Below are 57,514 nucleotides of genomic sequence, written 5' to 3' on the forward strand. Positions count from 1 at the left end.
CGTATTCGCCGTGCAAACCGAGATCGCCGAGCAGGTCACCAACCGTCTCGGAAACGGCGTGGGGCTGATTCAGGGAGCGGGGCGGGCTGCAGCGAAGCGTAAACGGCCGGACAACTTGACTGTCTATGACTACTATCTGCTCGGAACCGAAAGGATTGAAAAGATTACCGTAGCAGATGAGGAGGAGGCCGTCAGGCTGCTCAACCTCGCTGTCGAGCTGGACCCGGAGTTCGCCCGCGCCTGGGTGGAACTTTATCATGCTCATAACATATTGGCTGGCTTCGGTATCAATCCCGAGAGCGAGATCAAGGCTGCTGCTGATGTAGCCGAACGCGCGGTGCGGCTCGATCCGAGCGACGCCGAGGCGCACGCCGTTTTTGGCATGAGCCTCAAAGACAAGGGCGACAACGCCCGCGCCAAGGTCGAGCTGGACACGGCCCTCCGCCTCGCTCCGGGTTCGGCCGAAATCCTGACATTCTATTCCGGCTTTGCGGCAGGCTTCGACGAACCCGAACGCGGCGCTCAGTTGGTCGACCAAGTTATACGGCTCGACCCGAATTACCCGATGTGGGCAACTGGTTTCTACAACACTGCCTATTTTATGGCTGGCCGCTATGAGGACGCCTTGAAGATGCTGGAGCGCAAGACCCCCGATAACTACGGCAAATGGAATTTCGTGGTGCGTAGCAGCTCCCTTGCGGCTCTGGGTCGAATCGATGAGGCGAATGCTTCGGTCACGGAAGCCCTCAAACGGTATCCGGACCTGACCGTCGAGGGCATGGTCAATGAATTCAGCTTGAGCAAGACGGAGCGCGGTCGTTTCATCGAGACAATGCCGCTCGCCGGCTTCCCGCTTTGCGCCAAGCCCGAGGCGCTGGCAAAGCTTGGCAAAGCAGTGCGACTACCGGAGTGCGAGACGGGGTAGGCGAATTCGCCGGGGAGCCATAGAGCTGTGCAAGGTGCGTGGGCTCGCCACGGTACCGGCGGGCGCTGACGCAAATGGTTGCGACGCTTTCGGGCGTTTGTCGGGCCACGACGGCCATTGCTAGCTTGGTCGTACGCCCCGGCCGCCCCGCGTCGCGCGGGTTCTTCCAAAGATCGAGCAAGCAACATTGTCCCCCTAGCCGGCACGTACAGCCTTGGCCCGGTTTCATTCAGCGGGGAGCGGCGGCGCCGGAGGTAAGTCATGGGTGTGAAGGTCGACTTTAGCTATTCAAACTTCGTGGCGATCTATCCGCAGTTCGCGACGCTGAGCCAACCACAGGTCTTGCAGGGCGCGCTGCCCGTGGCCGAGCTTTATTGCCGAAACGACGGCGGCGGCCCGGTCAGCACCGCCGAGACGCAGACGACGCTGCTCAACCTCATGGTCGCGCATGTCTGCCAGCTCATGTACGGCGTCAACGGCCAGCCAGCGGCTGGGATCGTCGGGCGCATCTCGGATGCGACCGAGGGCAGCGTCTCGGTGTCAGCCGACTTCCCCATGACGCCAAGCAATGCCTGGTTCATGCAAACCCCATTCGGCGCGGCATTCTGGGCTGCGACAGCCGCCTACCGGACGATGCGCTACGTCCCAGGACCTCGCCGCGCTTTCAACCCGTGGCTCAATCAGTAGAAAAGGACCATCGTCATGGAAAAGCTTATTCGCCAGTTGACGCGCGAGTTTCGCGCTTTCCGCGAGCAGGCCGAGGACCGTATCGCCTCGCTAGAGCGCAATGCTCGCATCGAGACGCCGGCACCCGTCGTCGTTCCGGAGGAGCCCGAGACGCCTGTCGTCGAACCCGCTGCCAATGCCGGTGCAACCGGTGCCGCCGATGCGGCTGGCTCGACTGGAGCGACTGGAGCGACCGGTGATACCGGAGCGACGGGCGATACCGGTGCCACAGGTGCGACCGGCTCGACCGATCCAGCGGCCGACGCCAAGGCGAAGGCGGCAAAGGCGTAAGGCGATGGTGCAGCTCACCGGCGGCGACAAGCTCGCCGCAAAGCTCGCCGAGATATCGAAGAACCTCCAGAAGGCCGGCTCTGTCGACATCGGCTTCCTGGAGGGCGCGACCTATCCTGACGGCACGCCCGTCGCGATGGTCGCCGCGCTGAATGAGTTCGGCAGCGGCAACAAGGTCTCGCACCAGGTCGCGCGAGCGCTTGGCTTGGACGCGCCTGCCGCGGTTCCACCTCGGCCTTTCTTCCGGGGCATGATCGCCGACAAGAGCCCGGAATGGCCTGACGCCGTCGGCAACCTTCTCGTCGCCAACAGCTACGATGCGGACAAGACGCTCGGGCAGACCGGAGCCGCGATTAAGGGCCAGCTGCAGCGCGCTATCGTCGCCTATGACGGCCCGCCGCTGAAACCTTCCACCATCGCCCGCAAGGGCAACGACAAGCAGCTCGTGGACACCGGCCACATGCTCGCATCGGTCGACTACGCCGTGAAGAAATAGCCCGGCACATCATTTCAAGGAGATCCTGACAATGCGTCTTGCAATCTGGGACAGCCAGCGCGGCACGGTGAATGCCAACGTCGCCCTGGTGAACAACTCTGCGCCGGTGGCGGTCACCCTCTCGGGCGTGCTGACACCCGCCGACCTGCTCGCCGGCATCATCACCATCGACCAGGGTGCCGACGCTGCCTCGGCGCAGCAGCTACCGACCGCCGCCGCGCTCCAGGCCGCGCTGCCCGCTGGCTTCGTCGTCACCGACTCCTTCGACGTTTCCGTGATCAACACGTCAATCGTCGATCTTGAGGACGCGACCATCACCACGAACACCGGCATGACGCTGGTCGGCTCTATGGACTTCCCAGCGCATAGCGGCCCGACCATCCCGTCGAGCGGCATCCTGCGCTTCACCAAGACCGCCGATCAGGCGTTCTCGGTCTATCGCGTGGGCTGATCGAACATGAACCTGCATGGGATCGTCGCGCCGGCAATCGCCGCGGTGAACCCGTTCGTGCTCGTCACGCTGAAACGGTCCACCGGCTACACGACAGCCGGCGACGGCACCAGGACGCCGCAATACACCGATGTGCCCGGTGTGTCGGTACAGGTGCAGGCGCTCAGCTATAGCGACCTGCAGCACCTCGACGGCCTCAATATCCAGGGCGTGCGGCGCGCCATCTACCTCAACGGTTCGGCCTTGGCCGTGGTGCGCCCGCTGCAGACAGGCGGCGATCTCTTCGTCTTCCCGGCCGGCACCTTGCCGGAGGGCAACACCTGGCTCGTGGCCTACGTGCTCGAAGAATGGCCCGACTGGTACAAGGTCGCGATAACCCTACAGAATGGAGCCTGACGATGGCGAACGGAACCTTCACGGTGCCATGCCCTGCCGGCGCATGGACGCAGGTGGCCGCCGGCGCCGCCTATTTCACGGTCCAGCTCCAAGCGACCAGCCAGGGCGCGGTGCAGGCGCCGCCCCCGGGCTCTACGGCCTTCGTCCTGCTCAGCGAGTTCTTCACCCCTTTCCCGCTCGCCGCTGGCGACGTGCTCTGGTGCATGCCGTCCGGAGCCTCTGACGCGACGGTGCGCGGTATCGGCGTCGGCGTCTGACGTGAGCGGCCCGGTTCCCAACCAATCGACCATCCAGACGGTACTGCGCGGCTTTCTCTTGAAATACCTGCCGGCTGGCGTGGAGGTGGTGGCGTCCCAGGACAACCGCGTCCCCGAGCCGGCTGGCGATTTCGTCACCATGACCGTCATCCGGCGTGGCCGCCTCTCGACCAACGTCGACACCTATCAGGACTGCGCCTTCGAGGCTTCAATCACCGACACGGTGATGACGGTCACCGATGTCGAGTTCGGCGCGATCCTGACCGGCGCGACAGTCTTCGGAACCCCGGTGGCGGCTGGAACGCTGGTCGGCGCGCAGACTGGCGGCACGCCCGGCGGTATCGGAACCTACACCGTGGCGCCGGCGCAGACCGTGACAGCCCAATTGCTGGCAAGCGGCGCCGAGACCATCATGCAGCCGACCGAGGTGGTGATCCAGCTCGACGTGCACAGCGCATCGGACGCCGTGGCATCCGATATGGCGCAGGTGATCGCGACGCTGATCCGCGATGAGCGGGCGACGACTTTCTTCGCCTCTGCCGGCATCGATGCCGCGCCCTTCTATGCCGACGATCCCAAGCAGGTGCCGTTCTTCAACGGCGAGCAGCAATACGAAACCCGCTACGTCGTCGACGTCCATATCCAGGCCAACCAGGCGCTCTCTGGCCTGCCGCAGCAATTCGCCGACGAGGCAGTGATCGACGTCGTCAACGTCGACGCGACCTTCCCGATCTGAACCCCTCAATCGAAACAGAAAGGACCTGGTCCATGACGACCATCCCGGCCTCTCAGCTTGTGAACGTCATTCCGAACGTTCTCAATGCCGGCGGCAACGCGCTCGTGATGAACGGCCTCGTGCTGACCCACAACACCCGCGTCCCGACCGGCCAGGTGCTGTCCTTCCCCAATGATGGCCTGTCGGTGTCGAATTTCTTCGGCGCTTCCTCCGAGGAGGCCGAGATCGCCGCGGTCTACTTCAACGGGTTCAACAACTCGACCCAGAAGCCCGCCACCATCCTTTTTGCGCAGTATCCCTCGGCATCCGTCGCGGCCTACATGCGCGGCGGGCGCGTGGCGCAGCTCTCGCTGCCCCAGCTCAAGGCGCTCACCGGTTCGCTCATCATCGATGTCGATGGCTATGTGCGCACCGCCAATGGGCTCGACCTCTCCACCGCGACCAGCTTCTCGGCGGCGGCGGCGCTGATCGCAACCGGCCTCAACGCAACCCCGCCGCAAGTCGCGGCGGTGACGGGCGCCATCGCGCCGGCAACGGCAGCGGTGACCGCGTCGATCGCCGGCAACGTCCTTTACGTGACTGGCGTCACCTCGGGCCAGCTCGTGGCTGGCGCGGTCCTGGCGGGAACCGGCGTTGCTGCCGGGACGCAGATCACCGACCAGCTGTCGGGCACGCCCGGCGGCATTGGCGAATACGCCGTCTCGATCGCACAGGTGGTCCCCAGCGAGGCGATCTCGGCGACCTATGGCATGCTGACGGTCACCGCGATCACTTCCGGCACCCTGTCGGTCGGCCAGACGCTTGGCGGCGCCGGCGTGAGCGCCGGTACGGCCATTACGCAGCTCGGCAGCGGGTTGGGCCTCGCCGGCACCTACTTCGTCAACCTGACGCAGACGGTGGCCAGCGGTGCCGTCACCGCCTCCGCTACGCCGCTTTCGGTTTCCTTCGACAGCGTCGCCGGTGCCTTCGTCATCACCTCGGGCGTTGACGGCGCGGCCTCGAGCATCGCCTTCGCGACGGGCACGCTTTCCGACGATCTCTTCCTGACGCAGGAGACCGGCGCGGTGCTCTCGCAGGGCGCCGATGGGGCGACCCCTGCCGCGTTCATGACCGACATCACCCAGGTCACCCAGAATTGGGCGACCTTCATGTCGATCTTCGATCCGGACGGTGGTTCGGGCTCGGTGCAGAAGCAGGCTTTTGCCCAATGGGTCAATGGCACCAACAAGCGCTATGCCTATATCGCCTGGGACACGGACATCGTGCCCACCGAAAGCAACGATGCCACGTCGAGCTTCGGCAGCATCGTCAAGGATGCCAATCTCGATGGCACCTGCGCGATCTACCAGCCCGACGGTGGAGCGACCACGCCAGCCGAGATCGCCGCCTTCATCTGCGGCACGGCGGCCTCGATCGGCTTCCAGCAGACCAATGGCCGCATCACCTTCGCCTTCCGGAGGCAGGATGGCCTGGTGGCCGGCGTGACCTCGGCAACGGTGGCGAACAATCTCTTCGCCAACGGCTATAACTTCTACGGCGCCTATGCGACGGCGGCGCAGCAGTTCCTGGAGTTCCAGAACGGCACGGTGTCGGGCGAGTTCGAGTGGCTGGACAGCTACATCAACCAGATTTGGCTGAACAACCAGATCCAGCTCGCGCTCATGGAGCTGCTGCAGAACATCAACTCGGTGCCCTACAATGCGGCGGGCTATGAGCTGATCAAGGCGGCTTGCCTCGACCCGATCAACCAGGCGCTGAACTTCGGCGCCATCCGCGTCGGCGTGACACTGTCGGCGCTCCAGATCGCACAGATCAACTCGGCGGCCGGCGTCAAGGCCAGCGACACGCTCCAGCTGCAAGGCTGGTACCTGCAGGTCAAGGATGCCACGCCGCAGGTGCGCCAGGCCCGCCAGAGCCCGCCGATCAACTTCTGGTACATGGATGGCGAGTCCGTCCAGAAGATCGAGCTTACCTCGACCCTCGTCCAGTAAGCGGCAACCAATCCCCCCGTCAGGAGCCAGATCATGTCGACCCTAACCGCCGCGAACGCGGTCATCACTCTTACGGTGCCGAACCTCTTTCCGACACCGGTCCAGCTGCAGGGCTTCTCTGCGGACAACATCTACGACATGGACAACGTCGATCAGATCGAGACTGCCATGGGCGTCGACGGCATCCTGTCGGGCGGCTTCGTCTACAACCCGGTCAACCAGACCTTCGTGTTGCAGGCCGATTCCCCGTCCATCGCCTTCTTCGAAACCTGGGCTCAAACGCAAATCCAGGCCAAGGACGTCTTCAACGCCAACGGCAGCACGACGCTGCCGTCGGTCGGGCGCTCCTACATTTCGACCAAGGGCTTTCTGGTCAGCCTGCCGCCGATGCCGGCGGCGGCCAAGATCCTGCAGCCGCGCCGTTTCGCGATCCGCTGGCAGGGCGTTCAAAGCGTCCCGAACTGAGGGTAATCCATGCGTAAAGAGATCGACATCACGATCACCGATCCTGGTCGTGACGAGGGCAAGACCTTCCATATCCGCGAGATGCCGGCGACACGCGCCGAGAAGTGGGCCATGCGCGCGCTTCTCGCCGTGGCGCGCTCCGGCGTCGACCTTCCCGACGACTTCGCCGGTAGGGGCATGCAGGGCATCGCCGTCGTCGGCATCCGGGCGATCACCAAGATCACCTTCGAGGATGCCGAGCCGCTGCTTGACGAGATGATGGAGTGCGTCACCATCAAGCCCGATCCTCGCAATCCGGCCATCATGCGCATGCTGATCGAAGGGGACATCGAGGAGATCGCCACGCTGGTAAAGTTGCGGCAGGAGGTGATCAACCTTCACGTCGCTTTTTTTACGAGCGCCGGCCCATTGACTTCGACGTCTCCCTCGACGCAATCGCCGGCGTCCAGCTCCTCGAATACGAAAACGTCTCCCGAGCCATCGGTCAGGTTCTCTCAAAAGGCACAGCCTCGCTCAGGGAGCTAGACGAATGGCTGTCGATCGAGGACGTCCATGACCTTCTCGAGGTGGCGATGGTCGACGCGCACAACCTGATGCTGCTTAGGAAGAAGAACGACAATGCCAACGGTCATTGACAGCCTGATCGTTACGCTCGGCCTCGATCCCAGCAACTTCGAAAAGGGCCAGAAGAAGCAGGCCGAGGCGTGGCTCAAGACGCGCGACGGGTTCCGTCAGGGCGGCAAGGAGATCGAGGATAGCTCGAAGAAGGCCGCCGAGACGGTCAACCTGATCACCCGGCGCGTGCTCGAACTGTTCGCCGTCGTCACCGGCTCGCAGGCGCTGAGCGAGTTCGTTCGCAAGATCACCAACGCCGATGCTTCGCTTGGCCGCTTCGCCTCGAGTCTGGGTGAATCGCCACAGCGCATCGCTGCCTGGGAGAACGCGGCGGAACGCTTCGGCGGGTCCGCCGATGCGACCGCGTCGACGCTGGAGCGCGTCAACAAGCAGCTCTACGACCTCAACAAGAACGGGCAGGCGCTGCCCCGCGAGTTCTCGCAGCTGCAAGCCTGGACCGGCATGTCGATCGACCCCAATCGCGGGCTCGACAAGTATCTGTCCGATGTCTCGGCCGCGTTGCAGCGCCTGCACAACATGGACCCGTCGGCGGCCCACAACGTCGCCGCGGCGCTCGGCATTGACCCGGCCACCGAGCAGCTCATGTACAAGATGGGCCGGGGCATCGACGCCTATCTCGACAAGCTCGACAAGAGCCTGTCGCCCAGCAATGCGACGATCGACTCCGCGCAAAAGCTGCAAGCGAGCTGGGCCGAACTGCTCCAGCACGTCATCGCGCTCGCCAACGCCATCTATGACAAGCTCGGCCCGGTCCTGGTCGAGGCGGCGGATAAGATGTCGGCCTGGATCGACAAGAACCAGGACTGGATCAAAAGCGGCATCGTCGATGCGGTGAAGCGTTTCATCGACTTTCTCAACAAGATCGACTGGAACGCCGTCGGCGCCGGGATGCAGACTTTCGCCACCGGCGCGAAGGACGTGGTCGACGGTCTCGGCGGCATCGTGCATGCGACCGAGATCCTGTTCGGGCTTTGGCTCGGATCGAAGTTCCTCCGCGTGCTGGGCAACATGCGCATGCTCGCTGGCGGCGGGGCCGAGGCGGCTGGCGCGGGCGGTGCTGGCTTGCTGGGTCTGCTCGGCAAACTATCGCCCTACCTGGCCATGCTGACCCTGTCGGGCGATACCCCGAAAAAGGATGGCGGATGGAAGCCTGCCGACTTCGAACTCGACCAGATCACGAAGCTCAAGGGCTGGGATCGGAGCGGTCCGCAGGCGCGCAACCATGCCAGCGGTGAGACCACCGTCGACGGGAACCCGGTTTCCAGGAGCAATCCGCTTCCCGTCACCATCTCCGACCAGAAGAGCGATGGCGGCGGCTTCTGGAGCAACCTGGTCAGCGGCATCGGCAATCTGTTCGGCGCTGGCGAGCGGAACGCATTTGGCGGCGGTGCTGGCCCCGACGCGCCTAGCGGCCCGCAGAGTTCGTCGCGCGGCAAGCATGGCTGGTGGACCCCCGAAAGGCAGGCGCATGCCTACCAACGTCTGCGTGATGAAGCCAGCTTTAGCGACGCAGGGGCGCGGGCGGCTGTGTCGCGCTGGGCCTATGTCGAAGCCGCAGGCGGCCCAACCGATTCGAACAACATCGGTGGCGGCCACTACGGCATTGCGCAGTGGAGCCGTTCACGCGGCAAAAGCGTTTGGGGCAACCCTGATTTCGACAAGCAACTGTCGCTCGCGATCAGCGAGTTCAACACGACCGAAAAGAAGGCGGGCGACGTCCTTCGCAAGGCCAAGACTGATTCCGATGCCGCAGTGGGAATGTCGCAATATGAGCGCGCCGGAAACTACAACAAGTGGACCGGTGTCGACCTCGGGACCAAGAACACCTATGCCCATATGGCCGGGATCAACACCGGCGCCAAAGCGGCCGCGCTGTCGAACATCTCGGCCACGCACGGCGCGACGACGTCGAGCACCTCGGTCGAGAACCATATCGGCAAGATCGATGTGCATAGCCAGGCGACCGACGCAGATGGCGTTGCGTCCGACATCAACGGCGCGCTGAACCGTCGTCTGTTCTCGGCTCAGGCAAACTACGGATTGGCGTGATGGCTGGCATTCTTGAGGTATTGGAGAGCGACGCCATCGGGCTCCTGGAGGGCCTGTTCCAGCAGCAGCAGTGGGGGATCTTTTTCGGCGGTGCGCCGGTCGTCATCGCCGACAACGTCGTCGAGGTGCAGTATCGCCAGCAATGGTCGATCTCTGACTTCCCGGTCGAGCGTGGGGCCTTCGAAAGCTATGACAAGGTCCAGGTCCCCTACGACGCGCGGCTACGCTTCACCGCAGGCGGATCGCTGGCAAACCGCGAGGCCATGCTGGCGTCGATCGCCGCGGTTGCGGCCGACACCAACCTCTATGACGTGGTGACGCCGGAGGCGGTCTACCTGTCCTGCAACTTCACCCACTACGACTACAGCCGGCGCTCGAATGAGGGACTCGGTCTCTTGTCGGTCGATATCTGGCTGATCGAGGTGCGCCAGGCCGTCAGCGCCGCCATGTCGAACACGCAATCGCCGAGCAGCGCTTCCCAGGTCAATGGCGGTCCCGTGCAGACGGTCCCGGCGACCGGCCCGCAAACGGCGAAATTCCAGCCAGGGTCCGGACTTCCGATTGGAGGCTTCTGATGGTCATCATTCCATTGCAGGCCGTGCCGAACCAGGCGGTCAGCGTGACGCTCGGCACCCAGGTCGCGCAGATCAGCCTCTACCAAAAGGACACGGGCCTGTTCATCGACCTCTTTGTCGGCAACACTCTCGTGATCGGCGGGGTGATCTGCCAGAACCTCAACCGGATCGTGCGGTCGGTCTATCTCGGGTTTTCCGGCGATCTCGCCTTCATCGACAACCAGGGCGACAGCGACCCGGTCTTCTCCGGGCTGGGGACGCGCTACAGCTTGGCCTACCTGTCGCCGGCCGACCTACTGGCCGGCTAGGGCTAAGGTTCCGGATCAGTTTCCGAGAGCGGCGTGGAGGGAGGAGACGACCGAGCGGGCCTTCGCCTCACCGAGCCGGAGCGCCAGATATTGGCTCGCCCCGATCATGTCTGCGATGGCCTCTTCGATGGCACTCTTGGATGCCCGCGCCCGAGGGCCTTCTCGGTCTACGTATCGCATGGCAGCGGCCATGATCGCCTGATTGCGGCGCCGGTCTAACGGGCGCGCAGCCGCCAGATCGATGGTTGTCCCCATCGCAGGGATTGAGGTCTTCGAGCGGGGTGTGGTATTCGGCTGAGCAGCCATGGTGAGCCTCCAAACAGGTTCGCTTCGGTTAGGGTCGGATGGAAGTTGCTGCTCCCTTCCGGCCCGCTATACTCTCCGTTGATAAGTATTGGCTGGTATAGCCAGAGTAAACTAACTTGTAACCGACCCGGTTACAAGTGGGTTGCTAGGAAATGTTTTCGACGATGTCACCGTCTTCGTTCGTAGATAAGGGCACTTGCCTCACGGACTTGAAGAGACTCCGAGGAATGAAAATTGAGGGGCTGGAAGGCTCCGAAAATCCATCCGACAGCCAATCCGCCATTCGACACACAGACTGTTATGTTGCACCGACATGGGATGGGGTTCCTCCTGGGGAATAGTAGGACGAACCACCGACACTGAGAGTTACAGACCGTAGAAAAAGGGCGCCCTTCGTGGCGCCCTTTCTATTTCAGGGAGCGCCCCGCGTGGCATTCAGCCAGAAGCAAATCACCGTCCAGTTCGATCTGGCAAACGGTCAGTTTGCAGGCGGCGGCAACACCGCAGAGGTCTTCGGCCTGCGCGTCTCCTGCAACATCGTCAATGCAGGGCAGGGCTCGGGGCAAGCGGAAATCTCGATCTGGGGCCTGCCGCTCTCGCTGATGAACCAGCTCAGCACAGTCGGCACACAGATTTTGCAGATGAACCAGAACGGCATTTCGGTGCTCGCCGGCGACGATGAGACGGGGCAAAATCTCGTCTATACCGGCCAAATCGTCTATGCCTACGTCGATGCGCAGGCGATGCCTGACGTGTGCTTTCGGGTCAGCTCGATCCCGGCCGCGTTCCATGCCGCAAAGCCCATCCCGCCGCTCAGCATCAAGGGCTCGGCGGATGCCTCCCAGATGATGAAAAGCCTGGCCGGGCAAATGGGAATGTCGTTCGAAGACGCGGGCGTCAAGGTCAAGCTCGCCAACCCCTATTATCCCGGCACGGCATGGACGCAGGCGCTGGCGATCGCCCGCGACGGCGCGTTCGACGTCGGTATCGACCGGGGCACGATGGTGATCACGCCGGCCGGCAAGGCGAGGGACGGCGATGCCGTGCTGATCTCGCCGCAAACCGGCATGGTCGGCTATCCCTTCTTCGAGCAGGCCTATGTGCTGGTGCGGGCGCTCTTCAATCCCGCCGTGAAGTATCAGGGCCTGGTGCAAATCCAGAGCGACCTGACGCCGGCCAACGGCACGTGGAAGGTCAACCGTGCCGAATATCAACTCGAGGCGATGATGCCGCATGGCAAGTGGTTCATGCTGCTCGAATGCGTCAACGCCAACGCCGAGGCACCAGCAGCATGACGCAAGGATTTTTCGGACAGCAGGGCCTTTCTGACGACAGCACCGAGATCAACCGGCTACGCTTCCTGATCCGGCAAGAGCTGGCTCAGTCGCGCTCGGGCATCCCGGTCAAGATCGTGGCGGTGCACGGCGGCGGCGTTGGCGCGCCGCCCACGGTCGACGTGATGCCGCTGATCAATCAGACCGACGGGCAGGGCAACCAGACGCCACACGGCACCATCTTCGGCATCGCCACGATGCGAAACCAGGGCGGCATGAACGGGATCATCAACGACCCGAAGGTCGGCGACATCGGTCACATGGCGATCATGGACCGCGATATCTCGGCGCTGAAAGCCAATGCCGGAGCGCAGTCGAACCCCGGCAGCTTCCGGCGCGGCAACATGTCCGACGGCGTCTACATGGGCACCATCGTCAATCCCGCCAACCAGGATCAGGCGGTCCAGTTCACCGAGGGCGGGATCAAGCTGTTCGACAAGAACGGCCAGATCATCGAGTTCTCGGCGGGCTCCATCACCATCACGACGGCGCAGTTGCTGGTGACCGGGGACGTCATCGCAGGCGCCGGCGGTGCGTCCGTGAGCCTGCTCAATCACGTCCACACCGGCGTCCAGCCGGGCGGCAGGTCGTCGGGACCACCGGAGCCGGGAACTTGATGAAGACGCTTCTTCTTGACGTCGACGCATGGGACCTGACGGTCGATGCGTCGGGCAACATCGCCGTGGTCGACGAGCCCTATGCGCTGGCGCAGGATGCGGCAAGCGCGATCCGGCTGTTCTCGGGCGAACTCTTCTTCGACACGACCCAGGGGGTTCCCTACTTCGACCAGATCCTTGGCAAGATGCCGCCGATCTCGCTGCTGAAGGCGTACTTCAATCAAGCCGCGCTGACCGTGCCTGGCGTCGTCAAGGCGCAGACTTTCATCCTGTCCTTCACCGACCGCATCGTCACTGGCCAAGTGCAGGTGACGGACACGGCGGGCAACATCACATCAGCGGGCTTCTGAAATGGTCGATACCACCAACGTTCCGCCGCCGGTCTTTACCGACAAGGGGTTCCTCATCCCCTCGGCTGGGGACGTTCTGGCCGGCGTGACGGAAGACATCAACGACGCCTTCGGTGGCACGCTGAACCCGGCTCTCAACACGCCGCAGGGGCAACTCGCAAGCAGCGAAGCCGCCGTGATCGACGAGGTCAACGCGACCTTCCTGTTCTTCACCAACCAGATCGATCCGGCTTTCTCCTCGGGCCGCATGCAGGACGCGATTGCGCGTATCTATTTCATCGAGCGCAACCCGGCGCAGCCGACGGTCGTCCAGGCCCTCTGTCGAGGCCTGCAGGGTGTCTCGATCCCGATCGGCTCGCTGGCGCTGGCGGCCGACGGCAATCAATATCTGTGCACGGAAGACGGCGTCATTGGCGTTGACGGCACCGTCACGCTGCCATTCGAATGCACGGCGGTCGGCCCGATCCCTTGCGCTGCCGGCAGCCTGAGCCAGATTTTCCGAGCCATCCCAGGATGGGACTCGATCAGCAACCCCGATGACGGCGTGCTTGGCAACAACGTCGAGAGCCGGTCGGCCTTCGAGGCGAGGCGCTCGGCCTCTGTCGCGCTGAACTCGCAAGGCTCGCTGCCTTCCGTGCTGGGTGCGGTCCTGGCGGTGCCGAACGTCATCGATGCGTTCGTGACCGAAAACGCCACCAATGAAGTCCAGACCATTGGCGGCGTGGCGCTCTTTGCGAACTCGCTCTATGTCGCCGTGGTCGGCGGCAATACCGACGATATCGCTCGGGCGATCTGGACACGGAAGGCTCCAGGCTGCGCGTACAACGGCAACACCACCGTCACCGTCTTCGACCAGAGCCCCGCCTATGTGCCGCCGTTCCCGTCTTATCGGGTCAGCTTCGAGATCCCTGACCCGTTGGCGATCCTGTTCGCGGTCAACATCGTCAATTCGCACCTGGTCCCGGCCGACGCAGCGACACAGATCCAGAATGCCATCGTCAGCGCCTTTGCCGGCGGTGATGGAGGTCCGCGCGCCAAGATCGGCACCACGCTGTTCGCCAGCCGGTTCTACGCGCCTGTCGCGGCCCTTGGCCCATGGGTGCAGATCATCTCGATCGAGATTGCCTCGGCCAATGATCCAGCCGCTGTTTTCACCGGTGCGATCGTCGGCACCACATTGACCGTCACCGCGGTCGCCTCGGGCGCGCTCGCTGTCGGCCAGGTCATCTCCGACACGACTGGCGCCTTGACCGTCGGCACCACGATTACGGCGCTTGGCAGCGGCACGGGGGGCACCGGCACGTATACCGTTTCCAACAACAAGGACGTGCCCAGCCAGAGCATGACGGCAGCAGTGCCCAATCGCTTCGACATCAACGTCGATATCGACCAGGTGCCGACAATTTCGGCGAACGACATCATCGTGACCCTGAGCTGATCATGGGCGACAACGGACCTCCCTATCCCCGGCCGCCGGCAGGGGTGCCGAATGGCCTTGGCCAGTTCGTCATCGGCGTCAGTCCGCTTGGCGATTTCCCGGCGTTCGACGTCTGGCCCACGGTGATCAGCCAGTATGCGAACTCGCCGGTGCTGACGCGGCTCATCACGAACCTTTTCAGCTACCTCGACCAGACCGCCAATTTCGAGGCGTTCTTCGACTTCATCTGGAATGTCGATACCGCGCAGGGCTATGGGCTCGACGTGTGGGGCCGGATCGTTGGCGTCAATCGCATCCTGCAGGTTCCGGTCGGAAACTGGTTCGGCTTCGATGAGGCGGTCCCAGGATCCGACCCGTTTGGGCAGGGCGCGTTCTTCTCGGGAGCTCCACTGACGAGCAATTTCGCCCTGTCCGACGAAGCCTTCCGTCAGCTGATCCTGGCGAAGGCGGCGGCCAACATCACGAACGGGTCGATCCCGGCGATCAATCAAATCCTGCTCGGCCTCTTTCCCCATCGCGGCAATTGCTACGTCACCGAAGGCGGCGACGTGGGGACGTGGTTCGGCTTCCAGGAATCGCTGAACGCCTCGGGCTTCAACCAGGCATCGTTCTATTCGGGCTCGGCGATCGAGACGATGACGATGACGTACACCTTCCAGTTCGAGCTCTCTCCCGTCGAACTCGCCATCGTTCAAAATTCCGGCGTCCTGCCGAAGCCTACCGGCGTCTCTGCGTCGGTGGTCATCATCGCTTAGGAAAGCACCCATGCAGCAATCCGATATCCCTGACAAATTCCCCCTCTTTTGGGGCGCCAATGCCGGTGGCGGGTTCATCCGAAACATTCCCGTCGCGTCCCAGATCGGCATCAGCAACGGCGCCGCTTCGCTGGCGGATGGGTTTCCCCCAGCGAACTTTCTGCCAGTGGGATCGGGTGGCGTGCCGCCGTTCGGTCAGGACATGAACGGTATCATGCGGCAGATGACACAGTGGCTACAGTGGGCCGAGGCCGGCGGGCCGATCGCCTACGATGCGTCCTTTCAAGCCAGTGTTGGCGGCTATCCAAAGGGTGCCGTCGTCGCCTCGGCCCTGACCGTGGGATTGTGGTGGCTCTCAACCGTCGACAGCAATGTGACGAACCCCGATGCCGGCGGGGCTGGCTGGAGGCGCTATTCCACGTCTGGCGGGCTGATCGCAACGCGCGTTTTCGCCAACAGCGGCGTTTACACGCCCACGCCTGGAACCCAGAGCATTCGCACCATGGTGATTGGTGCGGGAGGCGGCGGCGGCGGCTGTCCGGCCATGACCGCTACGCAATTTGCATCAGGCGGTGGCGGCGGCTCTGGCGGCTGGGCTCAATCGGCTCTCCTGACTGGCTTTGCAGGTGTCGCCATAACCATTGGAGCAGGCGGCGCAGGCGGGGTAGGCCTCGCCGTTGGACAGTCCGGTGCTCTCACTTCGTTCGGCACTGCCATCTCGATCACCGGTGGTGCCGGCGGTGCGGCCGGCACCGCATCCGCAAATCCATCCACCCAGCGTGATGGCGGCGGCGGCGTTCCGACCGGCGGCAACCTGATCAGTTCCTTGGGAAATGCTGGGCTGCCGGCAATCTCGTTCGCACCGTTCAATATGGTCAGCGGCGGTGGCGGCGCATCGTATTTGGGCGCTGGCGGCAATCCGATCATTTCGTCGACCGGGAATGGAAATCCTGGCGGCGGCCCGGGCGGCGGCGGCTCTGGGTCTGCCGGAGCAAATTCAGGCGCTCAAACGACCGGAGGTGCAGGCGCAAACGGCCTCGTCATCGTCGAAGAATTTGCCTGATCTGATGCCTGCGTAGCGCAGGTCCACACAACCCCCTTCTCTCTCTTTTTTTGGTTGCGCGCGCGGCGCGCATAGCGTCCCGGGTTCGGCCCGGGCGAAGGATCGCCCATGCTCAAATTTGTTTCGTTCGTGCTCGCGTTGCTAGCGAGCTGCGCCATCGCCATGGCTCAGTCGGCGCCGTCAAACCCGGCGATGACCTATGGCATGGTTCCCACGGTCGGCCAGTGGAACTCCTGGTTCGAGCAAAAGCAGGACACCCTCGGCTACGTCCCGGTCAATCGCAACGGCGATACAATGCAGGGCAAGCTGATTGTGGCCGCTTCCACGTCGAGCACCGCCGGCTTCAATCTGCCTCCGGGCACGGCTCCAGATGCTCCCGTCAACGGCGATGTCTGGATGACGAACGAGGGTATGTTCGCACAGGTCGGCGGGGTGACGATTGGCCCGATCCGCAACGGCAACGTCGCCGGTCCTGGGACTTCGGTTGTAGGCAATCTCCCGGTCTTCGGCTCCACGGATGGCTCGGTTCTCGCCGACAGCGGTCGAAGCCCGCCTTCGGGCGTCATTGTCGGAACCACCGACATTCAGACGCTGACCAACAAGAGCATCGACGGGGGGCAGATCACCGGAACGGTTGCTAACGCCACGACCGCGACCACGGCGACCGCGGCGGGAAACATCACCGGTATTGTATCGGTCGCAAACGGCGGCACCGGCGCAAACAATTCGAGCGCCGCCGCTAATACTGTTTTTGCCGCACCGAATGGCAGCTCGGGCGCGCCGACAATGCGGTCCCTTGTCTCCGCTGATTATCCGCTCGCAGCTCTAAAGGCGAATAACCTTTCCGATCTTGCGAGCGCTGCTACGTCGCGCGTCAATCTGGGCTTTGCAAATTCCGCTGGCGATGACGTGACGAATGCGGCGGGCACTCACTTCATTGCTGGCTGCAAAAGCATTGAAGCATTTGGCGGTGTTGGCGACGGCGTAACTGACAATCTTGCTGCCTGGACCAGCGTCGTCGGTTCATTCGGCACTGGCGACGTGTGCGTGAAATTCGGTCTTGGCACCTACTTTTTCAGCGGGACAGCAGTAGCCAATCCGGGCGCTGGTCATACCATCCGCATTTACGGCATGGGTAAAACCGTGTCGCATCTTTTGTGGACTTCAAACGTCAACGGGATGCATCTGACACTTGGCAACACACAAACCGTTGACGTGTCGGGGTTGGATTTCGAAACCGGAATTATCAACACCAATACCGCGCTAACTATTGATAGCAGTTCTTGCGGCATCGGAAATAAATATGCCTCGCATCTGTCCGACTTGGCGTTTCGCGGGCAGGGTTCGTTTGTGACCTCTTTCTATTGGACGAGAGAGCTTGTCGCGACGGATTTGAGTTTTGTGAATGTCACCGACGACGATTTTTTCGGCGATCCCACGCACACCGTCGGATTGATTTATCAGTCCAGCAACCCGCCGACATGTGTTTCCGTTGTCGCCAACGTTGCACGCGCAAATTTCATCAACGACAATATCGGCTTTCTGTATGGCAACGGCGCGCAAGGCGTCACCATTGCACAGTCGAATTTTACGAACGGAACGATCGGCATCAGCCTTCCCGGCACGTCAACCGGCACCGCTCAATTGGCAGTCACTAACAGTCAGTTCAACACGACAACCGATCAGATCAGCATCGCCGGAAATATTGCGGGTGTGCAAATCGCAAACAATGTTTTCACGGTTCCGCCGGGACACGATGGCATTGTAATCGGCAACGCAACAACCGTCTGGTATACGATCGTTGGCAATATTTTCGAGAACACCGTTTCGGCTGGCGGTGTTGGCATTGAGCCAATTCAAAACGGGAGTTTGAGCGGCGGCACGATTACCGGCAACGTTTTTTATCAATTGGGAACAGGTGTGGCGTTGCACGCGGGTTCAAGTCACTGGACAGTTGCGTCCAACTCGTACAACACCGTGACGACACCTGTCAGCAATTCCTGCACGACCGCCTGTCTTGTCGGCGTTGCAACCCCGTAAACCCCACGGGTCGGTGGCGGATCGCCGTGATCTAGGCGACCGCCTCCATGGGCAGCCGCTTAGGCTCTGGCTCGCGTTTGCGCATCGGGGTGAATGTCGTGACCCATCGGCGCAGCGGTGTTTCGACGAAGCGGAAAGATAGGTAGCTGATCAGGGTAACGATCGCTAGGTTGACCGCAAACCACAGCGGTTTTGGAAGATGCGATATCGGGGTCCACATTCGGAGCCCGAGATAAATCGGCAGGTGAAGCAAGTAGAGCGAGTAGGACATATCGCCATACCGCTTCAGGACGCCGCCACCCAGCGCTCGTCGCGCCAGGGGCGATGCCGTAGCGGCAAGCACGAGCGCCGGCAGATAGATCAGATAGAGCGTGCCGGAGGATATGTTGCCGTAGAGGGACTTCGGCAGGCCGAGAACATCGATCATGCCGGGCCATGAAACGACATACATGATCAGCAAGCCGATGAACGGGGCGTCATAGGAGCGGTCCGGCTCGATCGCGATCCGCCCAGCGACCACGCCCCCCAGGAAGAACGATAGGTGACCGAGAAGTGCCGGAACGCTGCCCAGGTTGCCTGTCTGAAAGATGGCTACGGCTGCGATCAGCAACAAATTAGCGGCGTTGCCGAGGCGTGCGTACAGCAACCAGATCAGCGGGAAGATCAGGTAGAACTGCATTTCTCGCGGGATCGTCCAGAACACCGATTGGCCGTCCCAAAACGTGTAGTGCTGCCAGAGCATCGGCCATTTGACACCATAGAACGGTACGTTCTGGCCCGTTATCCAGAACCAGGCGTAGGCCGCCGTCACGCAGATATAGAAAAGCGGGACGACGCGAGCGACGCGCTTGACCCAAAAATCGAAGGCCGCCTCTCGCGAGATTGGTGCCGTCGAATAGTTGCGCCCCATCAGGAAGCCGGACAGCACGAAGAAAAGCTGCACGCCGACGATGCCGCCCCAGGCGAACGTCAAGGGATGCCACGGCGTCTCGGTCGCAAAGTGCTGGAGCAGAACTGACAGCGCAGCAACCCCACGTAGGCCGTCGAGTGACGTCAATCTCTGGACTGTGCTGGGGGGCATTGAATTCGAAAACTTTCACTTTCCGTGCTCTTTATCTGGCCGTTGGCTGCTAAGTCAATCGAGCCCTTTTCTGGTACAACTACTTGCTCCACTCTGGCTGCTAAAGAAATCGAGTCCGGCCTGCTGGTGCGACTACTTTCTTAACTAATCCAAAATCCGAACCTTCATGACCTGCCCGCGAGGGCGGAAAGGACCGACCATGGACACCACGTTCAGGGGCGCTGTCGTGCGCCTGTCCGACACCGATCTGCCTCGTATCGGGTACGGCATCGGTGTCGGCGAGGATGAGCTGCATGCCTTCCTCGACGTCGAGACGTCTGGCGGCGGCTATGACAGCCAGGGTCGGCCGAAGATGCTCCGCGAGACCTATCACTTCTACAAGAACCTGCCGGCAGCTATGCGCGGCGAGGCGCTCAAAGCCGGTCTCGCAACCACCAGCTGGGTCAACAACTATCCGAGCGACAGCTATCCCGACCTGTTGCGCATGATCGCCATCGATGAGACGGCGGCGCTCATGTCCTGCTCATGGGGCATTGGCCAGGTGATGGGCGAGAACCACATCGCCGCCGGCTACGACACCGTGCAGGCCATGGTCGCCGACATGGTCAACGGCGGCGAGGCAGCCCAGTTGCAGGCAGCCGTCAATTTCATCAAGGCCGAGCATCTGGACGACGAACTGCGCACGCACCAATGGGCGGCTTTCGCGCGCGGCTACAACGGCTCTGGCTATGCCAGGAACCACTACGACACCAAGCTCGCCGCGCGCTTCAAGTGGTGGCAGGGCAAGCCCGACACGCCTTGGTCCCCGATGCCGGCGAACGCCAATATCTGCCAGTCCTGCGGCAATGCGGTGGCGGCCTGAGCAATCCGCGCCGGCCGGTCGCCGGCAATCACGACAAGGAGAAGACCGATGACGGTCCGAGCAATGTTCTACGTCACCGAAATGCACCACCGCGTCACGGGAGACCCGTCGGCGGTGAACGTCCAGATCAAGCTGAGTGCCGCTTTCGGCACCTATCTGAAAGGCTTGCCTGAGGGCAACCGTGACTGGTCGAAGTACACCCCGTCTGGCGATCTTTCGATCACGATCACCAATCCTGCTGCCATCGAGCAATTCGAGCTCGGCGAAGTTTACTCGCTGACGTTCGAGAAGGCCGAAAAGGCCCCGGCAGCATAAGCGTACCCCGAGCCCGGCCGGGACGAGCCGGGCACCCCCCAACGAAGGAAACTCTCATGAAACTGCTGTTCGCGGCAGCGGCGATGCTCGCGCTCGCCGGCTGCGCCAATCTCACCACCGCGATCGACGACGTCACGGGGGCCACAGTCTCGCCCGCCGCGGTCTCGATCGCCGTCAACGCGTTCGACGCCGTGAAGGTCACGGCCAAGAACTACGTCGTATTCTGCACCCCGGTACCGTCGCCGGTCGGCTGCAACGACACCGTCATCCAGACCCAGCTGGATCCGGCAATCAAGGCCGGCACCACGGCGCGCAACTCGCTCGAGGCCTTCCTGGCCGCGCATCCGGGCGAGCTCGGAGATGCGGGCGTCTATGACGCGCTCACGACCGCCACCAGCACCATTCAACAGATCGTCTCGGCCCTCCACAGCTGAGCGCGCCCGAACCCCACAAGGAAACAACCGCCGTGAACCTGACCGTTTTCTCGACTCTCCTGCAGACCATCCTGTCGCTGATCCCGCAGATCACCAGCTCGGCCACGATCAACCAGATCGTCACCATGCTGATCAACCTCATTCCGATCGCCGTGCAGGAGGCGCAGGACGTCGTGCCCCTGATCCGCAACATCATCGCCGCGCTGTCGAACAGCAGCTCGGTCACGCCCGACCAGGTCGCCGCGCTCAAGGCTCTCGATGCCGAGATCGACGCGTCCTATGACGCCGCGCTCTCGGCCTATCTGGCAGCGCGCAAAAACCCTCAGACGCCGGCGGCGCAGTAGCGTTTGCCGGCGTTTCTCAAATCTCGAAGGGACTTGCTTCCATGAACTGGCTGAACACCAACACGCTGCACAACGCCCTCAACGTGTTGATCTGGCTTCCGACGGCGATCGCGGGCTTCCTGACCGCCACCGGATGCACGACGCTGGCGAACGGCAACTTCGACTGCACCGCTTCGTGGCTCCCGCCGCAGAACGCGTTGTGGATCGCGGCGGCCGGCGGCTTCATCAAGACGCTTATCAACCTGCAGCGTGACGGCCTCGCCGGCCTGATCAAGCCGCAGCCGCCGGTGAAATAGCAAATGCCCGCCAGCCTCAACCAAATCTACAAGGCGATAGGATCGCTCGAAACGTCCGTGATGAGCTTAGCGAAGGCCATCGAGGACTTGGACAAGCGGGCCTCAGCCAGCAACCAGCGGGCCGATCAACACCGCTCCGCGATCCACAAGCGGGTGGACGACCTGGTGGGCGAGGTTGGCGATGTCAAAACCACCGTCGAGACCATGAAAGAGGACGTCCGGGATAGCAAAGAGATCACGGACGAGTTCAAGGAGTGGAAGCAACGGGGCATCGGTGCCCTGTTCGTGGCGGGTCTCGCCGGCACCGCAGTTGGCGGCATTGCTGTCGGCTTCATCGCGTACTGGTGGGACGTCTTCATGAAGGTGCTGCGCACCTCCTGATCTTCCCCCGTCATCTCCGGTCCCCCCATCGGCTTCGGCTGGAGGGGATCTTTTTGCGTTTCAGGGTGGGACGTCTGGCGCGTGCTGCGAGGCCGCTCTATCTCAAGGCAAGACGCAGGAACTTCAGGCAGGCGGCCTTCCGGATATGAGCTGGTATGGCGGAAGAAGCAGACGATCCCTTCGACGATGTCCCGTAGCTTGCAACCGACCCCTCCGCCGGTTCGTTGAACCTATGCTGGTTGATCCCAGCACTCCATGACCTGGCCCAATGCCAAAGGTGGCGGGCATTTTTGTGCCGTTGGAACGGTTTCGTTGGCTACGCATCTGTGTGACCCGGGTGCACGAAGTTGTTCCGCAGCTTTCGGGGCACGTCGACGGCTTCCTCCGTGGCGGGCCTTTGCGTTTTAGGCGGGCTGGGTTGGGAACTCGGATTCGACTCTGGAGTTTTATGGAGTGCGACCTTTGTATGGAGGTAGCGAGCCATGAGGATTAAAATTGCACCAGAGCCCTGCAACGTTGCGGCGGCGGCCGACGGAATTTTGAGCGAGGCGAAGGGGGAGGGCCCTGTTTCTGTCACACTGGCGGTTTCCCTACTCCGACAGAAAACCGGATCGCTGCGATCTGATGCCGATTTGGAGGCTCTTATCGCAAAGATAGCTGCGGCTCGCGGCGTGGCCCTCATGATGGACAGGAAATCTGACGTGAGGGCCTGCAGCAGTACGCAACAGTAGCAGCTGCGTCCGGCTTTGGACGGCGCGGCTCGGGTCCGGTAAGTTCCGCCAGGAGGGTAGTGTCTCAGTTAGCGGCGTGCCTTGCACTGCTCTGCCGGGGTATCAAACCCGGTGCTGGGTTGATCCCTGCCTGCCGAAAGGTGGCGGGCTTTTTTGTGCGCGAGAAGGGAACCTGTTGCATAAGATGAAGTTGTAATCCTGCTTTGGTCCCCTCAGCCAGGCAGACAACGACAAAGGCCCGTCACGGCTTCCGCCGTGGCGGGCTTTTTGTATTTTCAGGCGTGCACCTCCAGCGGTTCGTGCTCGGGCTGATTGTGCCAGATGACTTGCCTCAAATCGCGCCGGTCGATCCGCTGGTCGCACGTCCGGCAGATGTAGATGTGGTCGCGATTATCGGTGGGCTCGTCGCCATGGCGTCGGCCGAGGATCGGCGGCCCGAGTTGCGAAAGCTTGGTCAGGGCCGATCCAACAGCCGGTGGCGGTAAAAGTTCCGGAACTATTTCGCTAACATTTAAGATCGCGACCGCTATTCTGACTGCCAATCAGAGCCGACCTTTGCACAGGGGGCAGGTAGGCACCGATGTCGCGCTTCAGGTGAAAATATGCTGCTTCACTCCGTCAGAGATCGAAGTTGGTGGGTAACATGACGACGTCCCGAATTGTCATGCCGCGCGGCCGCGTCAACATGAAGATCACAACGTTGGCCACTTCGCTGGCCTCTAGAAGGCTTCCCGACTCCTTGGCTTCCTTAAGTTCTGGCGGCCAGTCCGCAAGCAGTGCGCTTATGACAGGGCCGGGGCGATATTGAGCCAACACGAATCCCGTGCTTGAACACCTGGCGCCTCTGATCTGGCCGACTGTCCGACGGGGCGGCCGAGCGGGCGGTGATCTGCGCCCGACGCGCAACAGTAAAGCATTTCTGAACGACCGGGACGAGGCCGGAAGCGGACTGTACGGTTTCGGTACGGCGAGACTGGAAGCGGACTGACTCAGAGGGCTTAGCACCTCGGCCAGCATCAATGCCAATCGGCGTGGCAGTCAAAATTTGATTTGCCCGCACTGGCATCGCCAACACCAAGGTACCCATGGTTAACACTTCGCCTGCGGACAGCGGTGGGCCGTAGGCGGGATTGGAAAGGAGCTCATTGAGATGCCGTAGAGCATTCAGCGGGCTTCCCAGGACATCGGCCCCGTTGCCCTGGCAACCACCTCTCCGTAACAGTGCTTTCATACATCGGCCCCCGGATCGGGGCCTTGACCTCTTATGCCTGCCATCCAGGGAACCAATCTTCGCATTCCACGTTCTGCTGCTTGCGGCGCGATGTACCCTTTCGGCCGCATGGGGCGGGCATCATCAGGCAACATCATTTCACAACCCGCTGGCTGGGAGTGGCACTGTGAGCGTGCAGGCATCAAAAACGCAACTCGACCGTCGACAGATTCTCAATTCATTGAAAGCCTTCAGGCGAGGCGACTTCTCCGTCCGCATCGAGAACGTCTACGAGGGCCTAGATTCCGACATAGCCGACACCTTCAATCAAATCGTCGAACTAAACGACCAGGTGACACGCGAGTTCGAACGGCTGAGCAGGGTCGTCGGTAAAGACGGCAGGATCGGCGAGCGCGGCCATGTCCGTAACGCCACTGGCGGCTGGGAAACTAGCGTCCGATCGGTCAACGATCTTATCGAAGACATGGTCCAGCCCACGGCCGAGGTGGCTCGCGTCATCGGCGCGGTGGCAAAGGGCGACCTGTCGCAAACGATGATGGTCGAAATCGACGGCCGGCCGCTGCGTGGCGAGTTCCTGCGCATCGGCAAGATCGTCAACACCATGGTGGGGCAATTGGCCTCCTTTGCGTCTGAGGTGACGCGCGTCGCGCGCGAGGTCGGTACGGAGGGAAAACTGGGCGGACAGGCACGCGTGAAGGGCGTGGCTGGCACGTGGAAGGATCTGACTGACAACGTCAATGCCATGGCCACCAATCTCACTGGCCAGGTGCGCAATATCGCCGAAGTCACGACCGCGGTCGCGTCCGGTGATTTATCGAAGAAGATCACTGTCGATGTGAAAGGAGAAATCCTCGAACTTAAGAACACGATTAACACGATGGTCGATCAGCTCAATTCGTTCGCGTCGGAAGTGACACGTGTTGCGCGAGAGGTGGGCACCGAAGGCAAGCTCGGCGGCCAGGCGCGTGTCGAAGGTGTCGGCGGTACGTGGAAGGACCTGACCGACAATGTGAATTCGATGGCGGAAAACCTGACTGGTCAGGTGCGCAACATTGCCGAGGTGACGACCGCGGTGGCGTTGGGTGATCTCTCGAAGAAGATCACCGTCGACGTGAAGGGCGAAATCCTCGAACTCAAAAACACCATCAACACGATGGTCGATCAGCTCAATTCCTTCGCTTCGGAGGTGACGCGTGTTGCACGCGAGGTAGGCACCGAGGGAAAGCTCGGCGGCCAGGCGCAGGTGCGCGGTGTCGCCGGTACATGGAAAGATCTGACCGACAACGTCAACTCGATGGCCGAGAACCTGACCGGACAAGTGCGCAATATTGCCGAGGTCACGACCGCGGTGGCCTCGGGCGATCTGTCGAAAAAGATCACGGTCGCTGTCCAGGGTGAAATCCTGGAGCTCAAGGACACCATCAACACCATGGTGGATCAGCTGAACTCGTTCGCTTCGGAAGTGACGCGCGTGGCGCGCGAGGTGGGAACGGAAGGAAAGCTTGGCGGCCAGGCGGAGGTGAGGGGGGTCGGTGGCACCTGGAAGGATTTGACCGACAACGTCAATCTCATGGCGGCCAACCTGACAGGCCAGGTCCGCAACATAGCGGAGGTGACCACGGCCGTTGCCCGAGGTGACCTGTCTAAGAAAATCACCGTCGACGTCAAAGGCGAAATCCTTGAGCTAAAGGATACCGTCAATACGATGGTCGACCAGTTGAATTCGTTCGCCTCCGAAGTCACTCGCGTGGCGCGTGAGGTCGGTTCAGAAGGGAAGCTTGGCGGTCAGGCGCATGTGGAAGGCGTCGGCGGCACGTGGAAAGACCTGACTGATAATGTCAACGCCATGGCCGGCAACCTGACGGTGCAGTTGCGTGACGTGTCCAAGGTTGCAACTGCGATCGCGACTGGCGACCTGACCCAAAAAATCACCGTCGATGCGCTGGGCGAGATTCTGCAGATCAAGGACGTGATCAACACGATGGTTGATCAGCTGAACTCGTTTGCCTCGGAAGTGACACGCGTGGCCCGCGAGGTTGGTTCCGACGGCAAGCTGGGGGGCCAAGCTCAAGTGCGAGGCGTGGGCGGCACTTGGAAGGACCTCACTGACAATGTGAATGCGATGGCCGCCAATCTTACAGGGCAGGTGCGCAACATTGCCGAAGTAACCACTGCTGTGGCGCTCGGCGATCTTTCGAAGAAGATCACCGTGGACGTGAAGGGCGAGATTCTCGAACTCAAATCCACCATCAACACCATGGTCGACCAGCTGAATTCATTCGCCGGCGAGGTGACGCGTGTGGCGCGTGAAGTTGGCACGGAGGGTAAGCTCGGTGGTCAAGCACAGGTACGCGGCGTTGCCGGCACGTGGAAAGACCTGACTGACAATGTGAATTCCATGGCCGAGAATCTCACCGGTCAGGTTCGCAACATTGCCGAGGTGACGACCGCAGTGGCGCGCGGCGATCTTTCGAAGAAGATCACCGTGGACGTGAAAGGCGAAATCCTCGAACTGAAGTCGACCATCAATACAATGGTTGATCAATTGAATTCCTTCGCCGGCGAAGTGACGCGTGTGGCACGTGAGGTCGGCACCGAAGGAAAGCTTGGTGGACAGGCGCAAGTGCGCGGCGTCGCCGGGACTTGGAAAGATCTGACGGACAACGTCAACTTGATGGCAACCAACCTGACCAATCAGGTGCGTGGCATCGCCGATGTCGTGACGGCGGTCGCGCAGGGCAATCTCAAGCGCAAGCTGACAGTGGATGCCAAAGGTGAAATCGCCTCTCTGGCCGACACCATCAACGGCATGATCGAAACGCTGGCTACTTTTGCCGACCAAGTGACCAACGTGGCTCGCGAGGTGGGTATCGAGGGCAAGCTCGGCGGACAGGCGCGCGTGCCGGGAGCGGCCGGCCTATGGCGCGATCTGACCGACAACGTCAACCAACTCGCAGCAAATCTGACCACCCAGGTGCGCGCCATCGCCGAGGTCTCAACGGCTGTGACAAAGGGCGATCTGACTCGCTCAATCAGCGTCGAAGCATCTGGCGAAGTCGCTGCCCTCAAAGACAACATCAACGAAATGATCCGCAACCTGAAAGATCAGACGCTGAAAAATGCAGAGCAGGATTGGTTGAAGACCAATCTCGCCCGGTTTTCGCGAATGCTGCAAGGCGAGCGCGACCTTGCCACCGTTTCGCGGCTCATCATGTCCGAGCTCGCTCCTCTGGTGAATGCGCAGTATGGGGTGTTCTACGTAACCAATCGAGACGAGGAGGAATCCTATCTCGAACTGGCGGCGTCGTATGGTGCCGAAAGCAAGGCAGCCATCAAGCAGCGCCTCGATCTGCGCGAGGGTCTGGTAGGGCAAAGTGCAGCCGACAAGCGTGCCATCATGCTGGATAATGTGCCGCCGGAATTCCTGCGCGTCACCTCGGGTCTTGGCAGCGCGTCGCCGGCCAACGTCATTATCCTCCCCGCTTTGTTCGAGGATGAGGTCAAGGCCGTCATCGAACTTGCCTCGTTTGGCGAATTTCGTGACACGCACCAATCGTTTCTCAACCAGTTGATGGAGTCCGTTGGCATCGTTCTCAACACCATTGCCGCAACGATGCGTACCGAGGGGCTGCTGAAGCAGTCGCAGCTGCTGACCTCGGAATTGCAAGCACGTCAGACCGAGTTGACAAAGAAACAGGAGGAACTGCACGCCACAAATGAAGAACTGCAGGAAAAAGCTCAGCTCCTGGAGAATGAAAAGAAACAGGTGGAAAACAAGAACCTCGAAATCGAGATGGCGCGAAGGGCGCTAGAGGAGAAGGCCGAGCAGCTGGCACTCACCTCCAAATATAAGTCGGAATTCCTCGCCAATATGAGCCACGAGTTGCGAACACCGCTGAATTCGCTGCTCATTCTTTCGAACCTGCTTGCGACAAACCAACAGGGCAATCTCAACGAGAAGCAGATCGAGTTTGCGCGCACCATCAATTCTGCCGGCACGGATCTTCTCAGTCTCATCAACGACATTCTCGATTTGTCCAAGATCGAATCCGGCACGGTCTCGATCGATATCAACGATATGCCGGTGGCGCATCTGAGGCAGCATATGGAGCGGACGTTCCGACAACTCGCGGCCGACAAGGGGCTTGGCTTTGCCATCAATGTCGATCCCACTCTTCCTGAGACGGTCCGCACGGACGAGAAACGGCTGCAGCAGATCGTCCTTAACCTGCTGTCGAACGCGTTCAAGTTTACCTCAGCGGGTGAGGTGAGCTTGAATTTCCGCGTCGAGAAAACCGGGCGCCGCAATGGCGTCAAACAGCCAACCAAGGCGTTGGCGATTGCCGTGACCGACACAGGCATAGGGATTCCCGAAGACAAACAGAAGCTGATTTTCGAGGCTTTCCAACAGGCTGACGGAACCACCAGCCGCAAGTATGGCGGTACCGGTCTTGGTCTCTCGATCAGTCGCGAGATTGCTCGCCTGCTTGGCGGCGAGCTGAGGGTCGAAAGCACCCCCGGCAAGGGATCGACGTTTACGCTCGTCATCCCCTTGGACGGCCCACGAGTCGCGGCGCAGCCACAATTGCTTCCGTCAACCGAGACAATCACAGCAACGGCGCCCAGCAGTTCGCCGTCGGCAGAATTGATGGATGACCGCGATACCATATCCTCAGAGGACAGGGTCGTGCTGATCGTAGAGGACGATCCTACCTTTGGCGGGCTGCTGCTTGGCCTGGCACGATCCGCCGGACTGAAAGGCGTGCTGTCGACTGCTGGTTCAGGCACTTTGGCCCTGGCCCGAAAGCTGGTTCCCGACGCGATCACCTTGGATCTGGGTCTTTCGGACATCGACGGATGGGTGCTCTTTGATCTGCTACGTCATGACCCGAAGACCAGGGGTATTCCGATTCACGTGATTTCAGGCGCTGAGGACATCGAAGATCTTGCCCGCAAAGGTGCGTCGAGCATTTCCACCAAACCGGTATCGTCTGACGAGCTGTTAAACGTGTTCCAGGATATCCATTCAAGGAAGCTCCGCATTCAGCGCCGCGTCCTGGTGGCCGACCCCGATCCCGAACGCAGGCTGTCCATAGTCGAAGCGATCCGCGACGGCGTTACCTCGGTTACTGCAATCAGTCGGGTTGACGCAAACACGGAGGATATAGACGTCGGCTCATATGATGCGGTTGTGGTCGCCTTCGGAAGATCGACAAAGGACAATGCGCAAGCGCTCGAGGAACTTGCAGGTCAAATCGCAGGAATTTTGCCGCCGCTTTTGTTTTTCGCGCCTCAGGGGGACGCAATTGAGCAGGCGCTGGCGTTGACCCCGGCCTGGCGGGATGTCCCACGGGCCGAGAATTTCGCTCAATTGGCCTTGCATATGTCTGCAACTCTCCCGGGCGGCGCTCGGCACGATAAAGAGACAGAAAAGGGACAAGCCGACAACAAGTCCAATCTTGCCGGCGCCAAGGTACTCATCGTCGATGACGACATCCGCAACATCTATTCGCTGACCAGCGTTCTCGAGACTTACGATATAGAGGTCATGCACGCCGAACGCGGCCGGGACGGAATCGCGCTGCTGGAAGAAGCGCCCGATGTCGATGCTGCATTGATCGACATCATGATGCCAGAGATGGATGGCTACGAGACGATGCGTAGGATACGCAATACGCCTGGTATTGCTCACATCCCACTGATTTCTGTCACCGCTAAGGCGATGAAAGCCGACCGGCAAAAATGCCTTGACGCCGGCGCTTCCGATTATATCGCCAAGCCTGTCGATCTCGATCTTTTGCTGGCATTGCTTCGGGTCTGGATCGGGCGCTCAAGAGCGCGGGTCGAGAACCCGGAAAAGTTGCTCATGGCAGCAAACTGACGGGGGCTCAAATGCAAAAGCTATCGCGTCCTCGGTCGAAGAAATTGGAGAGAATGCCAACGGCAGATGGCCCGCCAAAGGCACGTATCCTTGCCGTCGACGATGACGAACGCAATCTAATGGCGATCCAGGAGGTCATTTCCCCCATTGCAGAGGTCGCCGCGGTACAATCCGGCGAAGAGGCCTTGCGCCGCCTGCTTAAGGAGGATTTCGCCGTTATTTTGCTGGACGTGCTGATGCCGGGTCTGGATGGTTATGAAACAGCTGCACTCATCCGCCAACGCGTACAATCGAAACACACGCCACTGATCTTCCTCACGGCCATCAACAAGGAAGATGCTCACATGCTGCGCGGCTACGACGCAGGCGCGGTGGATTACGTTTTCAAGCCGTTCGACCCAGTCATGCTGCGCTCCAAGGTAGCTGTCTTCGTCGAACTTCACGAAAAGACGCTTGAAATCCAGCGCAAAGCGATAGCCGAGCAAGCGTTGCTGGCAAAGGCTCTGAAGGCCGAGAAGGAAAAGCTCGAGGCCGAGCGATCCCTGCGTAGCGCGGAAGAGCGCCAGGAGGCCATTCTTGGCTGCCTGCCGGTCTGCTTTCACGCGAGATCCGCCGAGCCACCGTTTGCTGCCCGCTTTGTCACAAAGGGTGTGGAACGCTTGACGGGATTTCCACCTCATCGACTGACGTCGGATGCGGACTTTGGCCTCAGCCGGGTCCATCCTGATGATCTGCCAAGGGTACGCGAAGCGTTGTTGGCCGCAAAGGCAACAGGCTCCTACACATGCGAGTTCCGCTGGCAGTGCGCCGATGGCAAATACCGCATCTTTCTGGACCAGGGTATCCTATCGAAGGCAACGGACGGACGCCGCGCCGAAATCCTGGGTACGTTGCTTGACGTGACCGAGCGGCGCGGGCTTGAAGATCAACTTCTCCAATCGCAGCGCCTCGACGCAGTCGGCAAGCTCACAGGCGGATTGGCGCATGACTTCAACAATCTGCTCGCCGCAATTCTGAGTGGGCTGGGATTGCTTGAGCGGCATACGACGCTGGACGAGCAGACAAAACGGGTTCTCGATCTGACCCGGCGCTCAGCGAAACAAGGCGCGGAACTCGTCACCCGCATGCTCGCGTTCTCGCGGCGTCAAAATCTGAAGCCGGCAGCTGTGCGTCTGGCGGCTCTTGGAGACACGATGAATGGGCTGGTCGCTCCGGTTCTAGGTGGCCTGATCCGCTTTGAGTGGATGGTCAATGACACCGTTTGGCCCGCACATGTCGATGCCGGCCAACTGGAGCTGGCATTGATGAATCTGGTTTTCAATGCGCGCGACGCGATGCCATCAGGCGGAACAATTAGCGTGCATGCGCAAAATCGAACGGCTAGTGCGGCGTCCGAAGACCTCGCGCCCGGCGACTACGTACTTATCACCGTTAAGGATACAGGTGCGGGGATCCCGCCGGATATTCTTGCCAAGGTGGTCGAACCATTTTTCACCACGAAGCCCGTCGGCAAAGGAACGGGCCTGGGTCTCAGCACGGTTTATGGTTTCATGAAGCAGTCCGGCGGTGCACTACGCATAGACAGTGTCGTTGGTAGAGGGACTGCCATGGAACTGTGGTTGCCACGTTCGATTGAGCAGCCTCCCAGCGCTGTTGCTGAGCCCGACGTGGAGCAAATTCTGGTTAACGCAGGTAAGGAGCGCCCGTCCATCCTTCTGATTGACGACAGCAACGCGCTGCGGCAACTGACCGCTGAATCACTCCGACAGCGTGGTTTCGCAGTGACCTGCGCAGCAGGGGGCGCCGAGGCGCTGGCAGTTATCGAACGGACGCCAAATGATTTCGACGTCATTGTCACCGATTACGCCATGCCACTCGTATCCGGAGTGGACGTCATCCGCTTTGCGCGCAATCTCCGCTCGGATTGGCCAGCGGTGATCATTACCGGATATGCTGAAGCGAATGCGATTGCCGATCGACCTTCCAATGTCCCGTTGCTTGGCAAGCCGTTCCGCGAAAAGGATCTCATCGAGAGCATCCTGCATGCGTTCGCCCACACCGCACCCCAGCCGATAAATATTGGATAGGCAAGGGATGCCTCAATCGGCCCGGTGAGTGGGAACCGGGACGGGTTTGCGTCGCACCCGCAGGCTAGCCGATAGCGCTCCACAACCTACGTCGGTGAGCGTGTTCGCCGCACTGGCCAAGGACAAGGCGCTGCTTGGGCGAGATGGGTGGCAATGTGTTGAGGAGACGAACGGCATCAGGGGGCATGCCCCGGGCTTTTTCCCTGAGAAACAATTTAATCAATTAGCTCCTTCCGCATTGTGGCTTCGGAAGCCATCTTTGCAGGTGGGGGTATATGCGATTGAGCTAAAATGCCCGTCGCCATTTCAATCGGCGGCAGCAGCGGAGTTAATGCCGGTGCTGGCGCAAATGTCGGCGGCTCCAATGGTGTCAGCGCCGGCCTCGGTGCTTCCATCGGTGGCAGCAATGGCATCAATGCAGGTGCAGGCGCCAACGTTGGCGGTACGAGCGGCGTCACCGCCGGAGCAGGTGCGAACGTCGGCGGTACGGACGGCGTTACAGCCGGACTTGGCCAAGTTGTCCTGTACAGTCATTCACGGCTGTTTAAGGCAACCAAGGAGGATCGCATGTACTCCCTGAACAGAAGTCTGGCCAAGATTTTGGCCGGCAGCGTTCAAGGATCGGCGGCCCGAGTTGCGAAAGCTTGGTCATGGCCGATCCAACAGCCGGTGGCGGTAAAAGTTCCGGAACTATTTCAGCTCAATCTTGATGCGGAGGTGGAGAGATCTCGTACCGCCGATAGGCGTAATTCCGCTATTGCTAATATGCCAATAATTTACGCAACGTGGGGAGATTCGACCCCTTTCCGCAAGTGGCCGGTGTGGTCCGCCCGCCCCAAAGAGTCCCAACTGCACCGGCCACTTACCTTAGAAAATAGGTCAAGGTTAGCTTCGCGAAGTCTTTTGCGTCGCGCGCGCGTACTGCTGCCAGCAACTCAGCATCCTCAATTGTGCCGCTCAGAAAGATGGCCGGCACGGTTGACGTCAGAATACCCACCTTGGCATCGTCGAATTCACTTCAACCTTCCCGCAGGTGGCCGGTACGGCTGCTCAAAAGGAAAAGGCGTCCCATGCCTGGGGGCCGGACCCTGTGGCTCCTTTGGGGCTGCGCCGGCGCGTGCGGCTTTTTTACAAGAATGGCGGAACGTTGAAGCGGTGGCAAAGTTCTGGAAGCCTGGTCCAACCAGGCACCTGCTGGTAAACCAGCAATCAAGGCCCCGCTGACTCCGGTCGGCGGGGTTTTGCTTCCGCATCCCATTTCCAAAGGCACTTGCCAGCCTAATCGGGCCAGCTAACTCAAGTTGGCTTGCCGCCGTGACAAAAACTGACGATGGGTCCGCGCAAAAGCGGTCCGGCGGTCGCTGGGTTGGGGGGGCGAGTTTCGGCCGCCGGGCCTATGCCGGCAGGAAGGGACTTGTCGGCATGCCTCATTATACCTCCACCCCAATTTTAGCAAAACCAAATGGCTGGCTCCTTTGCCTCTCAAAACGAATGAGCCAGGCAGCCGATCCACCCCGGCTGATTTGGGCCAGGGCAAACGATTGCTAATATGCTGGCAATAGGCCTGCTTAATTGTGTTTTGACTATTTGGCCGCCCGGGCGCGTTAAATATCAGGTTCGCCCGCTTGGGGCGAACTGAACTCAGGGAGGATGATATTATGAAGATGAATCGACGTAATGCTCTCGCCCTTGGTGCCGCCTCGTTGGCTGCCCCGCTATTGGTCGCGAAACCCACGCCGCTAGCGGCCAAGGCCTATGGCCCGACCGATGGCAAAGAGATTTTCCCTGGCGTTCGGCTCGTAGAGTTGGGAACACGAGACTCCCATATCAAGGGGTACAAGACCGTCGCGATGGAAGACGTCGTCTATCAGCCAAAGGGATCTAGCCCGTTGGGGGACGTTATGATGGATGACATGGTGTGCACTGTCACAGAAGGCGTGTTGCAGGTGACGGCCGGAGACAAGGAGTTCACGGCCAGGGAAGGCGACGTATGGAGCTGTGGCAAGGGAAGCACAAAGGAAGCTGCAACGAATAACGGAACCGTCGTTGCAGTGATGCGGGTGATCAACCTGAAGGCATAGGGATGTTAAGGGGATCGCGGCTTTGCGTACCCACAATTCCTTTAATCATTTCCTCAGCCTCACCCCGGCGCTGCCGCGATGAACTCGACGGCAGCGCTACGGCAATGCCAACGGCAGCTAGTCCACAGCGTCGCGCAACACCTTCTTGCAGCGGCCCAAAGGCGATCGTCACCGTCTCGTCATCGATGCGTGTTACCTCTCCGGTCAGGTCGATCTGCTGGCCTCGCTTCACCCTCATGTTTTAGAAACTTACGCCTCCGGACGAATGTTAGCACGCGCTTGACTAATGCCGTGCTCGCTCGCGCTGTCGTATACCCACGCTATTGCCTTCGGGTCGCGGCAACGCCAGCTTGACATGGAAAGTCCCTGGCAAATTGGGCAGAGTGCCAGTCTTCACCGAGGTCGTGGTCATGGCATCGACCGGAAAAAGGATGACCATTCGGGCTTTGGTCTCGGGCCAAAGCGGTCGGCCAAACAGAAACAACGCGACCGCCAGCAGGACCACTACGAGGGCGGCGGTGAAGGCATTCGCGATGATCTCGCCGAAGTTCATGCTGTTCTCCGGCGAAAGGTGCCCGCCTTTGCGCCGCCCGCCGCCACATGGCGGCGGGCATCGGTCGTACATGTGGTCAGTCGTAAACCTTGACGATCTTGCGAGTGCCCGGATCGACAAGAACTGTCCGATTGTCGATCACGACGTAGCGGTATTTGACGTTGGGCACTTCATGCAACTCGACCGTGTCTGGCAGCGATGAGCCGATGTTGAGTTCCACGCCGGGAAGCTTCACCGATGCCAGGGGCTGCTTCTTCACATATTCACGGATGACTGTATCCTGCTCTGGCGCGATGACGACGTCCTCGGCAGCGGCCGCGCCGATACCCGCAAGGAGCAGAAACGCCGCAAGGGCCCCGTTAAAGTGCATTCTCATGATGTTTTCCTCCTGTGAAATCGACGCAGAACCTCCGCGCCAGCCACCAAACTTCGAGCACGTGCAGACGTTCCCCGGCAGGGCTTCGGTCCCACGGAACATGGGGCCAAAGTCTGATCGAACAGCGCAATAGTCTTATCCTTGACGTTGCCTGGAACAGCTTACTTTCGCGGATGTTTCTCGGAAAAGTTCGGAGAAACAGCTGGATAGAAGTGTCAGTCAAGCGCGCTGGTTGCTCACACCGCTATTTGCGACGGCCGTCTCTCCCCTCGCGCGCATCTGGAGAGGTGGCGGGTTTTTTATATTAGATGCAACTAATGTTTCTGTGTTACGTTCCCGCACCGGCCAGACAACGTCCCAAGCTGGCCATTTCCAAACCCGTCATCGGCCTACGGTGGCGGGAGCCCGTCACGGCTTCCTCCGTGGCGGGCTTTTGCGTGCTCTTTCACAGCGTAGTTGGAACTCGGATTGGGCTCTTTATGGGCGCGACCTCCTGGAGGTAGCTGGCCATGAGGTGTATGGAGGCAGCTGGCCATGAGTACAAATAGTTGCACCAGACCCCTGCAATTGCTGTGGCGGCGGGCCGACGGAATTTTGAGCGAGGCGAACGGAGTTCCCCTTTCTGTCACATAGGCGTTTCCTTATTCCGAGAGAAAATCCGATCGTTGCGATCGGATGCCGATTTGGAGGCTCTTATTGCAAAGTTGGCTCCGGCTCGCGTGACCCTGGTAGGAACTCTGACCAATTCTCGCCTGGGTGAACGTCGCCTTGCGGCCTGACTATCTGCAGGATTTCAGGGAATAACCGCATCAGGCAAATCCATGAGGAATTATCGCGTTGAGGAATTGGATGGAGAATCTATTGTTTCGACGTGCGACGTCCAAGGAAGTACGCCTTTCAAGGCAGCCGAGAAGGCACTTGGGCACAAGGTTACCTTGCGAGACAATGCCAGCAAATGGATTCTAGTGACGCAGCCGACCCGCTGGCGGCCTCGCTATTTTGAATTCAAACGACGTGATTAGGCTCCCTAACGTTGCCTGGGTGTCTTCTTCGGCCATCAGCTTGTTAAATGCGGCGGCGTCGCCAATGATGTCGAATGGCCTTGCCGAACCCGTACCGTCTATCGCGAGAATGACAGGCAGGAACGGCAGACCCACCCTTGGCGGGTGTAAACGGCATAGGACGGGCGTTTGCTTTATCGTCTATTCTAACTAACTAGAGTTTTGTTAGGAGCAAGCTGAATGGCCTACATTACGAGCGCCAGAGGCGCCGCGCACGGTGCTAACCACCAAAGACAACGCCAAGGCGCTGGCCTGGGCAAGGGAGGACGGCGACAAGGTGCGGGCCGAATGAGACCAAAAAGCCGAAATAAGCGGAGGGCGGGCCCGACACCTTTGGCTTTGGGGAACTCTGAGACGTCGGGCCCTTGGACCGGAGAGATGGGTGAATCCTCCAAGCCCCGTCCATAATTTGCTCCTAATATAGGCCGGTGGCAAACCCCCGGTTTGCGTCTTGCACGATAGCGAGCTTGCGCAGAGTCCCCGGCCTACGCGGGGACAGGCCCGCCCAGGACGCGGGCGGCGCTGCGGTGGTGTAGGACAGCGGCCCAGAAGGAACACGCGCGCTGGGTGAGGCTGCTATCGGCGGCCCAGAGGCCGAACATCACATCAGCGCTTGGAAGCATTTGCGCTTCGCGAATGAGTGACGACCAATTGCCGCCGCCCAAGAAGTTGATAAGCTCGCGAGCTTCCGCTTCACTGCAGTTTCTTTAACAAGGCGTTGGACACCGGGCCATCCATCGCTCTCGCTTGTCTTTTGTTAATGAACTCGTCTGTCTAGTTTGTAAAATTGCCCGTCGCGCTGTTTTCGAACGGCACATGGGCGATTGAAAAGTCGACTACTTTCGCCCTAAAGTGGAGAGAGCTGGCATGCCATTCACAGGGATAGCGGATCCGGAACAGCTTAGCATGCTTTGCCAAGCTCTGACCGAGTATTGCCGTACCTATGGTATTTCGGACGAACAAGCCCGCGACCACGTCGCATGGCTGGTCATGTCAGCATTTACGAATGGCGCGAATAGCCTGGAACAACTAAGAGCGGCGCTGGAGATCGAATAGGCTTGATCGGGCGTCGTTCTTGCGTCCTGTGGGTCGAGGAGATCCCGCTGAGGCCGAAGAGGCGGCGACTCTTGACGAAAACAGGGCGTTCGAACATCCGGTCGTTCATATGTGCTCTTCAGGACTGCCACGGTTCAGCGACAAAGGCGCTAGGACGGCGCGGGATGAGCGGCCCAGCAGCCTTATTGCCAAGGGTGACCGGCAGCTAAGCCGCTGGGCCTTGCCAGCGGGGCGGGTTTAGAACCGGTCGGCAACATATATACGATCCTACTATGGGCACGATGTCGGCTTTCACATACACGCCCGACAACACCCGACCAGCTACGGCAAAAACCAAGGACAGCTAGTCAAACATGTCGCACAACGCGTTATTGCGTGTCGGCGGCTGGTATTTCTTCACCAGCCGAACGTTGTCGAGGCTAACCGTCACAAGCGGCCCCAAGGTGATCGTCACGGTCTCATCATCGATGTGCGTCACCTTGCCGGTCAACTCGATCTACTGACCTCGTTTCACTTTCGAGGCATCGCGGATCGAACGTGGGAAGTCTTAGGATGGAATCGAAAACGCTGATGGTGTCGTCATCGACCCGCTGTCGCACGGTGGCTGTCACCGCCACATGCTAATTCCCCGCAACATGCGGAAGATTCTGGAACGTGAGGGACGATAGGCAAGCGCTTGCTAATATTCGACTGGAGGCGCAGAGTTTTCTGACACATGAGGCTCTTTTTGGTCGCACGCGCAGTCCCTGACAACTGCTACTCCGGCAACTACGATCCAGTGACCGGCTATGATGCTGCGAGAAGGCTCTCGGTCATCAGCCTTTGCGAGGCGTTTTGGAAATGCATCAGATTGTGCCGGACCTCATCTGGCCAAGGTGGTCGCGTCTTTACGCTCCTAAGTCTTGAGGCACGTGATGCTTGAACCTCTTTTTACGCAGCTGGAGCAACACGATGTGGTCTCGGACGCAGAACGGGCTTTGCTTGCCGAAACGATTTCAATCGGACGTGATTTCGCCATCGGCCAGGATCTCGTTTCTGCGGGATCCCGTCCGACCTATAGCACCCTGCTGGTCGATGGACTGGCAGCGCGCTACAAAGTGCTAGAGGATGGCGGCCGACAATTCACGTCGCTCCAGGTGCCTGGCGATTTTGTCGACCTCCACGCTTTCCTGCTCAAAACCATGGATCATGGAATTATCGCTTTGTCGGCCTGTCGTGTGCTTTTTGCCGATCACAGTCGGCTGCGAAAGATTACGGAGACGGCGCCACATCTCACGCGACTTCTCTGGTTGGACACGCTGGTCGACGGGGCGATCCACCGGGAATGGATCGTTGCTATGGGGCGTCGATCGAAAATCTCCCATCTGGCCCATCTCATTTGCGAACTTTACGTCCGATTGAAGGTGGTGAATCGCACAACCGGCCTGAGTTTCCGTCTACCGATAACGCAGGCCGAACTCGCAGACGTGTTGGGACTCTCGGTCGTCCATATGAACCGCATAGTGGGCAAACTTCGTAAGCTCGGCGCGATCACCTGGGCTGATCAGTCGTTGACGATCGTCGACTGGGCGCGGCTCCAGCAGATCGCCGAATTCGATCCGACCTACCTCAGTATGGGGCGAGATCCGCGCTAGCTGGCGACTCACTATCGTTGCAGCCCAGTGGGGCGGACCTAGCGACCGACCGAACGCTTCGCTTCGTCGACCGTCGATGGGGCTGAAGGAACACTAACGGAATAAGGTCGGGCCACGCATTTGAGCGCTAGCGCGCTAGCGCGGTGGAATGTTCAGCCGGGCGTTCGGCAACCCGGTACTGGTTGTCGCGATCTGCCGTAACCAGTTCATAGTCGCCAACAAGGCCGTCGATCACCAGGTCGAGAAATGCATGGCAGGCGGCAATCCAATCCAAACAATCAGGCACCGTGAGCGAGAAGCTGGTGCCCTCGCCATAGCTGGCAAACAAGACAGACGGTGAACCGCGTCCGCCCCAGGTCACGCTTAGCTCAGCCCATGCGTCTGCCCATCCTGCCTGCTGAGGTGCAGCTTTCGCTGGAATTCTGCGGCGGCTGCAACATTCTCCTAGGATCGAGAGCCGCCGGTCAAATCCTCGCAATTGGATCGTGGGCGATTTTCCTAACCTCTTTCGCGGCCTACGCCACCAGCCAGTCTGTGCAAGCACGGGATGGCGGAATGATTGCGTATTTGCTAAGGCCAAAATGGCATCGGCGAGAATGGTTCTGCGCGGAGTATCTGCTCTTGTATCGAAGACGCCGCATTCATAGTATCCGTCCTCGCGCATCATCATGGAATTCCAGTCCACGGCACCGAATAGCGACCACGCCGTGACGGCGCGCACGTCGATACCCTCGGCCGCGCATGCGCAGGCAGCTTGCCATCCCTCCATGAACCAGCGCAGCTGTTCCTCACGGGTGCAGGCATTGTGCACTTCTCCGATTGCCACTGGCAGCGCATAGCGGCGCCAAACCTCACGCAGCCGAGAGGCAAATCCCAGTTCACGGGCTGGCACGCCGGCGCGGAAAGCGGCGATATCGACATAGGGTTCTATGCCGTTGCCGCCAACGAGTTCTCGAGGATGCCGTTCCACGCGATGGTCGAGGAACCGATCGCTGGTGAGGTAGTAATCAACGCCGATCAGGTCCGGAGGGCAGGGCGCGGCCTTCAACTCTGCCAAGTGGGCGTGATCGACGCCAGCGCCGAGGAGGCGTTCGTAGGACGGATGGCGCGGATCGACATGTCCACAAAGCAGATCCAGCGATAACCATCGCCGGCCATTCTCGTACTCAGCCTGATATGCCAGCTCTGGCGTCGCGAATATCTTTCCGAAATCTTCGGTCTGCAGAAGGCGGGCATCGGGGATAACCTTGCGGATGGCCGACATTGTCTTGGCGATCGCGCGGCATTGGGCAACCAGAAGCCGGAAGCAACTTGGCTCGTCCGCGCGGTGCGGGTGCCAGAATCCATATAGACCGCTGAGGCGAGCGGTCGTCATCGGTTCGTTAATCGGCGTGAAAGTCCTTATCCACGGGTACCGACGTGCGAGCCTACCGGCAAACTCCGCAAGACGATCGGCAAAATCCGGGTCGAGAATCGACGTCCAGCACGGCCCGCTGCCATGATGGACAAGGGCAGCCATTGGAGTGATGCCGAGTTGGCGCATCCGCTGGAGCCGCTGGTCCAGCCAGCCCCAGTCATCCTTGCCCGCAACAGCCTCGACGTGCTCCCACAGCGCAGGATATCGAAGCGTTTTGATACCGATGGAAGCGACGAGATCCAAATCCTCGATGCGTTTTGAATGACCGGTTTCGGCGAGCTGATTGCGGATCACACTGCCCACACGAACCACGCTGCATTCAATGCCGCCCCAGACTTCCACCATAACTACCCCGCCGCGCCCCTGGTAAGGGATAGACGCGGCGCGCCCATCTTCTGAATGCGATTGAACGCGGCCAGCGCCTGACCAATCACCTGGTCCATATTGTAGTACCGGTAGGTGGCTAGCCGTCCGACGAAAACCGCATCGGTTTGCTGAGCAGCGAGCGCCTCATATCGCTTGTAAAGCACTTCATTCTCTGGCCTGGGCACCGGATAATAAGGATCGCCGTCATCCGTCGGATATTCGTAGGTCAGACTGGTTTGAGGATGCTGCTGTCCCGTCATATGCTTGTATTCTGTGACCCTGGTGAAGGCCTCCGTCTGCGGGTAGTTGACGACGGCCACCGGCTGGAACCGTGGCCTGTCGAGTGTGACGTGCTCAAAGCGCAAAGATCGGTATGGCAATTTTCCCAGCCTGAAATCGAAAAATTCATCGAGTGGACCGGTATATACGAGACCCCGATAGGGGATGACCTTTCGAACATCGCGGTAGTCCGTTTGCAGCATTACCTTGATATTGGGATGGGCCAGCATCCGTTGAAACATGCGTGTGTAGCCGCCCGCCGGCATGCTCTGGAACCTGTCGGCGAAATACCTGTCATCACGATTGGTTCGTGTCGGCACGCGCGCCGTCACTGACTTGCTCAGCTGCGAGGGGGCGACCCCCCACTGTTTCCGCGTGTAGCCTTGGAAGAATTTTTCGTAGAGTTCGCGTCCCACCGTGCCCACGACTACGTCCTCGGCGGTGCGGATCTCTTCCACGCTTTCTCTGCGTTCGGCCAGAAACTGCTCCATTTGCTCGGAGGTCAGGTCGAGGCCATAGAGGCGATTGATCGTGTCCAGATTGATCGGGATTGGCAAAAGTTGACCGTCTACCTTGGCCAGTACACGGTGCTCATAGGGACGCCACGCCGTGAACTGGGACAGGTAGGCGACAATGGCCTCAGCATTGGTATGGAAGATGTGCGGCCCATACCGATGCACAAGAATACCGGCGTCATCGTACCAATCGAAAGCGTTGCCGCCGATGTGACTGCGACGGTCGACGACCAGCACTGTCTCGCCGCGCTGACTGGCCAGGCGCTCTGCCAAAACGCTTCCAGCAAAGCCTGCGCCGACAACAAGCCAATCAAACATGGTCGACCAAGCTCCTGAATGCCTGATGACGCAAAACTTTCGCAGGCTTGAGCAAATCGTGCATTGTGCTCCAGGTCGTGTCCCAAGACATTCCTGAGAGGAACGCGTCGACCTTGGCCGTTTCACAGCCCTTGCGCAGAGCGGCATCGAGGGCGGCTGGCATCGAGCCTGCATCAGCAATGTCGACCAAGCCGCGACGGCCGTAGGTTTCCACCACATCAACGATTGCAGTCGATACTACAGGCAGTCCGCCGGCTAGGAATTCAGGGGTCTTCGTCGGGCTGATATAACGCGTCGCATCGTTCAAGGCGAAAGGCATCCACCCTACGTCCCAACCGGCCATGTATCCGGGCAACTCGGCATACCTCTTGGCGCCCAACCAATGAATGTTTGGGCCGGTGGGCAGCGTGGCCGGGTCGATCTTGACCACCGGACCGATCGTGACGAATTGGACCGTAGGCATCGCTGCAGCGGTTCGAACCATCAGGTCGATGTCGAACCGCTCGTCGATGACCCCGAAGAAGCCTACGCGGGGATGCGCAATGCTTTGCTGGTCTGCAGGGTCTGCCTGAGGCCGGCGCGCCTGATGGAAGTGTGCCGTGTCAATGCTGCTTGGAAACACGTGGACGGAGGGATGCCGGCGGCGCTTGGACTCATAAAGGCTCATTCCACCGGTGAACACGACGTCGGCCTTGCCAAAGAGCTGCTCTTCCAGTCGCTCAAGTTCAGGAGGCGCGTTTTTGAAGGCAGAAAGTTCGTCCATGCAGTCATAGACGCAGACATCCTCCTGCAGCGCATCGGTGAACTTCAGGGCCATGGGGGTGTAGTACCAGGTCACCAACTGGTCGTGCTCGATGCCTGCGACGAGATTCTCAAGCAGAATGGCGATAGCTCTGTCGACCTCAATTCCGGACTGACACTGCGGCAGTATTGGCGTCACAACTTCCAGGCCTGGCGCCACCGCCTTACGGCGCAGACGAGGTATCTGAACAGGCTCGAAGAGGGGTTCCTCGAAGAACACAACGGCGTAGTCGGCCGCGGCGCGCGTCATCAAATGCTGCGGGCGTTGAAAAACAAAGTCCCACCGCAAGTGTGAAAAACATATGAGAAGGGGGTTATCAAAAGGCACGAGGAAGGGGTTGGATACAGTCTGATCCATTGCAACGATCCGCATTAGGGTTGGCTTATGGTGGATCAAGCTCCGTTCGTAGATCGGGTTCCACGGCAACGCGGAATTTTGTCTTTCTTAGCCGGACATCAAAGGCGCCACGATTTCTCGGTATGGCTGGAACGGGCATCGCCTCCGTAAGTTGTCGGCGGGGAGATGCCAATGATTGTCGATGCACACCTTCATACGTCGGGCCGCGAGACAACAGCGGATGTGCTGCAGTCACTTGACCAAGCGGGCGTCGACATCGCTTTCCTGCTGGCGCCGTTCCTGACACCGCCCTATTCGCTTAATGACCGAGAGTCGTTACGCGCTGGCAACCGCTACCTTTCCTACCTGGTCAAAGGCCACTCGGATCGGCTCGTCGGGTTCGCGGTTGTTAATCCGCTCCATCCGCAATCAGCCGACGATCTTGAGGAGGCAGCCGCGCTTCCCGGTATTCGCGCGCTTAAGATGGTTCCGACCGGATGGTATCCGTATGATGAGTGCGCTCATCGAGTGTACGCGGTCGCCGCAAGGCTCGATCTCCCCATTTTGTTTCACAGCGGAATTTTTATTGACGGCCGGTCTGGCCGGTTCTGCCGGCCGTCCTTCTACGAGGCTGTTCGCGATCATCCCGGCCTTCGCGTCACCCTAGCTCACCTTGGCTGGCCATGGTGTGACGAAGCCAACGCGGTTGGTGTTATCGATCGGATCAATGGTGTCGACCCGGCCGAAAGCCAGTTTCGCTTCGACCTGTCGTTCGGGCCACCCCCCATCTACCGCGACGAGGTTTTTCGCAAGGCACTCGACGTGATCGGCCCACGCTCGCTGCAATTCGGAAGCGACCGCTTCTTGCCGTGCAGCGGTGCTCACATTCGCGCTGCGTTGGACGAGGTGGGGGCAATTCTCGATCAGCTCGATGTCGCAGGCAAGGACCGAAATGCGATCATGTCAGGGACTGCAATGGATTGGCTGAGGCTCCACCGGTCGCAAGGAGGAAAGTGATGGCCCGGACCCCGCGTGTTTTGCCAGGCGGCCAGACTGATGAGCGCACGCATGTTCTGGAGGTCTTGGGCAACGCCATTGTCGGCGGTATGGAAAACTACGTGCGCAACCTGGCTGCAAACCTGCCATCGAACGAGTTCAAAGTCTCGCTCCTGTGCCCTTATGAGAGCCCTTATACAATGTTGCTGCGGTCCGAAGGCAGGGACGTTTATATTGCGCAACTGCGTGACGATCCCCCTTGGAAGACAATTGAACTGATCTGCACTCTCGTCCGTGAAACCGGCATCGATTTGCTCCACGCTCACCTGATGAACGCACATACCGTGGCAGCAGTCGCCGGCCGACTAAGCGGGACGCCGACCGTAGCCACGTTGCATGGGATGAGCTTGCATCCGCAGGAAATCAGCGTCGCGCGCACAACGGGGAGCCATACCATTGTGGTGTGCCGCGAAGCCTGGTCACAGGCACTTGCGGTGGGGTTGGCGCCTGAGTTTGTAAGCCTCGTTCCCAACGGGGTCGACCCCGCAATGTACCATCCGATGTCCGCTGACCCGTCGGAGTTCCGCCAAACGATTAATGTCGGCCCGGCCGATATGTTGGTTGGGTTCGTTGGCAGGCTGGCCTGGGAAAAAGGACCTGACAAGTTTATCAAGGCAGCCGAATTCATATTGCAAAGGCGGCCCGACGTGCACTTCGCAATGGTTGGCACCGGTTCAATGGAAAAGGATCTCACCGCCACGGTTCGGCGTGCGGGACTGGAGTCGCGCATCCATATGGTGGGGCTCGCGCGCGAACCACATCGGATTTATCCGGCGCTTGACTTGTTGTTGCATACGTCCCGCGCGGACGCGATGCCGCTCACTATCCTGGAGGCCATGGCATCTGGCGTGCCAGTGGTGGCGATCGGGGTCGGCGGCGTACCGGAAATCGTCGCGACGGGCGAGACGGGAATTCTTATAGGAACCACGGAGTGGCCCGGTATCGTGTCGGAATATCCCGGTGACTGGGAGGGCGTCGCGCTGGCGGCACTCTCGCTCTTATCTAATCCCGCCAGGTTAAAATCGATGGCTGGCGCGAGCGTGAGGCGGGCGCAAGCCAACTTCGATATCCGCCAGTCGGCGACCCTGACTAGCCATATTTTCCGGCAGTTGCTGGGATCGCGAGCCGATAAAGCCCGGCTCCACTCCGTTCCGTGAATTTAAGCTGGCACGACCACAGAAGGATCAAAATCTGGTGGCCCTGATCCCGGTAATGACAGGGTACAGGGGATCAAGAACGTCGAGGCTTGCGCGGTCGATTTCCTCGAAAGCGAGGCCCTGCAGAAAGGCTGTGGCGGCTAGAACATTGCCGAATTGCTGCACCTCCACTGCGGCGGAGCCAAACCTTTCCTCGAACAGGCGTCGTGCAGCACTCTGTGTCATGGCCCAGAACCACTTTTCTGGCCCGTCATGAGCATCTATGGAGGTGATGCCTGGAACCGTCGCCAGCACAACGCCTCCTGGCGCCAAGGCGCGATGGATCGTGGCAAGTGCACCCCGCACGTCGTAGATCATGTGCAGCGTCTGGGTCACAATGATGCAGTCAAGGCGGCCGCCCTCCAGGGCATTCTCGTTCTGAAGATCAATGCGCATTGTGGCGTTAGGATTAGAACTCTCAGGCGAATCGATAATGTCGGAAGACACAACCCGCTCCAGGCCAAAACGGAGCGTGTAGACATTGTCGCCAATTTCCGCGACACGCCCCTGAATGTCCTCAGCATGCCGCCGCAGAAAACTCTCGATGTAGTATCGGTCAAGCGGCATGCCGCGATCGCCGCCAAATTTCCGGCTTAGGGGCTGGACCTCGCCAAGGTCTCCAAAGACCACCGAACCAGGTGCCGGGATAGCTCGCATCCTGCGATTCACACCTGGGAGCCATGAAGCGGCGAGGATCTTGCTTGGGCTGTCATCACGTCGCTCCTTGAAGGCTTTGTTGGTGTGGCTTTGTAATCAAACGCGAGGACCGCTCAATGGACAGCAGATCGCTGGCAAAAGGGGAGAGTGATGGTTACCGAGATTGCTTCCTCGCTGCAGTCGCGTTTTGACCGCTGGGGCAGTAGTCTTTGCGTCCTTCGAGTGAGCTGCCAATGCAGGGCCAGCCCCGGTCGCCTTACGCATGTCGCCGCTGCGCTCTTCTGGCTGTTCTTTTTTCCCCAAGAGACCTGAAAAATACTTGCCGAAGAACCCCATCATCTCCTCCTCGATTCAGCCGTGCCTGATACGAATTTGCCGCGAGATGATTTGTTCCCTCCGGGAGCAACGTCGCTGCGATTTCCTCCCGTTTCAGGGGCACAGACCAGTTCAGGTGCCTCGCTTTCAGCGCATTGGGACCTTTACGTGATTTGATGTCGTTCAAGGTCCGGCAAGACGGTACAAACCGTTTTTGGCAAAGCAGCGCTTTGACTGCCTCACAGCAGGCATGGGTCTGAAATTGTCGAGCCCTTCAAGAAGGCGCCGCGCAGTCCACCGGGTCAATGTGATATGGAGGCCTCCGCGCGTCTGGTGCGGCGGCTCGGCCGGCGATCCGCTCGCCATCTCTCCTCCGTCGGCGCCGTCACCCAAACTCCCGCAGATCCTTTCGAGGATAACCGCCACCTCCTCACACGGAGGTGTGTAAGCATACCGCGATGCAACTTCCAAATACGGTAGCGACGAGCGGCGCAGAAGGTCGGTAGTGGCGCTTTCTGCCAATAGGTCGATCCGCTCGACCTCGCTCCTACTAACCTCATTCAAGCGCCTAACCTCTCAGCAATTTTGCGACCCGGCCGATCGCAGGGACAGCATGACAACTTCCGACATGGCGAGGAAGTGGCATCTCAATTACAATTGTTCGATCACAGCGATGCCCTGCGGATCGTGCTGGCACGCGGCTGGTAAAAATCGAATATTGAACCTTTTCCAACTCCGCAAATTAGACGGCAATGGCGAGATATTTCTTCGACATACCAGATGCCGATATCGCTGATCCAAACGATCTTGTCGACGTGCATGACGCGCGTGAGGCAGGACTGCGAGCCCTCGCAGCGATCATGAGGGAATCACATCCGGACGGCACTAAACGCGCTTTCGAATTCAACGTTTGTGATGAAGTAGGCCGACACTATCTGCACCTCACCATCACACTCGAGTGGAGGGCTGCACCTGGCCACCCTTCAACGGCAAGCCATTAACCCGATTGACCGCCAGGAAGATCGCTTTGTTAGTCTAGTCGCGGCTTGAGGCGTGCACATTCCGATACCGCTGGGCGTAAACGCCGTTGGTCGCGGACATTCTTCGCGGCCTCCTCATACGATGTAAGCCCGGAGCGGCTTCGCGCTTAACCGGTTGTGCTAGGGAGTCGGGGAAGGAAGAAAACGCGCATTCGCAGCTGCCATATGGCATTGCGCACGCGGTTCAGATTTGGCCGTCCTACGCATCGACTTCGATCCAAGCCGGCGCGTGATCACTTGGCTTCTCCCATCCGCGTGTCTCCACATCGACGCCGGCACTCCGCAAATGGGAAGAGAGGGAAGGGCTCACTAGAAGGTGGTCCATTCGAAGTCCTGAACTTCGGTCATATCCGCCGCGATAGGAGAAGTTCCAGTAGGTGTAGATAGCGTTCTCTGGATGAGTGTGACGAACGGCATCGATCCATCCTTGGGCGAGCATCTGGCGGTAGGCGTCCCTGCTTTCAGGCAAGTACACAGCATCGCCGATCCATCGCCTTGGCACGACCGCATCGAGTGGGGTCGGAACCACATTATAATCGCCGCAGAGCACGGTTGGCCTACCGGCTTTAAGTAACGACCGACCGTAGCTGATGAGCCTTTCAAACCAGGCGAGCTTATAGTCGAATTTAGAGCCGGGCGCTGGATTGCCATTGGGCAGATAGAGGCAGCCAACCACAAGCGCATTTACATCGGCCTCGATATAGCGACTGTGCGTATCGTCGGGATCGCCAGGCAAACCGCGCCGGCGTTCTAGGGGATCGGTCCCGCGGGCAAGGATTGCAACGCCGTTGTAGGACCTCTGGCCGTGCCAGATGGCGCCGTATCCGGCGTTGCTGATCGCCTCCACCGGAAACTTGTCGTCAGATGTTTTGAGTTCTTGAAGGCACACGATGTCGTATTTGGTTTCATCCAGCCACCTGAGAAGCACCGGCAGCCGACCGTTGACGCCGTTTACATTGAAAGTTGCGATGCGGGTCATTCGCACCTCTTATTGGAGCTTGGACATCGAGGCGGCGCGGACCGACGCATTTTGCCGCTACCGTTGCTCGCTCATGTGCGGGGAACGCGTTGCTATGTCTCGCTGGTGACGTTCGGCACCTCAACGACGACTCTTACACCGCGGTCTAACCATTCCCGCTCGGTAGACCCTTGAAGCTGTCGCCGTATCGTAGCTTCGGCGATCACAGTGCCAAAACCTGCCTTTCGGAGACCCGCAGGCGGCGGGCCTCCGGTTTCTTCCCAAACGAGCGCCAGACCTTTGATTTGCGGAATTTCGTTCCAACTGATTGCGACCTGACCAGTGTCCTGCGAGAGCGAGCCATGCGATGCGGCGTTTACGGCGAGCTCATGAATGAACAACGCAAGCGGTTGGACCGCATGAGCTGCAAGCATGATATCCGGACCGCTCAAAACTGCCCGTTTCGCCCCGTAGGGCTCTAACTGAGTCCGAATGGCCTCCCGCAGTGGAATCTGATGCCAGCCGCGTCGGGAAAGCAAAGTGTGGGCTCGGGCCAGTGATTGCACACGCTGCCGTACGGAGGCCGCATACAAGGCAGCGTCGTCCGATCGAGTAAGCCGAACGATGCTGTCGACAAGGGCAAGCACATTGTTGGCGCGATGGTCCACCTCCAGCAGAAGCCTGTGCTCGGAGTCTTCGAGAGACTGGATCCTGCGATAGTCAGTGCGGTCGATCTGCGAGCCGAAGTGATACACAACGCGGCCGCTGTCATCGTGAATTGGGCTGAGATGAAGCTGGTTCCAGAAGGCCGATCCATCCTTGCGGTAGTTGAGCACTTCGACACTGGCCTCGCGCTCCTCCCTTATCGCCGCTCGTATCTCGGAAACGGCGATCTTGGATGTTGCCGGACCCTGGAGAAACCGGCAATTCCTGCCAAGAACCTCTCCTGCACTGTATCTCGTCAAGTTCAGGAAAGCTTCGTTTGCTAGTACTATAGGGTAATCCTGCTGTGTGGCATCGGTCACCACCATCGGCATGCGTGTCCGCTGAAAGGCGATGGCTGCCAACTCTTTACGGTCTGGAAGCACATCCGCTGTCACTGCGGCCGGCTGATCACCGTGAATCTGGGATAGGTCCTTTTTGCCCATTAACGCTTCCTTGGCTGCGACTAAGATCTTGAACGTGAGGGACGCCGAAGCGTTGCCGACCGGTAGCAAATTCGCTCCTGATGCCAATCTTGAGACAATCGTGACGAAGTCGACGTCTTCTGTCCGAGCGGCGGAACAAGGATCGAGGCCGCAAATTAACAGCGATCGAAATGCCGGCGAGTGTCACGAAGGGCACGTGGTCGATTTGGGAGGAGAGCGAGGATGTCACACGAGATAGAGGGGCGCCGCCTCAAAATGCTAATCGAACAGTACGTGGGGTGCGGAAGACGCGGCACGATGTTGTGTCGGTGAGGCAGGCAGAGGCGGCCGTCCTGGCTGTTATGAAACACTGCCCGGTTTCCAAAAGAGAGCTGGTGATCGCCGCAAGCGCCGTGGCTCATGGCCTAGGTATTGTGTTCGATGCGCAGCAATACCCATCGCATTTTTCGCTTTCGCACTAACATGGCTGCCGACCCTACGTTGAGAGAGGAACCCATCGGCAGCAATGCAGTGCACATCTGCGTCGACATGCAGGCGATGTTCCGAGAGCCGTCGCCGTGGTCATTGCCGTGGAGGAACGTGTGCTTCCCAGGATCGTAGACCTGTGCATCACGCAGCCGTCGAGGTTGGTCTTCACGCGGTTTATGCCGACCAGGCGGCCCGGTGACGGGCAGGGACTTGGAAACGCTATTATGAACGATGAGCAGACATGACGCTTGAGCACCGCCCCGGGACAGGTGGACTTGGTGCCGGAACTTCGAGCGTTTACGCCCCCGGCGCCAGTCATAGACAAACCGGTGTATTCTCCTTGGCTTGGCTCTGACCTTCGCGCTCTACTGGCGCAGCGGCGCTGCATCATCACCGGCGGCGAACCAGAGATGTGCGTGCTTTCGACCGTGTTGGGGGCGGCAGACTATGGCTTGCGTACAATCGTGGTCCAGGATGCGGTCTGCAGCGCCTCCGATCAAGCCCATGATGCCATGATCGAGCTGTTCAGCAATCGCTACGGCCAGCATATCGAGACCGCCACCACCAAGCAGCTTGTAAACTGTTGGATAGATGGGTGACACCCAAACGGTAAGAGCCACGACGATGTCGCCGTGGCCCCCTTTTTTTGTTGGGTGGTCAAGCCGCTTTTTGCTGCTCGGCCGCCCTGTCGTTCACCCCCGACTCACCCAGAGAGGTCAGGGCTTCGTCGGTGGCCCTTTCCTCTTCGAGTGTGGCGTTGAGGAGCTCGACGACGTCATTCTTGCCCAGCGATGTCGCCCAGGCAATCAGCGTGCCATAGCGTGCGATCTCATAGTGCTCGACCGCCTGCGCTGCGGCGATAAGGCCCGCGTCGATCGAGGTCGAACCCTTGTATTCCTCCAGGATTTCGGATCCTTCCTCGATAATGCCGTCGATGGCAGGGCAGGTCTTGCCCCGCGCGGAGACGCCAAAGATATCGAACACCTGCTCAAGTCGCTCGACCTGGCCCTCGGTCTCGACAAGATGTTTCTCGAAGGCGGCTGACACCTGGGGGTCGTCCGCTCCCTGGGCCATCTTAGGCAGGGCTTTGAGAATTTTCTTTTCGGCGTAGTAAATGTCCCTGAGGCCGTCGAGGAACAAGTCATCGAGACCCTTGGCGCTGGCACTGGCTTTCTTGGTGGCTGCCATCTGACAATCTCCTTTGGTTAAAATCACCCCTTCGGGTGCTAATCCAACTTGGATAGTCGCGGCGGGTTCCTCCGGAGATCAGGTGTGATTGATTTTCTTTTGACCTGGCAAGCTCTGAACCGGTCAAAGCAAGCAGTGGTTCGAGAGCCGCGAGTGCGTTTCCGGCGCGATGCCGTTTCCAGCCTCTGTTAACAAGCATGCCAAACCTTGCAGCCGCCCGGCCGACACGGCCGCGCAACTGGTGCAGTTGAGCCATCCCGAACCTGTCCGCTCGAAATACGACCATGGTGTTGGCACGTGGCACGTCCAAGCCATTATGTTTGTCTGCAGACGGATGTCGCCATCCCCGTTGGCAAAGTTCACAATAGCCTCATCCATCTCGGAGGCGTACATGTCGCCATGGGCGACCAACACGGACAAATCGGGGACCAGTTTGCGCAGTTCAGCAAGCGTGGGTTCGAGGTCTTCAATGCCTGGGACCACGCAAAACTTTGGCCAGCCCGTCGATGCTCGCGGATGAGTGCTGTCTTGACCGACGCTCTCTATCGAATGGGCCAGTTCTCAGCGCACCGGACGCCGCTTGCCGGTGGCGTGGAAAGCAGGGTCGTAGCGGCGGTCATCCTCAAGCCTGATTGGACGCGGGTCGCCGTAAGTTCGGTGCCCTCATTGCCACATCACGACACGGCTGGCGACAGGCGAAACGCAATTATCAAACTCATGCACTACCAATGCTTCGGCGGCCTTGACAATGCCAGTAGCGCGGCCGGCAGAGCCCGGAGCGCCTTCCGGGAAGCCGAAGCCGCCAACCGCATTGACGGTGCCATCGCGAACCATGCCGATCAGGACGCCGTCGGCGACAACCTCGACCTTGCCCCGCCGTCGATTTGCACAATGTTGCTGACGCGCCGTGGACACAGTTCGCTCCTTTGGGTTGGACGACTACGGCCCAGGTAAGTGCAGCAGCGGCCTTAACGGGTCCGATTCCGCCCCGCACCACTGGCTGGCTGTTCGCGATGGGATGGACTTGCGAGAAATTGCTTTCCTTTCAGAAAATGCTAATTCAACAGGGTGCATTTTATGGGACCGGAACTTTGATGCAGCGGCGAAGTTCGGGGGAGATGAAGCTTCGCATAGGCACGCTGATGAACGGACTCGTAAAGGACGTTCTGGTCGAAGTGGCGGAGATACTCCCGGCGCTATCTCCGGATGAGAAGGAACCGCTGCCGAGATTACCGGTCGATGGACCCAACTTTCCGAATGACCTGGAACCGTTGATCAGAGCCGATCCTCCTCGAGGTCCCCCAGCACTCCGGAGAGGATCAGGTTATGTCAAAGTATGACCCGTGTACGCAATTTCTTGGAGACTTTGGGCGCAGTCACTTTCGAGCAGCTAGATGAAATCGTTTCGGTACCCAAGCAGGCTCACATAGATCACCACGGCGGCGTCTCAGTCGTTCGGCCCTGACAACTCGCTGCTAGGAACGTCCCTGACCGCGCGTTGCATCCCGCTTAAAGCGGGTGCTTGGTTGGACGAGAAACTCCGCTCGAGATGTAATTCTGAAGGTCTGACGCGCACGAACACCACGGGCGGCATCACCATCGACCCTTTCACGCCGCTGCTCGGCATGTGCGGGCGAAGCAGTATCGCGACCACGGTTCAACATGCTCGGCACCATGCCCCGTTCGCGGACGGCTACGTGTCCGTGAGGCTGGCATAGCGGAACCGAGGGCGACAGCGCGATCTGCGCTGCTGGTCGAGGAAAGGGCAACCCTTGGCCGGATCCGCCTCTACCCGAAAGGTGTGGCAGGCCGCAGTTCAATCCGGTTTTTTTGCTGGATTAACGGAACCTGTTTCCGAAACTGAAGTTTGGGTGGCGCTTGGTTTCCCTCGCCGAGCAGAACACCGGACGGCCCGCCATTCTTCCTCAGTGGCGCGCCTACCGCGCAACGCGTACTTCCGCCACCATGCCGTCGACCTCGATACGCAAGTTCGAATATGATTCCGAAACCAGGGTTCTCTCGGTATGGTTTGTGACGAGCGGCAGGCATTATGAGTTCACGGAGGTGCCGCCGGGGATCTTTGCCGGTTTTAAATCAGCCTTTGCCAAGGGCCGCTATTTCAACGACCACATACGCAACCGCTTTGTATTTCGGCTCGTAACGTAGACCGTACCTTTGGTCGCTCGGTGTCAAGAAACCTGACTAAGGTCGCGCATATCAATCTGCCCCGTGTAGAAATTATCATTGTTGTCGGGCGTCATCGCCTGCCTAGGCTTTTGCCTCACGCTCCACCGGGTCGTTGCCGTGCTTTCTCATAAGTTCCCGCACTTCAGGGATCGTAAGCTGGAACTTACTGGCGAGATAGCCGACTTCGTCGCCTGCTACAGGTTCCGGTCGCGAAAATCACTTTGCTTTTGTCATCGTCTGACATTGTCGGTTCCTCCTGGCAAAAGAACAGAAAAGCCGGCGCCGGGTTCCATGTAGCTACGTGAACGCTCACCCGCGACATCGTCGAGAGATTGGTGATCGTATGGGTCTCATGGTTTCATCATCGACGCGAGTGGCAAAATCGCTAATTTCGACCTTCTGACCGGCCCTGGTTTTTTCGGCGTGTCGATGGCCAAGACGCTCGAAACGCCGTCCTCCATCACCTTCTGGATGGTGGCCGTAAGCGTGATCTCGTCGCCAACTCTCGGACCTCGGCACATTTTGTCGCTCTTTTGATCGCGTAATGGTTGAAACATTCAATTTGCCTAAAATGCTCCGGAACTATTTTAGAGATTGCTAATTTTAGTCCCGGGTATTGGGTAAGTTCATGCGTCTGAATTTCATCAAGCCAATGGAGCCGGAGTTAGAGGACAGACCGCCCGATGGCGAGGAGTGGAGTCATGAAATCAAATTCGATGGCTACCGTACCCAGGTGATCAAGGATGACGATGGCATCCGCCTGTTCACCAAAAACGGCTACGACTGGACTGCCCGATACCGATTCCTCGCTGAAGAGGCGGCCTCAATCGAAGCCGAAGATTTCATCCTGGATGGTGAAACCATCATGATCAATGAGGCGGGGCTGTCCGATTTCTATGCCCTGCAATCGGCTATCACCAAGCGCCGGCCTTCGCAGGACCTCTATCTGGTGGCGTTCGACCTCCTACACATCAACGGCCACGATCTGCGCGATATGCCGATGGAGGACCGCCGCGAGATCCTGCAGGACATGGTCCCGGCCGTTGGCCGGATTCAATTCAGCAAAGCGATGCATGGCACCGGTGAGGTCGTCTACCGGCTCGTTGACCGAGCTGGCCGTGAAGGCATGGTTTCGAAGCGCAGGGACAGCGTTTATCGCAGCGGCCTGACGATGAACTGGCGCAAGATCAAGTGCTTTGACGAAAAGGAAATGGAAATCATAGGAGTGAAACGCGAAAGGGGCAAACCAGCTATGGTGCTCATGGCGGATCAAGGTCGCTATGTCGGCGGGGCCGTTGTCACCTTCAAGCACGATAAGCGCCAGCGGCTCTGGGATCGTGTGCAGGGCAAGGCGGGCGCTCCGCCGCCTATAGCTTTGGCGAATAAAACCGCCGAATGGCTCAAGCCTGGCCTTGTCGGCCGCGTCAAGTTCCTAAAAGGCGAGGAGCAGCTGCGCCACGCCTCGCTACAGGATTTCTGGGAGGAGGACGAGTGAACGCACCGCGCCCGGTCGAGAGCCGCAACCCTCCTGCCGCACCACCGACACGGATGGTCGGCCGACGCTTACCAAGTCGGCACAACATGCGGAATTGGTTACAATTATCCGTCTGATCCTCATTCGACAGGCATTAAAGGGAGACTGTTTTCCTCACCTCCGGCAATTCGACGAGGCTCGGATTTTGTTTCGCTGACACAGAATCAACAAAAACGGCTGTCACGAAGCCGACCACATCAAGGCACAGCATCGGCGTTGGTGGAGGGACAAAAATACCTACGCATTTGTGCGCGAGTTTGCCGCGGATATCGGCTAGCGCGGAGCCAGCCAGGTGTGCCCGCGCCCAGTGCGCGGCGGGTTTTGCGGCTATCTGCTTTCCAACAGTCGGCTAAGGCGGTTTGCCCTTAATAGGGACCGCAGCCGAACGACGCCGGTCGTGTGGTTCATAAGATCACCGGACCCCCGGCCCATCTCTAGGAGACGTTACCAACGCATGCCAGCAAATTTGAACAGAACGGCATTGTCGCGGATCCTGATTGAGATGGGTCTATTCTCCGCGGTCATGAATATCCTTCTGCTGGTCCTGCCGCTCTACATGCTTCAGGTTTATGACCGAGTGCTGCCTGCAAATAACATTGATACTCTTCTTTACATGACGTTTCTGGCGCTCGCTGCCCTGTTTTGTTTCGGCTCGCTCGAGATCGTCCGCGGACAATATGCCGGCCGGCTTGCTTCGCGTCTGGATGTAGCATACGGAGGCCCGTCCTTTCTCGCCGCCATGAACGGCCCGCGCGCGGGGCTCGGCGACGTCCAAGCATTGCGGGATCTCGCCACGTTGCGGAGCTTCATTGCCTCGCGGACGATCCACTTCCTTTTCGATCTCCCCTTCGGGCCGTTGTTCGTAGTCCTTTTGTTTTTCATTCACCCCCTGCTATTTCTCGTAACTGTTATCGGCGCGGTTCTGATGATTGTGCTCGCGTTGCTCAATCAGGCCGCAAGTTCACGCCACGGCAAAACTGCGGGAGACAACCTTTCCGACTCAATGAACTCCGCGCAAGCTTTCGCGCGAAATTTCGAGACCATTCGCACACTCGGAATGGCGACCAATGCGCTGGAGTTCTGGGGCGAGCGCTTTTCCGGATCGGTCCGTGCCGCCGATCGGCTCGCCCGGATCAACACATTCTATAGCGCAGTGTCCCGCACTGCACGGTCGGTTCTGCAGATCACGATTCTCGGAGTCGGGGCTTATCTCGTGTTGAATGAGCAAATGACAGCTGGAATGATATTCGCGTCCTCAATGATCTCGGCTCGGGCGCTGCAGCCACTCGACCAAATAGTCGGCAGCTGGCGCCAGATCGTGGAGGCCAGTATGGCGTGGAAAAGAGTGTCCAGCCTCGGTGGTCTGCCTCGGGGTCCTCGGGCTGTGGCGCTACCCTCCCCGAGGGGCAAGCTGACAAGTGAGCAGTTAGTATATTACGTGCCGGGCGCGACCGAGGGTAGCTTGCCCCTAATCAAGCGCCTTTCATTCGCTGTCGCCGCGGGCGAGACCGTCGCCATCATCGGGCCGAGCCGTGCGGGCAAGTCCACCCTGGCGCGCCTCCTCGTTGGCGCTATCCAGCCCCGCTCGGGCGCAGTTCGTTTCGACGGCGCCGACATCCGCAACTGGGATCCGGAATCGTTGGGCCACCACATCGGCTACCTGCCGCAGGAGGTTGAGCTCTTCCCTGGCACGATTGCTCAGAACATCGCACGCTTTGACCGTGACGCAGCCGACGAGAAGGTGATCCAAGCGGCCGCGCACGCGCAAGTGCACCAGATGGTGGTTTCCCAGAGGGACGGTTACTCGACGATTATCGGTCCCATGGGTGTACGTCTTTCTGGCGGAGAGCGGCAGCGTATCGGGCTTGCTCGCGCCTTCTACAATGATCCCAGGCTCTTGATCCTCGACGAGCCAAATGCCAACCTTGACGCGGAAGGCGAGGCGGCGCTCGAGCGTGCTATCGTCCAGGCGCGCTCTCGGGAAACCACTGTTCTCATCATCACGCATAGGCCGTCCATTGCGGCCAAATGCGACCGGATACTGCTGTTGCGCGACGGCCAGCTTGAACTTTATGGCCGGGTGAAGGACGTGCTCGCCCGTCTGGCACAGGATAAGTCACGCTGGACCGCGACCGATGGCGCCGCAGCCCGCGGCGGGGAGGCTGTCGTGCCTTTCACCCGCTCCGACGCAGCCGGAGTTGGCACATGAGTAGAGCTATGCAGAGCACGGCAAAAATTTATCGCTGGCAGGGCGACATCAATATCCGCACAGAGAAGATCACATTCCTAGGTGGAGCAGCCGTCGCCGCATTCCTGTTTGCCTTCGGATTGTGGGCCGCGATGGCGCCGCTTGCAGGCGCGACAATTGCGCCGGGCGTCGTCGCGGCAGCCGGTCAGAACGTCATGATCCAGCATCTCGAAGGCGGTGTCATCCACAAGATCAGGTTCAAGGAAGGCGACCGGGTTCGCCAAGGACAGATCCTGATCCAGCTTGACCCAACCTTGGCACAGGCGCAGCTCAACCGCGCGCTCAAGCAATGTATCGTTGAACGAGCCGAGATGGCGCGGCTTGAGGCGGAGCGTGACGGGCTGACGGCAATCGTCCTGCCGAAGGGCGTTGGAAGCTACGCGGGCACCTCGGAGTTCAGCGATGTGTTCACGGAGCAGAACAAGGAATTCCAGGCGAGGCTCGCGCGCCATAACGCCGAACAGGAAATCCTGAAGCAGCGCGTAGCCGCTTTGCAGGACTCCATCGTGGGATTGAAGGCCCAGAAGAAGGCAGCCATAGATCAACTGGCGATCGTCAACGAAGAAGCCAACCGGAAGAAGGGACTTTTGGAAAAGGGACTCACTAAACGTTCGGAATATTCAGATCTCCTTCGCAGCGTCGCCGAGCTCGTCGGCCAAACCGGGTCGCTGGAGGCTCAGATCGCGAGTTCGGTGGCTCAGACCGTTGAAGCGCGCCAGCAGATCGAGCGGCTGACGACAAGGCGGGTCGAGGACGCGGTCGCTGAGCTCAACAAGGCGCGGGCCCAGGTTGCGGATCTGGAGGAGCAGATCAATGCCACTCGCTCGGTGCTCGAACGAACCACGATCCGAGCGCCGGTCGACGGTGTCATCGTGCG

54 protein-coding genes and 2 pseudogenes (1 of these 56 cut by a window edge) are annotated in these 57,514 nt (G+C 59.9%); 42 read left to right on the forward strand and 14 right to left on the reverse strand.

Annotated features, from left to right (window positions below):
- From AC1D10_RS34420 to AC1D10_RS34485, 14 genes are all read left to right on the forward strand, one after another.
- The coding region (locus AC1D10_RS34420; RefSeq protein WP_477279594.1) for a tetratricopeptide repeat protein at positions 1–925 on the forward strand (925 nt) is incomplete at its 5' end.
- Positions 926–1,186: 261 nt separating this feature from the next.
- Entirely contained in the window at positions 1,187–1,612 is a 426-nt protein-coding gene (locus AC1D10_RS34425) for a DUF4054 domain-containing protein (RefSeq protein ID WP_477279596.1), read from the forward strand.
- Between the two features lie 15 nt (positions 1,613–1,627).
- Positions 1,628–1,942, forward strand: a complete 315-nt coding sequence (locus tag AC1D10_RS34430; protein ID WP_477279598.1) for a hypothetical protein — start codon at positions 1,628–1,630, stop codon at positions 1,940–1,942.
- A gap of 4 nt (positions 1,943–1,946) precedes the next feature.
- A complete protein-coding gene (locus AC1D10_RS34435) occupies positions 1,947–2,438 on the forward strand; it encodes a hypothetical protein (protein ID WP_477279600.1) in 492 nt (163 codons plus the stop codon).
- Between the two features lie 31 nt (positions 2,439–2,469).
- The gene (locus tag AC1D10_RS34440; protein ID WP_477279602.1) at positions 2,470–2,889 is read left to right on the forward strand and encodes a hypothetical protein; all 420 of its coding nucleotides are present in this window, start codon (positions 2,470–2,472) and stop codon (positions 2,887–2,889) included.
- A 6-nt stretch (positions 2,890–2,895) separates the two neighbouring features.
- Positions 2,896–3,285 carry a hypothetical protein gene (locus AC1D10_RS34445; protein WP_477279604.1) on the forward strand — a complete coding sequence of 130 codons (390 nt, stop codon included), beginning with the start codon at positions 2,896–2,898 and terminating at the stop codon, positions 3,283–3,285.
- Positions 3,286–3,287: 2 nt separating this feature from the next.
- Entirely contained in the window at positions 3,288–3,542 is a 255-nt protein-coding gene (locus AC1D10_RS34450; protein ID WP_477279606.1) for a hypothetical protein, read from the forward strand.
- Position 3,543: 1 nt separating this feature from the next.
- Entirely contained in the window at positions 3,544–4,278 is a 735-nt protein-coding gene (locus AC1D10_RS34455) for a phage neck terminator protein (RefSeq protein WP_477279608.1), read from the forward strand.
- Between the two features lie 32 nt (positions 4,279–4,310).
- Complete coding sequence (locus AC1D10_RS34460; RefSeq protein ID WP_477279610.1) at positions 4,311–6,269, forward strand: DUF3383 family protein; 1,959 nt, start codon at positions 4,311–4,313, stop codon at positions 6,267–6,269.
- Positions 6,270–6,302: 33 nt separating this feature from the next.
- Positions 6,303–6,734 carry a phage tail fiber protein gene (locus AC1D10_RS34465; RefSeq protein WP_477279612.1) on the forward strand — a complete coding sequence of 144 codons (432 nt, stop codon included), beginning with the start codon at positions 6,303–6,305 and terminating at the stop codon, positions 6,732–6,734.
- Positions 6,735–6,743: 9 nt separating this feature from the next.
- Positions 6,744–7,259, forward strand: a complete 516-nt coding sequence (locus AC1D10_RS34470; protein WP_477279614.1) for a hypothetical protein — start codon at positions 6,744–6,746, stop codon at positions 7,257–7,259.
- Positions 7,260–7,352: 93 nt separating this feature from the next.
- Complete coding sequence (locus tag AC1D10_RS34475) at positions 7,353–9,419, forward strand: phage tail tip lysozyme (RefSeq protein WP_477279616.1); 2,067 nt, start codon at positions 7,353–7,355, stop codon at positions 9,417–9,419.
- Positions 9,419–9,994, forward strand: coding sequence for a hypothetical protein (locus tag AC1D10_RS34480; RefSeq protein WP_477279618.1), 576 nt, complete (start codon positions 9,419–9,421; stop codon positions 9,992–9,994). The genes AC1D10_RS34475 and AC1D10_RS34480 overlap by 1 nt, the downstream gene beginning before the upstream one ends.
- Entirely contained in the window at positions 9,994–10,302 is a 309-nt protein-coding gene (locus AC1D10_RS34485) for a phage baseplate plug family protein (RefSeq protein ID WP_477279620.1), read from the forward strand. Before AC1D10_RS34480 ends, AC1D10_RS34485 begins: the two co-directional genes overlap by 1 nt.
- Positions 10,303–10,317: 15 nt before the next feature.
- Here AC1D10_RS34485 and AC1D10_RS34490 read toward each other — a convergent pair whose 3' ends face one another.
- The gene (locus tag AC1D10_RS34490; protein WP_477279622.1) at positions 10,318–10,608 is read right to left on the reverse strand and encodes a hypothetical protein; all 291 of its coding nucleotides are present in this window, start codon (positions 10,606–10,608) and stop codon (positions 10,318–10,320) included.
- 428 nt (positions 10,609–11,036) lie between these two features.
- On the opposite strand from AC1D10_RS34490, the gene AC1D10_RS34495 reads away from it, so the two are divergent.
- The 7 genes from AC1D10_RS34495 (at position 11,037) to AC1D10_RS34525 (ending at position 18,205) form a co-directional block, all read left to right on the forward strand.
- Positions 11,037–11,903, forward strand: coding sequence for a baseplate hub protein (locus AC1D10_RS34495; protein ID WP_477279624.1), 867 nt, complete (start codon positions 11,037–11,039; stop codon positions 11,901–11,903).
- Positions 11,900–12,559 carry a hypothetical protein gene (locus AC1D10_RS34500; protein ID WP_477279626.1) on the forward strand — a complete coding sequence of 220 codons (660 nt, stop codon included), beginning with the start codon at positions 11,900–11,902 and terminating at the stop codon, positions 12,557–12,559. Before AC1D10_RS34495 ends, AC1D10_RS34500 begins: the two co-directional genes overlap by 4 nt.
- The gene (locus AC1D10_RS34505) at positions 12,559–12,909 is read left to right on the forward strand and encodes a contractile injection system sheath initiator (RefSeq protein WP_477279628.1); all 351 of its coding nucleotides are present in this window, start codon (positions 12,559–12,561) and stop codon (positions 12,907–12,909) included. The genes AC1D10_RS34500 and AC1D10_RS34505 overlap by 1 nt, the downstream gene beginning before the upstream one ends.
- A 1-nt stretch (position 12,910) precedes the next feature.
- Entirely contained in the window at positions 12,911–14,347 is a 1,437-nt protein-coding gene (locus AC1D10_RS34510) for a baseplate J/gp47 family protein (RefSeq protein ID WP_477279630.1), read from the forward strand.
- 2 nt (positions 14,348–14,349) lie between these two features.
- Positions 14,350–15,102 carry a DUF2612 domain-containing protein gene (locus AC1D10_RS34515; protein WP_477279632.1) on the forward strand — a complete coding sequence of 251 codons (753 nt, stop codon included), beginning with the start codon at positions 14,350–14,352 and terminating at the stop codon, positions 15,100–15,102.
- A 10-nt stretch (positions 15,103–15,112) separates the two neighbouring features.
- On the forward strand, positions 15,113–16,165 hold the full coding sequence (locus AC1D10_RS34520; RefSeq protein WP_477279634.1) for a glycine-rich domain-containing protein: 1,053 nt from the start codon (positions 15,113–15,115) through the stop codon (positions 16,163–16,165).
- Positions 16,166–16,273: 108 nt separating this feature from the next.
- Positions 16,274–18,205 (forward strand): autotransporter outer membrane beta-barrel domain-containing protein, encoded by a 1,932-nt coding sequence (locus tag AC1D10_RS34525; protein WP_477279635.1) that lies wholly within the window; start codon positions 16,274–16,276, stop codon positions 18,203–18,205.
- 31 nt (positions 18,206–18,236) lie between these two features.
- On the opposite strand, the gene AC1D10_RS34530 is transcribed toward AC1D10_RS34525, so the two are convergent.
- Positions 18,237–19,262 (reverse strand): acyltransferase family protein, encoded by a 1,026-nt coding sequence (locus AC1D10_RS34530; RefSeq protein WP_477279637.1) that lies wholly within the window; start codon positions 19,260–19,262, stop codon positions 18,237–18,239.
- A gap of 223 nt (positions 19,263–19,485) precedes the next feature.
- Here AC1D10_RS34530 and AC1D10_RS34535 point away from each other — a divergent pair, with 223 nt between their 5' ends.
- Genes AC1D10_RS34535 through AC1D10_RS34560 form a run of 6 tightly spaced genes read left to right on the forward strand, consistent with a single transcriptional unit; the run spans position 19,486 to position 21,918 of the window.
- The gene (locus AC1D10_RS34535) at positions 19,486–20,148 is read left to right on the forward strand and encodes an N-acetylmuramidase family protein (protein ID WP_477279639.1); all 663 of its coding nucleotides are present in this window, start codon (positions 19,486–19,488) and stop codon (positions 20,146–20,148) included.
- 48 nt (positions 20,149–20,196) lie between these two features.
- Positions 20,197–20,463: a hypothetical protein gene (locus AC1D10_RS34540; protein WP_477279641.1), complete on the forward strand. Its 267-nt coding sequence runs from the start codon at positions 20,197–20,199 to the stop codon at positions 20,461–20,463.
- A 56-nt stretch (positions 20,464–20,519) separates the two neighbouring features.
- Positions 20,520–20,897: a hypothetical protein gene (locus AC1D10_RS34545; protein ID WP_477279643.1), complete on the forward strand. Its 378-nt coding sequence runs from the start codon at positions 20,520–20,522 to the stop codon at positions 20,895–20,897.
- A gap of 32 nt (positions 20,898–20,929) precedes the next feature.
- Positions 20,930–21,241, forward strand: a complete 312-nt coding sequence (locus AC1D10_RS34550) for a hypothetical protein (protein ID WP_477279645.1) — start codon at positions 20,930–20,932, stop codon at positions 21,239–21,241.
- A 41-nt stretch (positions 21,242–21,282) separates the two neighbouring features.
- Entirely contained in the window at positions 21,283–21,537 is a 255-nt protein-coding gene (locus AC1D10_RS34555) for a hypothetical protein (protein WP_477279647.1), read from the forward strand.
- 3 nt (positions 21,538–21,540) lie between these two features.
- Positions 21,541–21,918: a DUF1515 family protein gene (locus AC1D10_RS34560; protein WP_477279649.1), complete on the forward strand. Its 378-nt coding sequence runs from the start codon at positions 21,541–21,543 to the stop codon at positions 21,916–21,918.
- 1,349 nt (positions 21,919–23,267) lie between these two features.
- On the opposite strand, the pseudogene AC1D10_RS34565 reads toward AC1D10_RS34560, so the two are convergent.
- Positions 23,268–23,493: pseudogene (locus tag AC1D10_RS34565) on the reverse strand (glucose dehydrogenase); the annotation flags it as partial.
- 559 nt (positions 23,494–24,052) lie between these two features.
- Here AC1D10_RS34565 and AC1D10_RS34570 point away from each other — a divergent pair.
- The 4 genes and pseudogenes from AC1D10_RS34570 (at position 24,053) to AC1D10_RS34585 (ending at position 33,929) form a co-directional block, all read left to right on the forward strand.
- On the forward strand, positions 24,053–29,761 hold the full coding sequence (locus AC1D10_RS34570) for a hybrid sensor histidine kinase/response regulator (protein WP_477279698.1): 5,709 nt from the start codon (positions 24,053–24,055) through the stop codon (positions 29,759–29,761).
- 53 nt (positions 29,762–29,814) lie between these two features.
- The gene (locus tag AC1D10_RS34575; protein WP_477279651.1) at positions 29,815–31,848 is read left to right on the forward strand and encodes a response regulator; all 2,034 of its coding nucleotides are present in this window, start codon (positions 29,815–29,817) and stop codon (positions 31,846–31,848) included.
- 297 nt (positions 31,849–32,145) lie between these two features.
- Positions 32,146–32,361: pseudogene (locus tag AC1D10_RS34580) on the forward strand (hypothetical protein); the annotation flags it as partial.
- Between the two features lie 1,145 nt (positions 32,362–33,506).
- Positions 33,507–33,929 carry a hypothetical protein gene (locus tag AC1D10_RS34585; RefSeq protein ID WP_477279653.1) on the forward strand — a complete coding sequence of 141 codons (423 nt, stop codon included), beginning with the start codon at positions 33,507–33,509 and terminating at the stop codon, positions 33,927–33,929.
- A 283-nt stretch (positions 33,930–34,212) separates the two neighbouring features.
- Here AC1D10_RS34585 and AC1D10_RS34590 read toward each other — a convergent pair whose 3' ends face one another.
- Together AC1D10_RS34590 and AC1D10_RS34595 are read right to left on the reverse strand one after the other, a co-directional pair.
- Positions 34,213–34,482, reverse strand: a complete 270-nt coding sequence (locus AC1D10_RS34590) for a polymerase (RefSeq protein WP_477279655.1) — start codon at positions 34,480–34,482, stop codon at positions 34,213–34,215.
- A gap of 76 nt (positions 34,483–34,558) precedes the next feature.
- Positions 34,559–34,858 (reverse strand): DUF1236 domain-containing protein, encoded by a 300-nt coding sequence (locus AC1D10_RS34595; RefSeq protein ID WP_477279657.1) that lies wholly within the window; start codon positions 34,856–34,858, stop codon positions 34,559–34,561.
- 1,928 nt (positions 34,859–36,786) lie between these two features.
- Here AC1D10_RS34595 and AC1D10_RS34600 point away from each other — a divergent pair.
- From AC1D10_RS34600 to AC1D10_RS34610, 3 genes are all read left to right on the forward strand, one after another.
- Positions 36,787–36,975 (forward strand): hypothetical protein, encoded by a 189-nt coding sequence (locus AC1D10_RS34600; protein WP_477279659.1) that lies wholly within the window; start codon positions 36,787–36,789, stop codon positions 36,973–36,975.
- Between the two features lie 353 nt (positions 36,976–37,328).
- Positions 37,329–37,478, forward strand: a complete 150-nt coding sequence (locus AC1D10_RS34605; protein ID WP_477279661.1) for a hypothetical protein — start codon at positions 37,329–37,331, stop codon at positions 37,476–37,478.
- Between the two features lie 411 nt (positions 37,479–37,889).
- Positions 37,890–38,609 (forward strand): Crp/Fnr family transcriptional regulator, encoded by a 720-nt coding sequence (locus tag AC1D10_RS34610; RefSeq protein ID WP_477279663.1) that lies wholly within the window; start codon positions 37,890–37,892, stop codon positions 38,607–38,609.
- 127 nt (positions 38,610–38,736) lie between these two features.
- Here the strand turns inward: AC1D10_RS34610 and AC1D10_RS34615 are convergent, their stop codons facing one another.
- The 3 genes from AC1D10_RS34615 to AC1D10_RS34625 are packed head-to-tail and all read right to left on the reverse strand — an operon-like array spanning position 38,737 to position 42,663.
- On the reverse strand, positions 38,737–40,371 hold the full coding sequence (locus AC1D10_RS34615; protein WP_477279665.1) for a glycoside hydrolase family 1 protein: 1,635 nt from the start codon (positions 40,369–40,371) through the stop codon (positions 38,737–38,739).
- Between the two features lie 2 nt (positions 40,372–40,373).
- Complete coding sequence (gene glf, locus AC1D10_RS34620; protein ID WP_477279667.1) at positions 40,374–41,504, reverse strand: UDP-galactopyranose mutase; 1,131 nt, start codon at positions 41,502–41,504, stop codon at positions 40,374–40,376.
- Positions 41,497–42,663 (reverse strand): glycosyltransferase family 1 protein, encoded by a 1,167-nt coding sequence (locus tag AC1D10_RS34625; RefSeq protein WP_477279669.1) that lies wholly within the window; start codon positions 42,661–42,663, stop codon positions 41,497–41,499. The genes glf and AC1D10_RS34625 overlap by 8 nt, the downstream gene beginning before the upstream one ends.
- A gap of 171 nt (positions 42,664–42,834) precedes the next feature.
- Here AC1D10_RS34625 and AC1D10_RS34630 point away from each other — a divergent pair, with 171 nt between their 5' ends.
- Both AC1D10_RS34630 and AC1D10_RS34635 read left to right on the forward strand, forming a co-directional pair.
- Positions 42,835–43,659, forward strand: coding sequence for an amidohydrolase family protein (locus tag AC1D10_RS34630; protein WP_477279671.1), 825 nt, complete (start codon positions 42,835–42,837; stop codon positions 43,657–43,659).
- On the forward strand, positions 43,659–44,855 hold the full coding sequence (locus tag AC1D10_RS34635; protein WP_477279673.1) for a glycosyltransferase family 4 protein: 1,197 nt from the start codon (positions 43,659–43,661) through the stop codon (positions 44,853–44,855). Before AC1D10_RS34630 ends, AC1D10_RS34635 begins: the two co-directional genes overlap by 1 nt.
- Before the next feature lie 27 nt (positions 44,856–44,882).
- Here AC1D10_RS34635 and AC1D10_RS34640 read toward each other — a convergent pair whose 3' ends face one another.
- Complete coding sequence (locus AC1D10_RS34640; protein WP_477279675.1) at positions 44,883–45,461, reverse strand: methyltransferase domain-containing protein; 579 nt, start codon at positions 45,459–45,461, stop codon at positions 44,883–44,885.
- 1,157 nt (positions 45,462–46,618) lie between these two features.
- On the opposite strand from AC1D10_RS34640, the gene AC1D10_RS34645 reads away from it, so the two are divergent.
- Positions 46,619–46,867, forward strand: coding sequence for a DUF6894 family protein (locus tag AC1D10_RS34645; protein ID WP_477279677.1), 249 nt, complete (start codon positions 46,619–46,621; stop codon positions 46,865–46,867).
- A gap of 238 nt (positions 46,868–47,105) precedes the next feature.
- On the opposite strand, the gene xth is transcribed toward AC1D10_RS34645, so the two are convergent.
- Both xth and lov read right to left on the reverse strand, forming a co-directional pair.
- Positions 47,106–47,885, reverse strand: a complete 780-nt coding sequence (xth, locus tag AC1D10_RS34650; RefSeq protein ID WP_477279679.1) for an exodeoxyribonuclease III — start codon at positions 47,883–47,885, stop codon at positions 47,106–47,108.
- 92 nt (positions 47,886–47,977) lie between these two features.
- Positions 47,978–49,012 (reverse strand): blue-light-activated histidine kinase, encoded by a 1,035-nt coding sequence (gene lov / locus AC1D10_RS34655; RefSeq protein WP_477279681.1) that lies wholly within the window; start codon positions 49,010–49,012, stop codon positions 47,978–47,980.
- A gap of 716 nt (positions 49,013–49,728) precedes the next feature.
- Here lov and AC1D10_RS34660 point away from each other — a divergent pair.
- Positions 49,729–50,079, forward strand: coding sequence for a cysteine hydrolase family protein (locus AC1D10_RS34660; RefSeq protein ID WP_477279683.1), 351 nt, complete (start codon positions 49,729–49,731; stop codon positions 50,077–50,079).
- Positions 50,080–50,137: 58 nt separating this feature from the next.
- Here the strand turns inward: AC1D10_RS34660 and AC1D10_RS34665 are convergent, their stop codons facing one another.
- The 3 genes from AC1D10_RS34665 to AC1D10_RS34675 form a co-directional block, all read right to left on the reverse strand.
- Complete coding sequence (locus AC1D10_RS34665; RefSeq protein ID WP_477279685.1) at positions 50,138–50,668, reverse strand: YciE/YciF ferroxidase family protein; 531 nt, start codon at positions 50,666–50,668, stop codon at positions 50,138–50,140.
- Positions 50,622–50,954 carry a hypothetical protein gene (locus AC1D10_RS34670; protein ID WP_477279700.1) on the reverse strand — a complete coding sequence of 111 codons (333 nt, stop codon included), beginning with the start codon at positions 50,952–50,954 and terminating at the stop codon, positions 50,622–50,624. The genes AC1D10_RS34665 and AC1D10_RS34670 overlap by 47 nt, the downstream gene beginning before the upstream one ends.
- Positions 50,955–51,331: 377 nt before the next feature.
- The gene (locus tag AC1D10_RS34675) at positions 51,332–51,583 is read right to left on the reverse strand and encodes a hypothetical protein (protein ID WP_477279687.1); all 252 of its coding nucleotides are present in this window, start codon (positions 51,581–51,583) and stop codon (positions 51,332–51,334) included.
- Between the two features lie 963 nt (positions 51,584–52,546).
- Here AC1D10_RS34675 and AC1D10_RS34680 point away from each other — a divergent pair.
- From AC1D10_RS34680 to AC1D10_RS34695, 4 genes are all read left to right on the forward strand, one after another.
- Complete coding sequence (locus AC1D10_RS34680) at positions 52,547–52,834, forward strand: KTSC domain-containing protein (RefSeq protein WP_477279689.1); 288 nt, start codon at positions 52,547–52,549, stop codon at positions 52,832–52,834.
- 649 nt (positions 52,835–53,483) lie between these two features.
- The gene (locus tag AC1D10_RS34685; RefSeq protein WP_477279691.1) at positions 53,484–54,350 is read left to right on the forward strand and encodes an ATP-dependent DNA ligase; all 867 of its coding nucleotides are present in this window, start codon (positions 53,484–53,486) and stop codon (positions 54,348–54,350) included.
- A 493-nt stretch (positions 54,351–54,843) separates the two neighbouring features.
- Positions 54,844–56,598, forward strand: a complete 1,755-nt coding sequence (locus AC1D10_RS34690; protein ID WP_477279692.1) for a type I secretion system permease/ATPase — start codon at positions 54,844–54,846, stop codon at positions 56,596–56,598.
- 8 nt (positions 56,599–56,606) lie between these two features.
- Positions 56,607–57,514 carry the 5' portion of an HlyD family type I secretion periplasmic adaptor subunit gene (locus AC1D10_RS34695; protein ID WP_477279694.1) on the forward strand. The gene runs 418 nt beyond the window's last position, so only the first 908 of its 1,326 coding nucleotides appear in the window; its start codon is at positions 56,607–56,609; its stop codon lies beyond the right edge, outside the window.

Source organism: Mesorhizobium sp. P2_A8 (assembly GCF_056404935.1).

Bases quoted from the DNA above. Each gene is read 5' to 3' on its own strand.
- AC1D10_RS34490 (WP_477279622.1), bottom strand. From the start codon at position 10,608: ATGGCTGCTCAGCCGAATACCACACCCCGCTCGAAGACCTCAATCCCT.
- glf (WP_477279667.1), bottom strand. From the start codon at position 41,504: ATGTTTGATTGGCTTGTTGTCGGCGCAGGCTTTGCTGGAAGCGTTTTG.
- AC1D10_RS34475 (WP_477279616.1), top strand. From the start codon at position 7,353: ATGCCAACGGTCATTGACAGCCTGATCGTTACGCTCGGCCTCGATCCC.
- xth (WP_477279679.1), bottom strand. From the start codon at position 47,885: ATGACCCGCATCGCAACTTTCAATGTAAACGGCGTCAACGGTCGGCTG.
- AC1D10_RS34665 (WP_477279685.1), bottom strand. From the start codon at position 50,668: ATGGCAGCCACCAAGAAAGCCAGTGCCAGCGCCAAGGGTCTCGATGAC.
- AC1D10_RS34595 (WP_477279657.1), bottom strand. From the start codon at position 34,858: ATGAGAATGCACTTTAACGGGGCCCTTGCGGCGTTTCTGCTCCTTGCG.
- AC1D10_RS34625 (WP_477279669.1), bottom strand. From the start codon at position 42,663: ATGGATCAGACTGTATCCAACCCCTTCCTCGTGCCTTTTGATAACCCC.
- AC1D10_RS34465 (WP_477279612.1), top strand. From the start codon at position 6,303: ATGTCGACCCTAACCGCCGCGAACGCGGTCATCACTCTTACGGTGCCG.
- AC1D10_RS34470 (WP_477279614.1), top strand. From the start codon at position 6,744: ATGCGTAAAGAGATCGACATCACGATCACCGATCCTGGTCGTGACGAG.
- AC1D10_RS34520 (WP_477279634.1), top strand. From the start codon at position 15,113: ATGCAGCAATCCGATATCCCTGACAAATTCCCCCTCTTTTGGGGCGCC.
- AC1D10_RS34670 (WP_477279700.1), bottom strand. From the start codon at position 50,954: ATGGTCGTATTTCGAGCGGACAGGTTCGGGATGGCTCAACTGCACCAG.
- AC1D10_RS34545 (WP_477279643.1), top strand. From the start codon at position 20,520: ATGAAACTGCTGTTCGCGGCAGCGGCGATGCTCGCGCTCGCCGGCTGC.
- AC1D10_RS34585 (WP_477279653.1), top strand. From the start codon at position 33,507: ATGAAGATGAATCGACGTAATGCTCTCGCCCTTGGTGCCGCCTCGTTG.
- AC1D10_RS34560 (WP_477279649.1), top strand. From the start codon at position 21,541: ATGCCCGCCAGCCTCAACCAAATCTACAAGGCGATAGGATCGCTCGAA.
- AC1D10_RS34535 (WP_477279639.1), top strand. From the start codon at position 19,486: ATGGACACCACGTTCAGGGGCGCTGTCGTGCGCCTGTCCGACACCGAT.
- AC1D10_RS34605 (WP_477279661.1), top strand. From the start codon at position 37,329: ATGTCGCACAACGCGTTATTGCGTGTCGGCGGCTGGTATTTCTTCACC.
- AC1D10_RS34630 (WP_477279671.1), top strand. From the start codon at position 42,835: ATGATTGTCGATGCACACCTTCATACGTCGGGCCGCGAGACAACAGCG.
- AC1D10_RS34600 (WP_477279659.1), top strand. From the start codon at position 36,787: ATGCCATTCACAGGGATAGCGGATCCGGAACAGCTTAGCATGCTTTGC.
- AC1D10_RS34515 (WP_477279632.1), top strand. From the start codon at position 14,350: ATGGGCGACAACGGACCTCCCTATCCCCGGCCGCCGGCAGGGGTGCCG.
- AC1D10_RS34590 (WP_477279655.1), bottom strand. From the start codon at position 34,482: ATGAACTTCGGCGAGATCATCGCGAATGCCTTCACCGCCGCCCTCGTA.
- AC1D10_RS34425 (WP_477279596.1), top strand. From the start codon at position 1,187: ATGGGTGTGAAGGTCGACTTTAGCTATTCAAACTTCGTGGCGATCTAT.
- AC1D10_RS34505 (WP_477279628.1), top strand. From the start codon at position 12,559: ATGAAGACGCTTCTTCTTGACGTCGACGCATGGGACCTGACGGTCGAT.
- AC1D10_RS34525 (WP_477279635.1), top strand. From the start codon at position 16,274: ATGCTCAAATTTGTTTCGTTCGTGCTCGCGTTGCTAGCGAGCTGCGCC.
- lov (WP_477279681.1), bottom strand. From the start codon at position 49,012: ATGGGCAAAAAGGACCTATCCCAGATTCACGGTGATCAGCCGGCCGCA.
- AC1D10_RS34685 (WP_477279691.1), top strand. From the start codon at position 53,484: ATGCGTCTGAATTTCATCAAGCCAATGGAGCCGGAGTTAGAGGACAGA.
- AC1D10_RS34610 (WP_477279663.1), top strand. From the start codon at position 37,890: ATGCTTGAACCTCTTTTTACGCAGCTGGAGCAACACGATGTGGTCTCG.
- AC1D10_RS34690 (WP_477279692.1), top strand. From the start codon at position 54,844: ATGCCAGCAAATTTGAACAGAACGGCATTGTCGCGGATCCTGATTGAG.
- AC1D10_RS34615 (WP_477279665.1), bottom strand. From the start codon at position 40,371: ATGGTGGAAGTCTGGGGCGGCATTGAATGCAGCGTGGTTCGTGTGGGC.
- AC1D10_RS34640 (WP_477279675.1), bottom strand. From the start codon at position 45,461: ATGCCGCTTGACCGATACTACATCGAGAGTTTTCTGCGGCGGCATGCT.
- AC1D10_RS34555 (WP_477279647.1), top strand. From the start codon at position 21,283: ATGAACTGGCTGAACACCAACACGCTGCACAACGCCCTCAACGTGTTG.
- AC1D10_RS34485 (WP_477279620.1), top strand. From the start codon at position 9,994: ATGGTCATCATTCCATTGCAGGCCGTGCCGAACCAGGCGGTCAGCGTG.
- AC1D10_RS34500 (WP_477279626.1), top strand. From the start codon at position 11,900: ATGACGCAAGGATTTTTCGGACAGCAGGGCCTTTCTGACGACAGCACC.
- AC1D10_RS34435 (WP_477279600.1), top strand. From the start codon at position 1,947: ATGGTGCAGCTCACCGGCGGCGACAAGCTCGCCGCAAAGCTCGCCGAG.
- AC1D10_RS34510 (WP_477279630.1), top strand. From the start codon at position 12,911: ATGGTCGATACCACCAACGTTCCGCCGCCGGTCTTTACCGACAAGGGG.
- AC1D10_RS34440 (WP_477279602.1), top strand. From the start codon at position 2,470: ATGCGTCTTGCAATCTGGGACAGCCAGCGCGGCACGGTGAATGCCAAC.
- AC1D10_RS34540 (WP_477279641.1), top strand. From the start codon at position 20,197: ATGACGGTCCGAGCAATGTTCTACGTCACCGAAATGCACCACCGCGTC.
- AC1D10_RS34450 (WP_477279606.1), top strand. From the start codon at position 3,288: ATGGCGAACGGAACCTTCACGGTGCCATGCCCTGCCGGCGCATGGACG.
- AC1D10_RS34430 (WP_477279598.1), top strand. From the start codon at position 1,628: ATGGAAAAGCTTATTCGCCAGTTGACGCGCGAGTTTCGCGCTTTCCGC.
- AC1D10_RS34575 (WP_477279651.1), top strand. From the start codon at position 29,815: ATGCCAACGGCAGATGGCCCGCCAAAGGCACGTATCCTTGCCGTCGAC.
- AC1D10_RS34635 (WP_477279673.1), top strand. From the start codon at position 43,659: ATGGCCCGGACCCCGCGTGTTTTGCCAGGCGGCCAGACTGATGAGCGC.
- AC1D10_RS34460 (WP_477279610.1), top strand. From the start codon at position 4,311: ATGACGACCATCCCGGCCTCTCAGCTTGTGAACGTCATTCCGAACGTT.
- AC1D10_RS34645 (WP_477279677.1), top strand. From the start codon at position 46,619: ATGGCGAGATATTTCTTCGACATACCAGATGCCGATATCGCTGATCCA.
- AC1D10_RS34445 (WP_477279604.1), top strand. From the start codon at position 2,896: ATGAACCTGCATGGGATCGTCGCGCCGGCAATCGCCGCGGTGAACCCG.
- AC1D10_RS34480 (WP_477279618.1), top strand. From the start codon at position 9,419: ATGGCTGGCATTCTTGAGGTATTGGAGAGCGACGCCATCGGGCTCCTG.